Source organism: Rhizobium sp. R693 (assembly GCF_002211315.1).
Taxonomy (GTDB): domain Bacteria; phylum Pseudomonadota; class Alphaproteobacteria; order Rhizobiales; family Rhizobiaceae; genus Rhizobium.
This window is the reverse complement of record NZ_LOKY01000004.1, coordinates 173,015-214,731: the sequence shown is the minus strand read 5'-3', so window position 1 is coordinate 214,731 and position 41,717 is coordinate 173,015. Positions and strand designations below refer to the sequence as shown.

The window sequence follows — 41,717 nt, the reverse complement described above, 5'->3', positions numbered from 1 at the left end:
GCGACGTGATGCGGTGCTGCGCAGCCGAAATGGCTCCGCACCGCAACCCGCCGCTACCGCCCCAAACACAGCAACCCAAAACCGCTGGAGCGAACTCAAAATTGGATAAAACTTGGGGGCAAGGTCAACGCCTCAAGCTTGGCCAGTTCCATAAATTAGGTTATGTGATATGTTATACCATTACATGATATCAATGCGCAGCCGGTGCCCTTGTCTTCAGTGTCTACATGGCGGCAGACCGAGTTGTGGAGTTTTGAATGGAGAAGTTACGGATACGAGATGAATTCCAAAATCTCATCCTTGAAATACAGAATGCCTCAAGTGTCGATGATGCACTGCGCATTCTGCAAGCGGCATACGGGATCGACTTTTCCACCTACCATCTGGCTCTGACAATAGCAGACGTGGTCGACACCCCGTATGTCCGCACGACCTATCGTGATGCCTGGGTTGCTCGCTATCTGTTGCGGGGGTACGTGAAAGTCGATCCGATCGTCCGCGAGGGTCTCATTCGGCAAATGGCGTTCGATTGGCGCGAGGTCGAGTTTCCACAAGCGGCCAATGAGTTTCTGCTCGACGCTCAGGAACACGGTGTTGGAGCCAATGGATATTCCATTCCCATTGTCGACAAGAAGCGCCGTGCCCTCTTCTCGCTAAACTCAAGAAAGCCCGCAAGCGAGTGGAGCACCCTCGTCCAGGCGTATAGCCACGAGTGGCTCGAGCTCGCATTTTTGATTCATAGAAAAGCAGTGTTCGAACTTCACGGCGAGGACGATCCAATTCCCCAGCTCGGCCCGCGCGAAAAAGAGTGCCTCAACTGGTCAGCGCTTGGAAAAACGAACGACGAAATCGCCGAGATCCTCGGTCTCTCAATGCATACGACGCAACGGTATCTGATGTCGGCACGCCACAAGCTCGGCGCTGCCTCAACGACATCGGCAACCGCTCTTGCAATTCAGCTGCGTCTGATCAACCCGTATAGCAATACCCAGGATTCGGGGAGCTAATCCCCGGATATTTCGCGCGCGCGGAACCTGTTGCACGCTGCCCTCGATCAATATGCGGAGGCAAGCATGTATCTCCTTATTCAAGCTCACGAATATCAGAAATATGGCAAACTGCTCGATCAGTCGTTCCGGCTGAGGAAGCGAGTGTTCGCAGACCGGCTCGGCTGGGAGGTGTGCGTGTACGATCATCGCGAGCGAGATCGCTATGACGACCTTCACCCTGCTTATCTGCTGTGGTGCGACGAAGATCGAAGTCAACTTTATGGCTCGGTTCGGCTCATGCCGACGACCGGTCCAACGCTCCTCTATGACGTTTTCCGGGAAACATTTCCTGACGCGTGCGACCTGATCGCGCCAGGACTCTGGGAAGGCACGCGGATGTGCATCGATGAGGATGCGATCGATCGAGATTTCCCCGACATGCGGCCGGATAGGGCATTTTGCTTGCTGCTTCTCGCCTTATGCGAAGCGGCGCTCGCCAATGGCATCAACACAATGATCTCGAATTACGAGCCGCACATGCGGCGCGTTTATCAAAAAGCCGGGGCCGAACTCGATGAACTCGGGCGTTCCGATGGTTATGGCCGTTACCCGGTCTGCTGCGGCGCCTTCGAGGTTTCGCCCCGCGTTCTACGTGCTATGCGCGACAAACTTCAGGTGGGCAGCCCGCTTTATCATCGACGAGCATTTCCATCGCGCGTCGCCGCTGCTCCGGCATTGCAATTTGCCTGACTAGGATAGCCTGGAAATTCTCATGTCCAAAAACATTTCCGAAGCGATTGTCTGGGTCGCTGATGCGGCCCGGGTCGCTGAAATACTATGCGGCTCGCTGCGCGAGTGCGCCCTGTCGATCGATACCAATCGCTCCGACCACGTTCTGAACTTTGGTGACGGCAAGGCGATCGTCGGGCCAAAGGCTTGCGGCCTTTACCTCCGCGTGGAGGCGAAGGATCTCGCAACATTCCTCGGGATCCGATCACTGCTGCAAGTGGCCCTGTCCCGCGCCTCGAACGACCAGTCCGGGCACGTCGAATGGCATCCAGCCGTCCACGAGCTCACAGACGTCATCAGTCGGCGAACGGGCCGCATCGGCGGATGCTGACGTCCGTGCCCGTTCATCCGGGACCACGGGCGGGATCAACGTTTTATCCCGAGCTGGTGTGCGCTCACAACCTGGCGCGTCTGTCGAAGAGACTGGCCCTGCAGCACGCCGGCGCGATCCTGGACGCGCTTGAGGGAAGCAGCCTGCTCGGGCGTTATCCCAAGGGAAGATCCTAGCTTGGCGAAATTCTCCTCTTTGAGGGCAGTTCTATCCGCCGCGGAAAGACGTCTGGTCATCGCGACCGTGAGCTTCTCGAATTCACGCCGGAGGCTTGGATCTGCATTCAAGCGGCGGATCTGGTCCTGGTCACTCCCCGACATTAGGGCTGTAAGTTCTTTTGATGGCATGGGAACTTCCACCCTGTGCCGCGTCTGCTCCTCGCGGTGGCGAAGGTCTATCTGATGCCGCTCGAAATCCACTGCCATCCCATAATCGGCCAACGCCGCCGCGAGCCGCGGAGCGTGGGCCTCGGCTGTCTGGCGGGCCGGGCTTGGTCCCTTTAGCCATGCCCGCCCCTCGCCGGCCATTTCGCCGAGGCGACCCTCGCGCACATCATCGCCGGCGGCCGCGCCGCTCTGCGCACCAGAGATCCGCGCGACTGGGGCCGAGACGGCCTGACTGTTGCCGAACACCAGCCGGGACAGGTTGTCGATCTCGGCCCGCTTATCGGCAAGCCGCGAAGACACACGCAGCCGATCCGCGATCTCGCTCTCCGACAAATCGGGCAGGTTTCGCGCCGGAACGAGGACGTCGGATCGAACCGCACTCCGTTCCCGCGCGCGGCCCGCTCCAAGACTACGCTCGTTGTCGGCAATACCACGGACAAGCTCGCCGGCTTCGCGTAGTGCCTCGGCATCGAGGCGGTGATGCCGCGCCGTCTCGGTCAGGATAGACTCCATCATGGTTTTGGCTCGTGCCCGGTTTTCCAGATCGGCTGTTCGTAGCCGAAGCTCGTCCCGCAGCGCGCGGATCGGATCGCCCTTTTCATCCACGATCATGGTGGCTATCGCCGCACGCTCCACGATTGCCATATTGCGCTCAAGTCGACCGCGCGCCTGAGAAACTGCCGTCGCATATCCCGGCTCGATGATATCAGACATGGCTGCGTCCGCCGACATGCCGGAAGCGACGGCGTTAGCGGCGCGGGCAAGCGTTCTACGCATCCCGGCGGCCTCAAGCCAGGAGTCGACAACGTTGGCGAGCCGCGAAAGACGATCGGTTCGACCAAAGATGTCGCGATCGATGGCGGTCTGGTTCAGCGCGACATCAAAAATTTCCGTCAGCCGACGTCGGAATCCATTCGGCATTTCGACCGCAAGATCCGCTGGCAATCGATGCGCCGCCGGGAACTCGCGGGTGCCATGCTTATCCTGGACCATTGCGCGCGTCGGTACGATCTTCGCGTTATCAGGCAAGAGCCCGAGGTCCCGGGCGGCTTCAACCAGTTTCAGCGCCATGTAGCTCTGTGATAGTCGACCGACCGCATGAGCTTCGATATTGCCAATCGGCCGACGCTCCGCGTCGCGTAGCGCGTTGTCATACAGCTCGACGAACAGGCCGAGCGCGTCGGCGCGGTTCTGAAAGATGGATCGACCTCGCTTTTGCCCCTTCTCACCGTCAGCATCGCGGCGCTGAGCGAGCAGGTGCTGCACGTCCTCGACGGCGCGCGCCCTGACGGCGGCGATGCGATCGTCCGGCGCCCGCCGTTCCTCCATACGCGCGAGAACATGGTTCCAGTCGTCGGAAAACCGCTGCAGCTCCCCCGTCGTCATCGGCCGCGATTGCTCGCGTTCGAGGGCCAGCCTTGCATGGGGTGGCTGCGACCATGCACTGCCACGTTGCTCGTTGTCGTAAAGGATTGTCCCACCTCGCGTCCTGAGCTGAACGCGATCGACCAGGTTCTCACTCTCAAGCTTATCGAGACTGACGCGCAGCCCGGCGACTGCGGCGTCGTGAACATGCTCCGGTGGGATTCGCGCCGCATCGGCTGCGCGCAGCATCTCCTCGAAGCGATAATGGTTCCCCTGCCAACTGAGCCGGGGATTGACGGCGACGGCCCGGGCTTCGACGTCATAGCCGCCCGCGCGAGCAACGCCAACGACCCGGGCGACATTCTCCGGCGTCCGCATCGTCGTTTCGAAGACGATGTTGACGTTGCGCCCCGTGGCCGCGGCCAGGAGCTTTTCCGTCCAGCGGCCGGCGTCGGCTTGGGTGAACTGCGACGCCGTTTCCGGATCCTGTCTTTGGAACGCCAGGAAGTTGGGATGATAGGAGCGCAGATCGTCGCCAACGATGCGGATCGTCGCCCCGGATCGATCGAGCTCCGCGTGGCTCGCAATCAGCAACGCGGTTTTTCCGGCGCCCGGCTGGCCGCCGAGCAGGATAAGGCGGGGCCGCCCTGCCCGGCCGATATCATCCGGCAGATAGTCAGGCAGAATGTCTTTGCGGAAAATACTCTCGTTTCTCTCCAGCGAGAGCCGGCCGGATTCCTGACCATCCGCCATGATCAGAACTCCGCCCAGAACCGGGATTCGTCCTTGACGCGCGGCCCCCAGAGCGCGATCAGGTTTTCGACGGTTTGGGGATCGGCAACAGCAACGCTGTTCTGAACGGCGATAAGGTCGCGACGCCGAAGCCGCAACGCTTCCGCCGCCTCGGGATTCGTGCCTTCGAGCTCATAGACGCGGGCCGTGACGATAGCGCGCGCCTGGTTGAGGATCTCGATGGCGATCTCGGTGCGGATGATCGCGTCGTACGAGATTTCCTGCTCAGTCATTTTGGTCTCCTTGTCGTTTGTTCAAAGTCGTTACTTGAATGTTCAGCGGACCACGCCCCGGGCGCGGTCGAGAACCCGCCGCTGCCGCTCCGCTACGATTTCCTGACTTGCCTGCAAGCGGACAGTCTGTTGCAGGACTTTCAATTGCTCATGCATGGCCTCGAACGCACGGCGTTGCGCCGGCGCCAAGCGATTGATGACGTCCTTCTCACCCCGCAGGATGGCATTGCGACCGAAGCGCTCGTCGAGCGCCCTGCTGACCGCGGTGAACTCCCGGCGAATGACGGGATCGAGCGAGCCAGCGGCGACCTCGAGTTTGGCATCCTTTTTCTTCATCGCCGCGGAAAGTTCACGCAACGCCTTTTCGGCAGAAACCGATAGGCCCGGAATGGCGACGCTCATGCGCCGGCGTTCCTCGGCGATCGCCTGTGTCTCAGCCTCCAGAGCTGTAGCATAGGAGGCACCAAGCGACCGGACGCGGCTCTCGGCTTCCGGAACGGCTTGAAGTGCGTCCTTTCGCTCGCGACCGACCGCCAGCAATTTGTCCATGATGCGATCGGAGCCGCGCAAGGCGCCATAGGCTGCGGGATCGTTGGCGACGGCCGCTGCGATCCGATCGCCCGCAAAGCCTTTCACGATCAGCGCCTCGATCTTGGCAACAGCGCCGGCGGGATCGCGCCAGACACGGGCCGCCGTTTCGACAAGAGCCGCCCGATTGTGACCGTAGTGAGCAACGGCCCTCGCCCGTTCCCGTGCCTCGTCCTCGACAGGCGTTTTGAACTCCGTCACGGCGGCGAGCATCGGCAACACGGGCATGATCTCCTTTCCCGGCTCGACGCTGGCGCCGGCCACGATCTTTGAGCGATCCTTCCTCTCGGCGAGATGCTGTTCCTCGGCAAAGCGGCGCACGACGGCAAACAGGCGCGCCAGTTTCTCGCGACGGTCGGGAGCAAGATCCTCCGGCATGCGCTCGACCATGTTTCGCTCTGCTGTGGTATCTGCCTTGTCGGTGAAGGCGGACCAGCCGAAGCGCGCCGTCAGTGCTTCGTTGACGGCCTTGACCTCCTGAACCAGCGAGCGATCCTCGACCGCATACGCGAAGGCTGTCTTGTAAGCGTCCTGCGCGCCGCGCTCCCGCACGGCTTCGATCTCAACGAGGCGCGCCATTGCCTGTTTCGAGAGCGCGGGAACCGACAGGGACATGGGAGCGCGGCGCTGTTCTTCACGAATGCCAAAGCGTTCGGCCTGGCGGCGGAACTCTGTTGCATGGGCACGCGCCAGCGGCAGAAGTTCGAAGAGCGCCGACATCGCCGCATCGCGCTCGGTGCGGGCCGCGCGGCCCTCGACCAGAAGCTCCGATCCACGCAAGCGACCGAGACGCTGCGGCTTTGTCGCAAGATCATCGGCGAGCTTTCGCGGCTCGATCCGGGCATCGGAGGCAAGCACATTCAGCCTGGCGAGCGCGCCATCGGGATCGCGATAGATCTTTTGCAGAACCGGATGAAGGATCGCATCCCGCACCTTCCAGCGCTCTGAGGCCAGCTGCGCGCGCCGGGCCTCCTCGTCGACGCTTCGGAAAAACATTGTCGTCGGCGCAATCAGATATTTTCGGTTCGCCGGGACTTGTGCCGAAAGGGTCTCGGCGCGCTCTTCATTGTAGGAAACGCGCCTTTCGCGTTCGATCGAAAAGCCGAGCGCCACGCTGGCCCGCTCCCAAAGCTTTGCCACCTGCTCGCGCTTCTCTGCAAGCCACGCCATTCGCCGCGCGGTTCCCTCCTCCATTCCGGCCGCGACCGCGGCAGCCAAGTCGATGCCACGGCGCCGCGCGAGATCCTGCACATGCGCCCGGTAGCCTTCCTCGATTTCGAAATCGAGCGTCGTGGTCTTGGCGCCGGAGCGACCCAGACGCTCGACCAGCTGCTTGAACAAGTCCGGCCGATGGCTCTCGCGCTCGGTCCGCGCGTGACGGACATCGGCCGTTTCCTTGAGTTCGGCAGTCCAGACATTCCGGTCGACCGTCCGTTCCTCGAAACTCTTATTCCCCGTGGTCTCGTCGATGACAGGAACGGTGACCGTGACCCGTTCGACCCCGTCCTTGCGCAGTGCCACCGTATCACCCTGCGAGACGCCGCCCTCTTCCAGCGCCTTCGGCAGGCTCACGCCCCAGAGGCGATGGACCGTTCCGTCATCGGTCTTTATGTCAGAATAGGGGCTTTCGTCGGCGTCCTCGTCCTGGGGCCGGAACTTTGCCGTGCCGGTCTCGACCAACTCGCCGATGACACCGGCTGCATGATCGACACGGGATTTTCCACCCCATTCCGGTTTCGGCTGAAAATCCTCACGCGCCGCATAGAGATCGGCCCGATCCCGATGACGGGTCATCGACACATAGGTCAGGTGCTGGTCCATCATGCCGGTGGCGAGCACGAAGGTGCGGTCGACGGTGGCGCCTTGCGACTTGTGGATGGTGGCGGCATAGCCGTGATCGATGTTGCGATAGCTGTCTTCGCTGATGGCGACGTCGCGGCCATTGTCGAGACGGACCGACAGCAAAGGGTCGCCGCGTTTGTCGCCGGTGGAAACGACCGTGCCGAGCATGCCGTTCTTCACATATTGTGGTCCAAGCTTTCGCGCCCGCGGTTCAAGGAAGCGGGCGTTTTCGAGGAAGATGATGCGATCGCCGGCGGCGAATTCGCGCACGCCGCGCTCCGTCTTGAAGTCCCGTGCGGCCGTCAGTGCGCCGTCATCTATCATCACCTTTCGCAGCGCCTCGTTGAGCCGCTTCACGTCGTCATTGGTGTGGGCGAGAACGAGAAGTTCGTCACCGCGCAAACGTGCCGGCTGTCCACTGTCGGCAGTGTTCCGGATGAGGTCCCGGCGTGCATAGGTCCAGTCGGCGACAATGCGATCGACGACGTCCGCCCGGCTCTCCGCGGCAAAAATCCGTCCCTCACGTGCGTAGACATCCAGCGCCTCTTCGACCTTGCCACGAGCGAAGAGACGAGAGGCTTCGCGTGCCCATTCATCGCGCTGTCGACGCACACCGGCCAATTCGGCAGAACCAATCCGTTCGGATATCGCCCGGAAGGCAGCACCGGCCTGGATCGGTTGAAGCTGCATCGCGTCGCCGACCAGAACCACCTTCGCGCTCGCATCCTCTGCTGTCTTAAGGATGCGCGCCATCTGCTGCGACGAGACCATTCCGGCCTCATCGACAACGAAGACATCACCGCGATCGAGAAGGTCACTTCCATTCGCCCAGGCAAGCTCCCAGGAGGCGAGTGTACGTGACTTGATGCCGGAACTATCCTCCAGACCTTCGGCCGCCTTGCCGGCAAGCGCTGCACCAAAGACCCGGTGGTTTTCGCTTTCCCAGGCGACGCGAGCAGCAGCGAGCAGCGTCGACTTGCCGGCGCCGGCAAGACCGACAACGGCTGCGATGCCATTGTCGCCAGTAACATGACGGACAGCCTCCACCTGTTCACGATCGAGCGTGAACGACTTTTCCGGGTCAGCCGTTTCGACAGAACGAACCGCAGCCGCAATCCGGCCCTCGCCGATGCCAAAACCTTTGCGCTGCGACAGGATTTCCGCCGACTGCGCCATGTCGTATTCGAGCCGCAGGATATCGCGGGTGGTGAAGACCGCAGGCTCGCTAACCTTGCCAGTCTGCCGGTCGACCTGTTGTGGCTTCAGGAGCACGAGATCATCGGACGCCATCAACCGCGCGCGAATGTTTGCGAAATCGCTGGGATCGTCGACATAGCGATGTAGCGCCTTGGCAATGTCTTTCTCATCGAAGGTCGATCGCTCGTTAGCGATTTGCTTCAGGAGGAGCGCCGGGTCGGCCAGCAGCCGGTCGGCCATCTCCTGCCGGCGGGCGAGTTCGGCCGGTGCGAAATACATCTCGACGCCCTTGCGGGCGAGCGCTGCTTTCTCTGGTCCGAGATGCTTTTGAGCAATACCGTCGAGTCCTTGCTCGGCATAGGATCGCCCGTCGAGACGGATGTCATGCCCGGCAAGCGCCAGATGCCGATTGGCCGTATCCGCCCAAGCGATCTTCCAGTCCTTCATGGTTTCCTTGTCGCCGGCCCAAAGCTTGTAGACGATTTTACCGTTCGGCCGGTCGGGCGTGACGACGCGGAGCGCCTCACCGTCGGCGCCGAGAACAGGCACCTTCTTCTGCCCGAACCCCTCCTCCGTCAGCGGCCGCAGCGTCGTCATCAGATGGATGTGCGGGTTGCCGTCCTTATCGTGATATACCCAGTCGGCGATCATCCCCTTCGAGGTCAGATTGTCCCGCACGAATTCCCGGACCAGCGCGATGTTCTCCGCCCGCGTCAGCTCCTCCGGCAGCGCGATGATCAGTTCGCGGGCAAGCTGCGCGTCCGCCCGCGTCTCGAAGGCATCCACAGCATTCCATAGCGCTTCGCTCGCCCCGGCCACCGTCTTCCCCTCTATAGCCGCGGGAAGCCACACGGGAACCTTGTCCGGCCACGCCAGCTCTTCATGCTTCAGTTCGCCGGCGCCGCCACGATAGCTGAAGGAGGTTCCGGCCTGTTCGTCCATCATCCGGGCACGATGACGATAGGCGGCGGCAGAGACGATGCTGCGTCCCGCTCCCCTGCTGATCACCTGCGCTCTGACGAACATGATCGCCACTGTCGTCTCCAGACCTCCCAAGCACGTCGCGACAGCGACGTATATTGCGCCCTCAAATCGATCGGACCGAAGGGCCGATGCCGCTTTTCCGGAAGACGGCCCAAGCCGGAATTCCGGCATCGACGTTTGGGGGACTTGTGCATGGTGACATATTTGACTACCATTTTCTAGTAAGTTAAATGCTGATCGGCAATTTTTCTCGAACGCAAGAGGATACGAGTGATGGCGACCAAATCGGCAATTCTGGATATCGATGCTCAAATCGAGAAGCTGCGTGAACGTAAGAAAACTTTAATAGTCAAATCCGCTGATCGCTTCGCGCGCGCCGCGACGAAGTCGGGGCTGGCGGAAATGGAGATCAGCGACGAGGAGGTCGATCGCATCTTCGAAGAGATCGCCGCGCGATTTCGGAAGGGTGAGAAAAAAGGGCCTGCTCGCGCATCTTCTCCGCCGGTTGGACAGCCAGTTGGTGAGGCTGGAGCGGCGACGGAGGTTTCTCATGACAGCTGACCGGAAAAAGGATGCGCGCGAAAAATTCCTGCTTGGCGGAATTGTCGTGCGAGCTGGACTGTCGAAGGTGGACCGCGCCTTCTTGCTCGGCGGTCTGCTGGAGCTTGCGAGGATTGCACCGAGCTCACTGGAGCATCGGCGGCTCCGGGAGATCGGAGAAGAGGCATTCAAAGTCCGGATGCTGGATGGCGGCACGCCGCTCATGGTCGAGGCCGCAGAATGACAAGCAGGGCAAAACCCCACCTGAGCCTGTTGCTCATACTCGTGCCGATCACAGTCACCGCTTTTGCCGCCTATGTCGTCGGCTGGCGTTGGCCGGAACTTGCAGCGGGCATGAGCGGAAAAACGCAATACTGGTTTCTTCGGGCCTCTCCCGTGCCGGTTTTTTTGTTCGGACCACTGGCAGGGCTTCTGACCGTCTGGGCTTTGCCGTTGCATCGGCGAAAGCCGATCGCTATGGCAACCCTCATCTGCTTTTTATCCGTCGCCGGCTTTTATGGGCTTCGAGAGTTCGGTCGGCTGTCACCGTCCGTCGAAAGCGGAGCGGTGACATGGAACCAGGCGCTGTCGTTTATCGATATGGTCGCGGTTGTCGGCTCGGTCGTCGGCTTCATGGCGACGGCGGCATCCGCACGCATCTCGACAGTCGTCTCCGGACCGGTGAAGCGCGCCAAGCGCGGCACCTTCGGAGATGCGGATTGGCTCTCCATGTCCTCGGCGGGCCGGCTCTTTCCCGACGACGGCGAGATTGTCGTTGGCGAGCGGTACCGTGTCGACAGGGAAATCGTTCAAGAGCTGCCCTTCGATCCAAACGATCAGGCGACCTGGGGACAGGGTGGCAAGGCGCCGCTGCTCACCTACAAGCAAGACTTCGATTCCACCCATATGCTGTTTTTCGCGGGGTCCGGCGGATACAAAACCACCAGCAACGTGATCCCGACAGCACTTCGATATTCCGGTCCCCTGATTTGTCTGGATCCGTCTACGGAGGTCGCGCCGATGGTCGTCGAGCATCGGCGGGAGAGACTTGGGCGCCAAGTAATGGTGCTCGACCCGACAAACCCGATCATGGGCTTTAACGTGCTTGATGGTATCGAGACCTCGAAGCAAAAGGAACAGGACATTGTCGGCATCGCCCACATGCTGTTGTCGGAAAGCGTGCGCTTTGAATCGTCGACCGGGTCCTACTTTCAATCGCAGGCGCACAATCTTCTGACCGGCCTTCTGGCGCATGTGATGCTCTCGCCGGAATATGCAGGACGGCGACACCTGCGCAGTCTTCGCCAGATCGTCTCCGAGCCAGAGACCTCCGTGCTCGCGATGCTCCGCGACGTCCAGCAGAATTCAGCATCGAAGTTCATCAGCGAAACGCTGGGTGTGTTCGTCAACATGACCGAGCAGACGTTCTCCGGCGTCTACTCGACCGCGTCGAAGGATACGCAATGGCTGTCGCTCGACAATTACGCAGCCCTTGTTTGCGGCAATACGTTCAAGCCCAGCGATCTCATCGGCGGCAAGAAAGATGTGTTTCTTAATATCCCCGCTTCGATCCTGCGTTCCTATCCCGGGATCGGGCGTGTCATCGTTGGCTCGCTGATCAACGCGATGATCGAGGCTGACGGAGCGTTTCAGCGCCGGGCGTTGTTCATGTTGGATGAGGTGGACCTGCTCGGCTACATGCGCGTTCTCGAAGAGGCGCGCGACCGTGGCCGAAAGTATGGCGTCAGCATGATGCTTCTTTACCAGTCCGTCGGTCAGCTCGAACGGCATTTTGGAAAAGACGGCGCGGTCTCATGGATCGATGGTTGCGCGTTCGCGAGCTACGCCGCGATCAAAGCGTTGGAGACAGCGCGCAATGTCTCGGCCCAATGCGGGGAGATGACCGTCGAGGTGAAGGGTAGTTCGCGCAATATCGGCTGGGACACGAAGAACAGCGCATCGCGTAAATCCGAGAGCCTCAATTTCCAGCGCCGGCCGCTCATCATGCCGCATGAGATCACGCAGTCGATGAGGAAGGACGAACAAATCATCATCGTTCAGGGACATAGCCCAATCCGCTGCGGACGGGCCGTCTATTTCAGACGAAAGGACATGGACACGCAGGCCAAACCTAACAGGTTCGCCAAGCTGAGGCCGTAACTGCCCAAGCGTTTTCGTGCGCGTCGTATTCGGCCTCTCGCGGCCATTTCGTTGCCTTCATGGCTGCCAGCGCCGCGTCGATTGCCAGCGAAAGCGCGCCGAACTCTTCGCTCACTGATCAGGCGCTGCCACCGCGGCGGAACCGTGCGAACGTATCTTGCAGGCCGGGTGGCGTGATCCAGTCGAGAAAGATCGTGTATCCGATCGAGAAGCCGGCGAAGCCAAAGGTCATCAGAATGAAGGCCCAGAACGGCAGACCGCTCGCTGCCTCGGGCTTGACGAAAGCTGCAATCGAGAGCGGAACCATGACGATTGCCGCCAGCATCGCCATCCCGGCGAACGGGCGAAACATGCTGAGGATGTAGAAGGCGAGACACCATGCGGTGTAGAGCGTCGCCTTCGTCAGCCCGCGGACGATCAGGAAGAGAAGTCGCGCGACGCCAGGATACACTCGGCGGATGCTTCGGAGCTCCGTCGCCGCCGACTCTGTTTCGGCGGCCATCGGCTTTGTCGACATTGCTCGCTCCATCGATAGCGGAATTCCGATCGGAGGGATTCTAGACCGAAGCCGCGGCTAAGGGCAAGGGCAAGGACGAGGTTGATGGAGTGGTGCCGGAGGATACGGCGACCATGACCATGGTGCCTAGTCGTAAATTCTTGAGGGAGCGCGACCGGCGCAGTCGTTGCAACGCGCGAGGGAGCTATCGCTGAGGCGTGGCGGCGGGCCAATGCGGTTTGCCCGCGAGAGTGATCGTCACCAAAGGCCGAGACGGCAACGCCGGCTCGGGGAGCGACGGAACGGCGCGAGTAGAGCACGATCGGCCAGCGGCCGGCTCGCCCGAACACTGTCCGCGCCAACCGCCGCAACATCAGGAAGCAGAGATCACGAAAATGAATCGATGCAGGCGCTTCGATTCAAAACTGTCGTTGGACCGGGCGTCCGCGATCGGCGATTCTCGGGCCATGCTCGCTCAGCCTTACCAGCTCTATATCGAACGCACTGACCCAGCCAGGAACATGGCCCGTTATTATGCGCTCTCGATCGAAACGACCTTGTTCGGCACCTTCTGCCTGACCCGGCGATGGGGCCGCATCGGTTCCAGCGGGCAGTCGATCGCGCATCACTTCGACGGGGAAAAGGAGGCCGTGGCAATGTTTCTCGATCTCCTATGCCGGAAGCGGGCCCGCGGCTACGGTCTGAAGTCGATCAGGCATCAACGCATTGGTTAACGAACGCTATGGTTGGCCCTGCCCCTGCGGGCCGGATACGAGGAAAGGCAGAGTCGTCCATTTATATGCGCAACGGAATTGGAGCCCGGCTTGCCGGTCGATCCGGCGAGCCCGGCTTGGCGGTGCGGCAGGCGCCTCCCTCAGAAGGGAGGTTTCTCGCCCCGCAGATCCTGCGTCAGTTCCTCGATCCAGATATTGAGTTCGGCAACCGCTACTTCCAGCTCCGCCTCTATTTGGCGGCGCTCTTCGTGGTCCCAGCAGTTTCTGAGTTCGGCGCGCAATTCTTCGATGTGATGTTCCAGCGTCATCTTCGTCTCCTTGAGTTTTGTGAAAGATGACGTCCGGGGGCGTGGGGATCGGGCCGGGTCAAGGATCGCGGCAGGCGACCGCCGGAGGCGGCGAGCGGAGGAACCGATTTTCTGACGGCGCCCTTCAGGGTGTCGGCTGAAAATTGGAGGGGCCGCGATGTCCTTGAGGCGGCGCGATCCTCACGGCAGACTTGGCGTTCTGAGCAGACAGGGTTTGGTCTCGTGTGGCACCAACAGGAATGATCGCGGGCTCAATGCCCGCGATCATTTCAGCCAATTGTTCCGGCGGGCTGGCCGCACACGCTAGAGCCGGCCCCGATCGCTCGGGGCCGATGCTCGCCGTTCAGTTCGGGTTGTTCCAGAGGATGACCTTCTTGCTCGGATCGCCGCCCGGTGCCTGGGCGAGGTTGCCGAAAATCACGCCGATCTCGGGGGCCTCTAGCTTCACCGAGAGGTATTCCTCGCCGGTCTGGCGGGCTACGCGGTTCCAGCCTGCGCCGATCTCGAAGCCGGTCTTGCGGTGGATGACGCGGTAGTCGGGGGCTTCCTCGCTAGCCTTGCTGGCGTTCGGGATGATGGCGATCGGGGCGTTGACCCGGATGGTGGCGAAGACGCCTTCGAGGATGCCGTCGGTCTTCTGCGTCAGGGTTGCGATCGTGGTGGCCATGGTTGTGTCTCCTTCGGTTGCTCGGGACCATTTCCCGATGGCGCACGAAGAGACGGCCGATCTGCTGCGGTCAGCTCGGACAAAATTTTTGCGAAATTCTATTTTCCGCCAGAGGCAAATAACCGAAATCGAATTTCGCAAAAATTTTGACCGAGTCTTACCCCTTCAGGGGTTGGCCGCAAAAGCAGGCGGTCGTCTATACGAGCGACATAAAAACGGGAATGGTTCGGGGCAACTGAAGGGTGCGTTAACCCATGGCTGCCCGGCCCAGCGCTGCGGGATGTTGGCCTCGCGCCTTATGAGCGCTTCGCCGCCGTCAGGGTCAATGTCGCGCCCTCGCCTGGTCTCGACTGTGACATGCGGACGAGCACGCCTGCTGCCAACATCACACATTGCGTGTCCGCGCGGTCGGCACGGTGACCGCACCGCAGCCCTCAGACTGTTTGCAATATCGGATGACGCGGTTCGCATGGGCATCGGCCCCGGGCTTAAGCCCATTCGCCTGGCAGCGCCCGGCCGTTTGAGCGGTCCTTATCCGCCGGGACACCGCTATAGGCAAGCGACCCGCCCACACGATGGGGCCGGCTTCAACGTCAGATGCAAACCCGCGGAATTCACAAGGCGTCAGCTTCCGAAGCATGCATGTCACGAACGGAATAGCGTCAAGCGCCACATTCCGATCCTGCGACATGATATGTGCGCCCTCCAGCGCACAGCGTGACGAGCGCCGCCGATTTCATGGAAATCGCGCGCCCTCGCCTTGATACTTGAAACGATCGGCGACAGATGTCATATTTAGAACGACAGATGACACAGGAGACAGCGATGGCGGTCGCAGCAAAAGCACCCTCTTCAATAACACCCGGCGGGGAACTGCAAAAGATCGAGGCCCTACTTGGTGGCGCTCGCGTGCTGTCGCGCCGGCTGACAACAGCGCTGGACGCGCACGAATTGCTGCTGATCGGACTGCCGGCCTCCGCAATCGATCACCTCGTTGGAAGCCTGGTCTTTATCGGTAAGACCGAGTCGCTCGAAAAGGCCGTCGGTATGAGCCTGAGGACATGGCAACGCCGAAAGGACGCGCCGTCCAAGCCGCTGAGCCAGGAGCAGAGCGGACGGGCATGGAAGTTTGCCGAAATCCTGTCGAAGGCGACGGATGTGCTGGGAACGCAGGCGGAAGCTGAGCAATGGCTGGAGCGTCCGGCTATCGGGCTTGACCAGCGCCGCCCGATCGACCTGCTCGGGACGCCTGCCGGCGTCGAGCTGGTCGAGGACTATCTGGAACGGCTCGAATACGGCGTCTATGCATGACGCCATTGCCAATTGCGCTTGGGGGTTCCGAGCTGATCGCATGGCGGCTCGACCAAGCCGCCTATGCCCCGACATGGGATAGCGGTGAAGGCGCCTATCGTGTCGGGGGTCGCTGGAACAGCAAGGGCGTGCGGGCGATCTACTGCTCCATCGATCCGTCAACGGCGATCCTTGAGGTCGCCGTACACAAGGGTTTTCGCGCGCTCGATACAGTCCCACATATCCTGACGGCTGCTGTCATCGCCGACACCTCCGCGGTGCATGTCGTCGATCCCATCACCGTTCCCAATCCGAACTGGCTGCGGCCCGGCATCCCGAGCGCCGGTCAGCAGGCATTTGGTGACGACCTGCTGCGACAGCATCGTTTTGTCGCAATCCCAAGCGCCGTGTCCACGCATAGCTGGAACCTGATCTTTGTCGCTAGCCAGGCGGCCGGCAGCTATTCGGTAAAGTTTCAGGAAGCATTCGCCCTTGATACCCGTCTGCACCCACCGGCGGCCGTCTAATTACCAGAACTTGTGGAAAGGTGGCTAAGGCGGCTGCGAGTGAAGCATGAACCGCGTGACAGCGGGTTATCCCGGTGGAAAGGCTTTGGTTCCGACAGGAAAGGAACTTCATATGACCACGACAAACGAAATCGCAGACAAGATCGCCGCCGAACACAGCCTGACCAAGGCTCAAGGCAAAGCTATCGTTGAAGCAGTATTTTCCACCATCACGGCCGCCGCAACATCCGGTGCGGAAACCTCCATCCCCGGCTTTGGCAAGTTTAAGGTGAAGGACGCACCGGAGCGCGAAGCGCGCAATCCGGCAACCGGGGCGATGATCAAGGTCGCCGCACAGAAAAAGGTCGCCTTCACTCCGGCGAAGGCACTCAAGGATGCGCTGAACAAGTAGTCTCGGGCAAAAGACAAGCGCGAGATTCTGTCTTGGAGACGATGGCGCTCACGCGCCATCTCCTTTGAGTTCCCAGACATTGATGCCGAGCCGGCGGGCCTTGTCGCGCAGGTTGTCGGTAATACCGGAACCGGGGAAGACGATGACGCCCGATGGCATGACCGAAAGCATGTCGTCGTTGCGGCGAAACGGGGCGGCCTTGGCGTGCTTGTTCCAGTCGGGCTTGAAGGCGATCTGGGTGACTTTGCGAGTCTCGGCCCAGCAAGCGGCGATGCGTTCGGCGCCTTTCGGCGAGCCGCCGTGCAGCAGGATCATGTCCGCGTGCTTCGCATGGGCCTTGTCGAGCGCAGCCCAGATCCGGTCGTGATCATTGTAGTCCATGCCGCCGCCGAAGGCGATCTTGGTCCCGGCCGGGACCAGCACCGTGTTTTCGGCATGCCGGCGGGCAGACAGGAAATCTCTACTATCGATCATCGCCGCCGTCATGTTGGCGTGGTTAACCTTGGAGCCGGTGCGCGGCCGCCATGCCGAGCCGGTCTGCGCCTCGAAGAGGTCGGCCGCGTAATCGCGCATGAATTCGAAAGAGTTGCGGCGTTCGAGAAGCGTAATGCCCTCGACGACATGGCGCTCAAGCTCGACGCTCTTCACCTCCGAGCCGTCCTGCTCTCGCTGGCCGGTCCGCTGGGCGTCCTCGTTGCGCTGAAGTTCACGCTGGATACGCTCACCGGCGCGGTGGAAGAGATTGACCGTCGACCAGAGAAGGTCTTCGAGATCGGGCTCCAGCCGCGTGTCGCCGAGCATCTCGAACATCGCGGAAAACATCGCGGTCAGCGCCGACTGGACCATTGGTTCCTCCGGTAGCGGGCGCGGGTCCGCCTCGTCCTGGAAAGGGCGGTAGCCATAGACTTGCATCTCGTAGATGACGCGGTCGGTCGGGGAGGATGTGTGATCGGGTTCGAAGGTGTCGTCGAGGGACAAGGTAAGGTTCATGATGGTCTCCGTCGGTTAGGGCCGCGCCTCTCGCGGCCTGACGGCGATCCCTGTCCAGACGGCGGGCGGGCCGGAACCGCGAGCGCAGCGAAGCGGCCCAGCGCAGCGCCGGGCGGTTGAGGGAGGGTTTCTTGGGCCGCGAGGAGCGCCGGCTGCCGCATCGGCCCGAGACCGGGAGCCGGTTTTAGGAACAGCCGATGCGGACTAAATAGCCGGCGCGGGGAAGAAACCTGACCGACCCGCTGAAGGCCAGGCAGCCGACTGGTAAGGGTCGCCTCTCGGCAGGCCCGCAGGCGCGCACCACCAGGACAGAGACCGACAGGACCGGCTCTGCCAGCCACGCCCGGCCTCGTCCGGCATCCCTTCTCGGCCGCACTATGAGGGAAGAAGGAGCCTGGCGTCTTCCGGTGCAAGTTGGCGCCGGAGATTTGCGATGAGCCGGTCCGGTCCAAGCTGGCGCAGATCCTCGTTGAAGTCGCCGAGATCGGGGGTAAGCACAAGCGGCAGGATACCGAGCGCCTGCACCCGGTGGCTCAGTCCCTCGATCCCATGCCGGCCGGCGGCATCCGCGTCGGCGGCTACGTAGAGACGCAGACACCCAGCTGGCGGCCGGAAGGCGGCAAGGTGATTGGCCGTCAGCGCCGAGACCAAAGGCATGCCGGGCATCACATGCGAGAGCGACAACATGCTTTCGAGCCCCTCGCCTGCCGCCATCACCGGCACGGGGCCATCAACGGGAAAGCGGAACCGCACGGCGTTGCCGAGCAGCCCGCCGAGCGCACGGCGGGGATCCTCGACCCGAGCTTTGCCGTCGCCGTCCGGATCGAGCCAGGTGCGATGCACGCCGGTGACCGTGCCCGCTTGGTCGGTCACCGCTGCGATCAGCGCGGGATAACTGCTGGTTCGGCCGCTGACGAGATCGCGATAGTAGCAGGACGGGTGGAAGCGGAGCAAGGAATGCAGAGATGCGCGCAGGATGCCGCGCTGACGCAGATAGCTGTCGGCCAGCGTGCCAGCGAGCGGCTGCGTCATTTGGAACAGGCGTCGCGCACGTTCCGCAGCTGGTCTTTCAACCGGTTGGCTGTCGAGCCCATCGTCCCTGCCGGAAGAGACCGGGCTGACCCGTGGTTCGTTGAGGAAACGCCGCGCCTCGTCTGCAACATCGCGAAAGTCGACCAGTCCGCAGGTCTCCCGCACGAGATCGAGCAGGTCGCCATATTGAGCAGTCGCCGCATCTGCCCACCGCCCGGCTCGCGGGCCCGTGAGATGAACGTAGAGAGACTTTCCCTTGCTGTTGGCGGTATCGCCGACGACCCAGTAATTGCCGGCCCGGCGGCCGGCAGATAGGTAGTGACGGCAGACCGCCTCGGCGTCGCGCGCCAGACGGACTGAAAGTTCAGAAGCTGACAACATGGCAGTCAGCCCCGCCCGGCGACATCGATGATACGATGCCGTTCGATGAGGCGCGACAGCACGGCCTGTCCGTCATTCGAGGAGGGGATGAAGAAGCGGACCTTCCAGGCGATCATCTCGGAAAAAAGGCCGATCGATCTCAGCCTGTCGCGCATCCCGTCGGTGAAGCCGGCAAGCTCGATACGATAATCGTTCATCACCCGAACGCGCCGCAGCGTCATATTGCCTGCGAGTGCCACGACCGCGGAACCGCTGAGCAGCAATTGCCACACCTGCGTGGCGCTGACGACTTCTGTCTGATCGAGCCCGAAATTCCGGCAAAGCCGGGAAAGCCCTTCTGAAGAGATTAGACGGCCGACGATCCGCTCGCCCGTGTCGGTCTCGAGCCGATAGACCCGGCAATAATCCTGCGGCAGCAATTTCCAGATCGGCAGCAGGAGGCCGGACACGACATGCATGGTCGAAATTGAGAACTCGGGGAGATCGGCGACTTCTGAGTTCCACGCGGCGGCGAAGCTCTGCCCGTCCGCTTCCTCCCAGTTCGTTTCCTCGAGCTGGCGCAGCTCGAAACGGATTTCGTCCATCGGCCGGATAAGTGCCACGCGCGGCTGGACCGAGCCGTCGTCGAGCATGATCGAACGCGTCGGGATTTGCACGGCAGCGCGGCCGGACTTGCCGTTGATCATCAGCCTTGCCCGTGGGTCGCGCTGAAGGAGCCCAAGGGCGTCGGCAATCTGCATCGGCTGATTGCGATCCAGGCGTTCGATGGTCAACAAATGCGACTGGGCGCCGGTGACCGGATGGGTATAAACCAGTCGCCTTTCCTTCACCGTCATGCGATCCGCGACCAGCGTTTCCAGGCCCTTGTCATAGACGCCGGCTGCAATCGCGCCCTCGATGCGGGCGGCCAGCAACTGCTCGAAGGCGTCGAACAACAGGTTCTGCATTTCGATCGTGAGCGCCAGCATGCGGTTGAGGAAGGTATGGATCGGCGGCAGCTCGTCTCTCAGACCCCCCTCTTCCGCGCTTAGCGAAAGGCCGGTAATCGCCTCGAATTTTTCGAGCGAGCATCCGGCGACCCCGCCGCCGTGGATCAGCTTGTAGAACTGCCGCAACGCGTCGCGGGCATACTGGGATTCAAGATTATCCTCCGAGCGGAACATCCCCTGCCCGCCTGTCTGCCGTTGCCCGCGGGTGATGGCGCCGAGCGTGTCGAGACGTCGGGCAATGGTCGACAAGAAGCGACGCTCGGCCTTGACGTTGGTGGCGATCATGCGGAAGCGCGGAGGCTGCGCCTGGTTTGTACGATGGCTTCGCCCGAGCCCCTGGATCGCCACGTCGGCCCGCCAGCCGGCTTCGAGGAGGTTGTGCAGGCGCAGGCGCTGGTTCTTCGCACCGAGATCGGCATGATAGGACCGTCCCGTACCACCGGCTTCGGAGAAGATCAGGATCGGCTTCTCGTCGTCCATGAAGGCGCGGGTCTCGTCGAGATTGGCGCTGCCCGGCCGGCTTTCAACAGTGAAGCGGTCGATTGTGCCGCCGTCGTCGCGGCGCACGATGCGGCGCGTGCGGCCGGTGATCTCAGCCACTTGGGTACTGCCGAAGTGCTGGACGATCTGGTCGAGCGCGGTCGGGATGGCCGGCAGGCTGCCGAGCCGTTCAAGCAACGCGTCGCGGCGGGCGACGGCTTCGCGGCACATGACGGGGTTGCCGGCGGCGTCATAGACCGGCCGCGACAAGAGATTGCCCTCGGTGTCGGAATACTCCTCGAAGAGCTGGGTCGGGAAGGAATGGTTGAGATATTCGGCAACGATCTCGCGCGGCGTGACATCAACCTGGACATCGCCCCACTCCTCTGTCGGTATTTCCGCGAGCCGTCGTTCGGTCAGGGACTGGCCGGTCGATATGATCTGGATGATCGCTGCATGCCCCTCCGCCACGTCCCTGGTCGAGGCGTCGATCAAGGCCGGCGTCTTCATTGACGCCAACAGGTGATTGAAGAAGCGCTGCTTCGAGCTTTCGAAGGTGGAACGGGCGGCGGCTTTGGCGTTTTTGTTGAGCGTTCCCTTGCTACTGCTGATACCGGAGGCTTCGAGCGCGGCGTTCAGATTGTTATGAATGACCTGGAACGCTTCGGCATAGGAGTCGTAGATGCGAACCTGTTCCTTGGTCAGCTCGTGTTCGAGGATGTCATATTCCACGCCCTCGAAGGACAGGGACCGTGAGGCGTAGAGGCCCATGGCCTTGAGATCACGAGCGAGCACTTCCATGGTCGCAACGCCGCCGTCCTCGATCGCCGCGATGAACTCCGAGCGCGTCGAGAAGGGGAAATCCGTGCCACCCCAAAGGCCAAGCCGTTCGGCATAGCCGAGTGACTCGACCTCGGACGCGCCGGTCGCCGAGACATAGACGACACGGGCATCTGGGAGAGCACGCTGCAGGCGCAGACCGGCACGGCCCTGCTGCGAAGCGGCCTTTTCGCCGCGCTCCGACTTGCCGCCCGCAGCGTTGGCCATCGAATGACCCTCATCAAAGACAATCGCCCCATCGAAATCACCTCCCAGCCAATCGACGATCTGCTGGACGCGCGATCGCTTGCCCTCGCGCTCGTCGGTCCGCAGCGTCGCAAAGGTGACGAAGAGGATTCCTTCGTCGAGCTTGATCGGCTTGCCCTGGCGGAAACGTGACAGCGGCGTCACAAGCAGCTTCTCTTGGCCGAGCGCACTCCAGTCACGCTGGGCGTCCTCGATCAGTGTCTCGGATTTGGAAATCCACAAATGGCGGCGACGACCCTTGAGCCAATTGTCGAGGATGATACCGGCAGCCTGCCGACCTTTGCCTGCACCTGTGCCATCACCCAAAAACCAGCCCCGGCGAAATCGGACAGACCCCTCTTCCTCCGGTTTGACGGCTTTGAGGTTGTCGTAACTAGCGTCGACGGACCAGTGACCGGCGAGGTAACCCGAATGGGCCTCGCCGGCATAGATCACGCTTTCAAGCTGGGCGTCTGAAAGGTCCCCGCTGGTGATGATGCGTTTCGGCAGATGCGGCCGATAGCTCGGCTTGGGCGGCGCGACCGATGCCATGGCGACGGATTCGACGAGCTTGTCCGGATGCGGTTTTGCGTCCGGAATGCGGATCGCCTGCAGCCGATAGGGCTCGTAGATGCCCTCAGTGACGTCGCAGCGGGTCGTCGCTGCCGCATCGCAGAGTTCGTAGGAGAGTTCGCCCACGACATCATCGACGCGTGGGGGTAGTGAGGAAATAGGGCGCGGTGTGCGAGCAGCGGAGAGAGGACGCCCGATTGGTGTTAATACGGTAGCGGGCCGCAGGGTAGATGTGTTTCGGGCGGCCATGTTCGCAGCGCGGGCGCTGGCGGTTCGGTTGCAAGGAGCGCCGATCGAGTTTGACGTGGACGACGGCGAGCGAGGCGGCAGGCTCAACGTCCAGGACAGCAAGGTCTCGAGATCAGGGGCTATACCTTGGGAGGCGATGAGACGCGTCGGATCGGCGGCAACGATCTTGTCGATCACCGTCAGGCGGGTCCCCATCGTTGTGCCGTGCCTGGCATAAACGGACCCATCTATCGCGGCGCTGAACAAAACCGCGCCACGCTCCTGCAGACGGACGAAGGCGTTGCGCCATGTGAGATTGTCGGGAGAGAGGCTTGAGGCGGTGATCGCAACCAGTCGTCCGCCGGGGGCAAGTCGTGCGAAGGCGGACGCGAGGTGACGCCATGCGGCGTCTGCGATACGGCCCTCGACATGAACGCCGGCGGAAAACGGCGGATTCATCAAAACGACGGTCGGGCGGATTGAACGCTCGAGATAATCGTCGATATGGGCGGCATCATGCTGCGATACGTCCGCCCCCCGGAAGAGCAACTGCAAAAGGCCGTGGCGGAGGGGCGCATATTCGTTGAGAGACACGCGCGCACGCGCGAGTTCAGCGAAGATCGCCATCAGGCCGGTTCCGGCGGAGGGTTCGAGCACGGTATCCTCAGCCACGATGCCGGCGGCGCGGGCCGCGATATAAGCCAGTGGCACCGGCGTCGAAAATTGCTGGAGTTGCTGGCTTTCCTCGGAGCGCCGCGTGTGGGTCGGGACCAAGCCCGTCACCTTGGTCAGCAACGCCAATGTTGCCTGCGGCACGTTTGCTCGGGCGGTGATCGCCGCGCCGAACTTGCGCAGAAACAGGACCTGCGCCACTTCGGTCGCCTCGTAGGCGTCTTTCCATGACCAGAAGCCTTCTGCATCCGAGCCACTGAAGATGGCTGTCAGAGCAGCGCGGAGATTGGCTGCGCCGATCGGATGGCCATGTTCGAGAGACTTCAGAAGCGTTTCGCCGGAGCGGAAGAGTTTGTCTGCTCGGCTTGCGCAATCGGCGGAAGCAATGGACGCGCTGGTAGTAGCGTTTGCGGCGCGGGTGGGGACGATGTTCATAGGAAACCCTGTCGAGAGCGGGAAGGGACTGGCCCGCCCGGACGCTCTCCAAGCCCCGGCAGACCGCCCTTTTCTGGCCCCTCTCTCCCTCTGGAGATCAACGCGGCTGGCGCCCGGCCTTCAGCCGGGCGCCAGCTTCAGATTTCTGAATGCCGCAACGCCCCCGGCCGACACGGTATGCAGGACGGCATTGCCGCCGGCTGCGATCCATTCGGCCGCTTCCTCGGCCGACAGCTCATGGACATGCACGAAATGTCTCTCAGACGTGCCGCGTTGGCGCTCGAAGGCGTCGCGGTCCTCGAAGGCGTAGAGGGTATCGCCCGGGCCGTCCCAATAGACGATGGCGAAACAGACGGGCCGAACGATATGGGACCGGAAATTGAGGAACACCGGTGCGACCGGGGCAGAAGCCGGGCGCGGGTAGTCGAGTGCAGGCATTGTCAAGATGCTCTCCCGAAAACGCGGAAAGGCCCGGCGCTCTTGGGAGCACCGGGCCTGGTTGGAAGGAAGATTGGTGGTGGTCTCCCCGTAGCGTCAGCGCCGGCCGGAGACCGCACCTTCGATAAAGACTTCATCGAGATTGACTTCGAGAAGCTTCAGGATCCGGCCATCGACGGTGACGCATTCGTTGATCCAGTTGTGATCTAGCTTGCTGTGCCGGCGGAACCGTTCGGAGGGCACATAGACGATCGTGAAATGCGGATGTTCGCTGCCATCGGACGCGAGATGCACATAGGGGCCTTCAACCCCGATCACCGGTCCGCCCGTGCCGTACGACGTGCGGATCACGATGCCGGGATGGACGAGTGCAGCGACATCCGGCGCACCGGCAGATGTCGAACGATAATGGCCGGGGTCGGGCGCCCCGAGCTCTGCCGCGTAGAGGGAGTGAGCGAGATAGTTCGGCTGTTCTCCTGGCCGGGGTTTACGCCTGATCCGCATTGCTCTCTCCCCTGTCCTCGGCGGCTGGCGAGCGGCTTTCGGATGGAGCCTGACTCGGCGCCAGAAAGCCTTGAGGGTTATCAGGATCGGGCGGCAAATAAGCGTCGTAGGGGTTGCCGTCGGCAAGATGTCCAAACGGTGTGAACACCCGGTCTGTCCCGTCGTGTCCGACAGCGCACAGGACATAACGAGGTTCGCTCGTCCGGGAATCCACGCATTCCATCAAGGCGAGGTTACCGTCTGCGGCTGCGCGCAAGAGGGTTTGGAAATTGGTCCTGGCATGGTTGGGTATTGTCATTTTATCCTCCTGGCGGAATAGGCCCGGCATGCGCCGGGCGAAGGGTTTCTCAATGCCGGTGACTATCAATTTTACCACCGGACGGTGCGGAAGATCTCGCATCGGGCGACATGGCGCTCGCACATGTCCCTCAACCGCGAATGCTCGGATCCAGGCCGAAGTCGCTGAGATCGCAGCGCTTTACTGCCTATTTTTAGATAGTAAAATGCGCCGTAGTCGCGTAGCTTCGAGGACCGAACGGGAGAGCATAGGTGCGAACATTCACAATCGATGGTCGGCTGATGGAAGAGGCGTCGCCTGAACTGCGAGCATTCCTTCCGCAGGCCTACGAGCAACGGCTTCGCCCGATGTGCATGTGCAAAGAACCGCCTGTGCCTATGTACATCGCCAAGGTCGACGACCTGTATGTCATCAAGCGAATGCCGCTATCTGGACGCGATCATGACCCCGCATGTCCCTCCTATGAGCCTCCTTACGAGCTTTCGGGCCTGGGGCCGCTCATCGGAAACGCTATCCAGATCGATGCGAACGGCAAGGCCGACCTGAAACTGGATTTCTCACTGACGAAGCGCGGGCCTCGGGCTGCGCCCGGTGCGGCAAGCGAAGCCTCCGAACACGGCATTCGCAGCGAGCCGAAGAAATTGTCGTTGCGGGCGATGCTGCATTATCTCTGGGAGGCGGGCGAACTGACGGAATGGCGTTCGACCTGGGCCGGTAGACGTGGGTGGGGCCGGGTGCGAACAAGCCTTCTGAACGCGGCTGCCCAGATGACAGCCAGAGGCACGACTTTGGCCGACATGCTCTTCGTTCCGGAAGTGTTTCATGCCGAAGACAAGGACGGGATCGCCGCACGGCGCGCCGCGGTGCTCAAGGGCGTGCAGGCGGCCGGTTCGGGGCCACGCAAGCTGATGATGATCGTGGCGGAAGTGAAGGAGTTTTCCGCCGCGCGCGAGGGGCAGAGGATCGGCGTACGGCACATGCCTTTTCCGCTGATGATCGAGGAGCGCGCATGGCGGCGGCTCGCCGAGCGCCATGAAGTCGAGCTTGAATTGTGGCGCTCGAACGAGGCATTCCATCTCATCGTCATCGCCACCTTCGGCATTTCGGCCGCCGGCATTGCGGCGGTCGAAGAGGTATCGCTGATGGTGGTCAACGAGCACTGGCTGCCCTTTGAGGATATCCACGAGCTGCGGCTTCTGGAGAAGCTCGGTCACCTCAAGCGAAAGAGCGTCAAGGGTTTGCGGTTCAACCTGCCACGCGATGCGCCGATCGTGTCGGTGACACTACCGGAGCAGAAACCGGCTCCAGTCGCCATGTTCATCGTTCCACCGAGCGCCGGAGAGGACTATGAACAGGCGCTTGCGGAGATGATCGAGACGAGGCCGGAGATCACGCCCTGGGTCTGGCGGGTCTCGGAGGGCGAAATTCCGCGGCTTCCCTGATCCGCGAACGCCGCGGCTCGGCCGCCAACACCTTTTTTCAACGGTCGACATGACACGAAGCTCGGCCGGAGCTCGGCCTATGTCGCGCGACGACATCCTGCCGATGGCGCCTGACGGCCTCCATCACGTTTTCACGGAGCTCACCCGGTTCGCCTTCGCGAAAAGCCGCGTCCTCGGACCAGCACAGGGTCTCGACAAATGCCGGCGCGAAATCGAAATCGAAGGTGAAACCTTCTTCCTCAAGCTCCTCGCAGACGTCGTCATAGACGGCGAGTGCGAAAGGCACGAGAGTGCGGACATGGGACCGCATCGCCTGCCATCCGATGGCATCCCAGAGTTCGGGCATGCGGGCGATTGTGTCCGGGACCGGCCGTTCATCCTGATGCAGACCGCGGAAATAAAGCATCGCCTCCCAGAGGCAGAGAGCCGTCTCGATCTCTTTTACCGTGAACAGATCGCTTGCAGCGCTACCGGCCAGAGCGCCGTTGTCCCGGCAAGACGGAACCGGCCGAGAATATCCTCACTCGTCGCGTGATGGATGGCCCTGGCGGTGATCAGCGAAACGGTGGCGCCAAAACTCTCCGGACGTTGCGAGGGATGGTTTGTCCATTGGATCACCGCGACCTCGCCCAGACCCGGTGAGCGCGCGACGATACCCTGGACCACGAACTGCCACGGGAAATGGCTTAGGTCGATGTCGACCATCGCATCCTCTTCGACTGTGTTACCGCCTGCCGGCTGAAGGGCGAGAACACGGTCGGCGATGAAGACGTTTACCGGATCCTTGGCCTTCTGCGCTGAGGCACCAAACGCGGCGGCCAGTTCGCCGCGCCTCACACGGATCGGATTGGCCGGTGTTATATCCGTAAACAGGACAAGCCCGTCTTCGGTTTCGCTGCACTCGAGCACATTGGTGAGGATCAGCAATTCGAGCGGACTGATGTCTGCCAGCGGAATGGGCGGATGGCTGTAGATCCTGGTTTCAAGCGCGGCCATGATGTTTCCTTTCCGGGAACGGGAGAAACCCGGCGCGGCGGCCGGGCGATGAAAGGGACGGATGACGATGGGCAGTAGGGACGCAGTCAGGCGGCGCTTTCGAGCAGTTTCTTCGCCTTGGCTTCAAGTTCGAGCCGGCTGTCCTGATGCGACTTTCCCCGCGCAAGGGCGGTGATGCCCTGCACAAAGTCGAAAATCGACTCCGGTGGTCTCCCCTCCTCGGAAAGAACCGTCTCGATTATCTTGCCGGTTTCGGCTTTCGAGAAACCGCGCTTGCGCAGGAACTCCGAGCGATCGTCCTCGTTTCGGGCGACGATGCGTTCACGGGCGGCGCGCATGCCAGCGATGAACGGTGCGGGCGAGGAATTAGCGAAGCTCGTCAATGCTGGGGCAGCTTCGTGGGCGAAACGCTGAGCCGCGAATTTCGAGTGCCGGATGGTGATTTCCTCGAAGTTTTCGGTGCCCCAAAGGTTGCGATTGGCACAAACTGCCCGCAAGTAAAAGCTTGCAATCCCTAGGGTTTTTGAACCCACTTCTGAATTCCAGGCGTAGAAGCCTCGGAAATACAAATCAGGTTCGCCGTTCGGCAGCCGTCCGGCTTCGATCGGGTGAGTGTCATCGCAAAGAAAGACGAAGACGTCGCGATCGCTGGCGTACAGCGTCGTCGTATCCTTCGTGATGTCGACGAAAGGATTGTGGGTCATGGTCGACCAGTCGAGCAGTCCGGGAACTTTCCAGATCGTGTCGCCTGTACCATTGCCTGCAATGTTCATGATGGCGGCGAGCAAATCCCTGTCCCAGATGCGCCCGTATTCAGGACCGGTGACCGCACGCAACTCCACGCGACCGTCGTCCATCTCAAGCGTTTTGACCAGTTCGGCGTTGCGACTGAGGAGCCCGTGCTGCAGATTGATCGCCGCCAGCGGTGCTGGCAGTTGGCGCATGTAGCTCGCAGGTGCACCAACGAGGCTGCAGAGCTGACCGTAACTCCAGTGCGTCGGCGCCACCGGCTCACGCCCGCCAGGAACGATCAGGGATAAGCGTTCAGCGTTGTCGCGGGTGGCCTCGACGCGGATCTCTGACGTCTCGACTGTGCGAACCCGAGCGCGCTCCGTCCTTGCACTGACGGCATGGTGCAGATCGGAAAGCGACAGATAACGCTCGTCCTCGGGACGCGAAAACCACTCCGACGAAACGCGGCCGATGCGTTCACCGCGGGATATATCGACCTTAAATCCAGACGATGTCGGTCGGGCGTTGGAAATCATGGTGTTCACGATGAAGTCTCCTGACATGAAAGACCCGGTCGGGCGCTCTTGCGACAACCGGGCTATTAAGATGGACGAGGGAGTGAGACCGTAGGCCGTGGCTTCCAAGGCAAAGCGGTCTGGAAAGGCAAACGCGCCGCCCGAGGGCGAGGTCGGGCAACTGGTCAATCGATCGCCTGAAAGATCTCCGCGGCCTCAGTGTGGCCGGCCGCATAGGCATAGAGACGGCCGTAGCCTTCCGAGAGATGCTCGGATTGATACTGGAAGGAGAGATGCGAGAACGCGAAGAGCGTGGCGATAATCCCGGCAGCCTCCGCCGAGACTTCCCCCTGAAACCCGGTGATCTCGCCGGTGATCCGGAACCGTGTTTCGGATCTCGGTGCGAGAAACAGCGGCTTGCCCCCATGCTCGTAGAAATCCCAGAAGCCGCCGCCATAATCGAGGGGGCTGAGCTGCTCCATGAGCCGGTAGACCGCATTCTCGCCGATGATCAGGAGCGAGCGCCCGAACAGCGTGGGCAGGAATTCCAGGCGGCGATCGTCGGAGACGATGGAGGCGGTTTGGGGTGTGACTTCGGATATCGACATCGATCTTTCTCCAGAGAGGAAACAGGATTCTGACCGGGCACCCTCTCTCCACCGCCCGGTTCGCCCCTCTCCCCGGCCCTACTCTTCCCTTTTGGCTGGCCGCAGCTGCCTCCTTCTTCTGCTGCATGCAGGAAGGGGGCCGGGCTGGGTTAAATGGAAAGCGGGCCGAGTTCGAAAGTCAGAGGGGCCGGAAAGGACTTAATCTGGATGGAGGCGACCGTAGGCAGCTCGGATCGCTGCCATTGCCGCATGAAACTCGGCATTGCTCACAGCATCGGAGAGGTCCATTGCGGTTACGACGGACGCACAAGCCGATTGGATCTCCGCATCGCTCACCGATGCCGGTGAAAGGCCATCGAAGTCTCGGTCGACCTCGAGGACGGCAACGATCGCGCTGCGCACGTGCTCTTCCTCTAAACGTGCGAGGATATGACTTGGCTTTCGCGCATCGGCCGGCTCGGCGGGATCGGGTGCGTAAGCGAGGATAGCCTCGCCCCGCGCTATCGCCCAGGACGATTTCGCAAGCCAGTCGCCTGACGGAGATCGCCCCGCTTGGACGTCGTGGAGCAGCATCTTCAACAGACCGAGCAGGATCTCGAAGTGGTGGGCCCGGCGCTGAACGGATTCCTCGAACTGAGACGGTACTGTGATCGGCGATCCGGCGTAGGCAGTGTTCTCACCCTCCCAGATGCGGGTCACATGGATCTCGCCCGAAGAGTCGTAGTCTTCCTTCGAAGACTCCGGGTTGCTGTCGCCAATGGCAGCCTTGCAGGCAGCCTCTGGCGTGTCGGCGATATAGGTCCCATGCCGGAATATCGGCAAGGTGTAGGTCGTTTCTATCGTATAGGCAGGCATCGCGGTGCTCCTGAAACAGAGAAGCCCGGCGCAGGGGCCGGGCTTTCGTGAGTGAAGGTCTGAGGGCCTTATTCGGCGGCTTCGAGATGCTCACCGTCGCCTTCGGTTGGGTCGGTTGCCGCTCCCTCGGCTTCCTCATCAACCGTCAGGAAGGCCGGAAGATCGAAGTCGGCGGCCTGAGTGGTCTCGCCCGAGATCTGATCGACCGGGAGCCGCAGCACTTCAGGGAGCCATCCGCTGCCTTCGAGCAGCCGGGCGGCCTCACGCGCCATGTCGGGCTTTTTGAGATGATCGATCAGTTGCGCCGACTGCTCGCCCTTCGCTTCGCGGACCGCCTGCAGGATATGCGCCTTGGTCACGCGGCCGAGATAGTTGTCGACCGTCGGCGTCCAACCGGCCGCGACCATGCCAAAGCCGAGCGAATGAGCAAGCTGCATGGCGTGAGCCGTTTCCTTTGTCCGCCAGTTCCACGCTTGCACGGTCGTGTTCACCGACAAGGAGACGCAATGGGCAAACAGCGCCATGCGGCTATCCTGATCGAGCGCAATCAGGTAGTTCCAGACCTCGTCGGCGTTGCCGGGAAGGTCGTAGCCCCAGGATTCCTGTCGTTGTTCGATCTCCTTTGCCCAGATCGTATCGCCGAGCCCCTGCGTCTGGCTGAACGCGGTGTGCTGGAGGGTGATCTCCAGGCACGAGTCCGCTCCGTATCGGTAGAAGATTTTGAGGACCGCGACATGCAAGGCGGCGATGAAAGCCATCACGGGATCGTTCGCCAGCGCGTCGCGCAGCGCAACGGTGCGGGCGGCCGTCAGATCCTCTATGACGCGATCGGAAAGCGGACGAACCTTGCCGTCGTCTTCCTCCGGTTCCTCGATGCCCACAGGCTTGCCGTTGACCGAAATGCCGCCATTTGCCGAAGTCGCTCCAGTCTCAGTCTCACCGTGACCATCACTGTCGCCATAATCGGCATCACCGGTTTGCGGCTCTGCGACAGGTTCGTCTTCGGGCCGGACGAAACCGCGTTCGATCCTGGGCCCGCCATCGGCACCAAGCGAGATGAAGGCGCCGCCGCGGGCGACGTCCCGGCTGTCGAAGACGTAGGGCCGGTCGTTCAAGGCATCCAGCGCATTGCCGAGTTCCTCAAGTCGCGCCTCGGTCTCCTCGGAATAGCTCTCCGCTTCAGCATACTCCGCATCGAGCTTGTCGTATTCTGCCTTGAGCGTTTCATGCCGCGCAAGTTCCTCCTCGCTGTATTCGACCCGCTCGCCGTAGAAGCGGCGAAGACCCGAGTTGTGACCGTAGGGAAAGTCGAACGCGGCCTCGACCCACTTCCAGCCTTCATGAGCCTTCAGCGTTTCCGCCTCAGCGGTCAGCTTTTCGAGGACGAGCTGCTCGAGCAGCGCCGGATCCTGCAGCCATCCGCCATTGTCCTGCTCGAACAGGTCACGCATAACGACACCGCCGGCTGCTTCATAGACGTCGATACCGACATAAACGGCGCGACGATCGGAGGCTCGGACGGCGGTTTCAGTCAACATCCGCCTGATATAATAGGCGTCCTGGTTATGCGACCGCGAGATCGTGTCCCAAACCTGTTCCTGCCGAACGTGATCATTGGTGATGGAAAACGCCATTACCTGGCCGAGCTTCATCTCGTCATTGGCGTAGACGTCGAGGAGACGCGGCGAGACTGAGGCCAGGCGCAAACGCTGCTTCACCGTGGCGACCGACATATGGAAGCGGGCGGCAATCTCTTCTTCGTCCAGCCCCTGCTCGCGAAGTGTCATGATGGCCCGGAACTCGTCCAGCGGATGCAGATCGACACGGCTGACGTTCTCGGCCAGCGAATCCTCGACTTCGAGGGTGTCGCCCTTGCTGACGATGCAGGGAATCACCGCCGTCTTCGACAGCTTCTTCTGATTGACCAGCAGTTCCAGAGCGCGGTAGCGGCGCCCGCCCGCCGGGATCCTGTAGATGCCCGTCTCGTTGCCGTCGCCATCGACTTCAGCCCGGACATTGAGGCTGGTCAGCAGTCCGCGATGGGCGATATCCTCGGCAAGCTCCTCGATCGAGATGCCCGCCTTGGTTTTGCGAACGTTCTGCTGGCTGAGAACAAGCTTGTTGAAGGGAATTTCGCGCCCGGCGTTGAGCGTGATTTTCTGGATGGCCTGTGCCATGTCGTTTCTCCGTGGCGGGCCGGCCGGAGCCTCTCTCCGACAACCTCAATCCGCCACAAACCCTCCTTCCCCCCTCTTCCTCCAACTACACCCACCGCCCTCACTGCTTCCGGCCGGCATACACCGCGTCACCGGCGGCCAACCCCTTTCGCTCCGCCGCTATCCGCCCCGCTCAAGGGCAAATCCTTCTGTCGGCACCATGGTGCGGCAGAAAATTGAGGACAAATTCAAAGGGATGTCGTAGTCTGACCTTGGAGCGGTACGCGCTGCTCTGGGGCGTCGAAACCCCTGTATCCAATGGTTGGGTCTACCCAAAAGACCCCCTCCTTGACCTTCAGCGTCGGGGAGCCTGTGGCGTATGTCCAGGTTCTCGAACTAAAGGCTACAGGGCTGTGGATACACGGTTTCGAACTCCCCGCGGCCGGGGGTCAATGAGTATTCAACGGCGGGGGCGGACCGCCAGCAATGCTCAAGGAGAAATCGTTGGAAAACCCGCGCTCTTTCACATTCTACACCTATTCCGTGGCCGGCTTGCCTCCGGAGGAACGATGGAAGCCAACGGGGATTGCGGACATCTTTTTTGACAGTCTTGAGGAAGCCCGCAGTGCGGTGACCGCTCTGCGCGAAGACGTTGTGGCTGACCCGGAGATGGAATGGGCGACAACGGTTCTAGAGAAGATGGAGACGGTTCCTATGGATCGGGCCGCTGTCCTCGCTTTGCTAAATCATGGGCCCGGAGGCGTGGTCGCACGGTGTGAGATCGTCGAGACGTTTGGCCCGAAGGAGGAGCGTGGGTCGAACAGTCGGGTATGACGCTTCTTTTGAAGAGTTCGACACCAGAGCACGCCTCAGAATAATCGGGCGGAGCTCAATCTGTCGACGCCCCTGTGAACAGCACTTCCGCTAATCGGAATGTCCCATTCTCTCGCTTGCACTGCGCCACAACATCAATGCCCGCTTTTAGCATCGTGAGAATGTCAGCGCGATCAATGCCGGCTCCGCCGTCTGACTCCTTTACCAGGAGCGCCAACTGTTCGAAGGCAAGTTCCGCAGAATTGGCGTGAACAGTCGTTATCGAACCGGGATGGCCGGAATTGACATTGCGGATGTAATAGAACGCAGTTCCGTCGCGAAGCTCCTGTAGCAAAATGCGGTCTGGCCGCATACGAAGACATGACTCCAGCAGCTCACGCGGCCCCACACGGGAAAGACCTTGCCCGCCCTTTGAGTAGAAAAGTCGCACATGATTTGGCTGTGATATCACCAGTTCAGGCGTGTCTTCGATCGAGATGATCCTCTCGGCTTCGGGAATGTGTTTGATGAGCGCTTTCGAAAGAGTGGTTTTGGCGGAACCCGTTGCACCCGAGATGATGATGTTCTTGCGGGCGACGACTGCCTGGCGCAGGAAGTCCTTGAAGCGACCGGCACGGTAGATTTCGGTCAGTTCCGCATCCCGGGAGGATGGATCATCAGACGCTGCGCGGGTTTTCTCAAAGAACCCGTTTGCCTCCAGGTCGTCAAGGCTGAAGTCGACCGAGGATGGTTTCCGTATCGTGATGCTGACCGTGTCCTTCAGTGTGGCTGGGGGGATGACGATCTGGATCCGCTGGTCACCTGGAAGCGTTGCCGACAGGATTGGACGCGTTTCATCGATCGACTGATGAGAAAAACTGGCCACGGCCCGGGCAAGGCGCATGAGCTTTTCGAAGGTTAGTCCCGGTCTATCATGGGTCCGCCAACCGCCTGAACCTTCTGTCAGCACCTGCCCGGGCCGATTCACAATGACTTCATACAGGGACGAGTCCTGGAGATATGGCGAAAACGGCTTCAGGAGTTCGCTGACAACAGCCGAGTCCTGTCCCTCCGACATTGCCTATCCTACTTCGTCACGAGCGTCGACCGCGGCGAAAAATCGCCCAGCACGGCGCGGTGGAAAATCCGGTTCTTGGGCTCCGTCACCCGCAGACGATAGATTCCAGAAAAGTCGAGATCGCGAGCAACAAAAATCGAAACCTGTTCGCCCTGATGCTTGTTCAGCGTTGGCGGGATGTTGATCGATTGTTCGACAGCGATCGCGGCCGCCTGCTGGCCGGCGCTTGTGGTGTTCTGTGCGTCGACATTGCTATCCCGCAACTGACTGCTGGCATAGCTGTTCGCGTCATCAACGATCGAAAGCAGGAGGGCGCTACCGAAGCGCTCCCACCAGTGGGTAGCGACATAGCCATCGACGCCGGCGCGTCCAAGGGCATCGGTCGCGGGCGAGGCAAGTGTGACGATGACGCCTTTCGGTGTTTTTGCCCGGTTCCAGAGAACGAAGAGACGTTTTTGTCCGCGCTGGAGCCCGCCGCGATATTCCCCGACGACCTGCGTGCCCTTTTCCATCAGCACGACCCGGCCGTTGTCGGAAAGAACATCGCGGTTGATCACGCAACTGGTAAAGCCCGGTTGGTCAGACGCCAGCGCCGTTTCGAGCACGCAAGGTATCGATGTCCCCATCGCCACGATGAAGTCCCGATTGCCGAGCGTGCCCGCGCGCGACCCCTCGAGCCGGGTCGGCCGTAGGAGACCGTCAAAACGCTGCTGGTCGTTGTTCTGCTGGTTTTGGCCCATCATACTGTTGTCGAACGGCACGAAATTGCTGTCAAATGGATTCGAATTATCGGCCTCCCGTCGGTCATTCGTATTTTTTTGCCCGCTGCTGAAGGCCATAACAGGGGCGCGGCGAGCGGAATCGAGCAATTTATCCTGTTCTTCCACGACCGGCTCGACGACGGGCGTCGGTAACTTCACTTCCGGGACGACCTGAACCGGTTCGGCCTTTTCCTTGGCGGCCTCAAACGGATTCGTCTGGCGAATAACCACGCGTTCAGGCTTGATATTGTCATCCTTTGTCTTGGTCCCCGTTGTCGACCAGAGGGCAAAGCCGACAAACGCAACGATCGCAATCGCGACCGCGCCCCGTTTCAAAAGAGGATTGTTGTCGATCCGCCGGCCGGTGACTGTTTCCGCACGCTCTCCGGGAATGCGCGCTTCATCTTCTTGAGCCATGGATGTCGCTCCCTATTGCGCGTTGTCGGTTTTCACGACGCGCTCTACCGAGGGAGACGTCGTGTTGGTATCGGGATTGATGCCGACACGGTCGTATGCCTCGTTGAACACGCAAAGCACGTCCTTGCCCCGCCGCAGGATGAACTTGCGGCTGATGGCGTGCACCATGACGAGATTGCCGTCGACGGACTTCGGAACAAGGCTTTCCGACCCGTCTGAATTTTCCATATAGATGGCGGGCATTTCCTGATTGCCGACGAAGGCGAACGTTGTGATCTTGCCATTGTCGTAGACGCTTTGCGGCTCCAGCGCCTGAGAGCCTTGGGCAGAATAGCGCCAGTTTCGAGGGCCATACGCTTCGTGGAGGGCCAGCACGTTGTCGGCATCCTTCGACTGAGCGGCGAGAGCCCTGGACGCTGCTTGCTGCCGGCGAAACGCAGCTTCATCTTCGGGGTATCTGAACTTCACATAAAAGTAGGTGTTTTGCCCGGCTTCGACAGAACCGTCTCGCACCGTCAATTCCATCTGGTAACTGCGGGTCGACCCATCCCGGCGCGTCGTCACCACGGAAATGTTCGTCACCGGCTGGTTCTCGCGCGGTTTCAGGAACAGGATGTTGCCAGCCGGCGCAACTTCCCATGCGACGCTGTTGCCGAGCGCCACATGGGCGATCTCCTCATCAGACGCAAATTCGACCTGTACGGATGATCGCAGGGTGCCGACGACTCTTGTGATGTTGAAGGGCTGGTAGTTCACAAACCGGACACGGCTGTCCTGCGAAGCGCCACGCGGAATCTCCAGAGCAAGCGCCGGGGACATGGAAACTAACAGGACGAATGCGACGATTGCCACGCTGCGCATCATCTTACCTCCTCCGGATCTGCTCGATATTCGCTGACAATGAACCCAAGCGGGTTCACGAGCCGGTCCGTCGACGACATCGGGGCGTTGACATACGAGAAGGTCAAGGTCGCAACCCAATGGGTCGTCCGCACGTCCTCGCCGCGCGTCGTGGTGCGCATGTAGCGCACGGAGACGACACTCTGATTGATGAGCGAGATAGACGCGATATCGATCCTCGCCGTGGCGGTTCGGCCGTAGAGGTTTTGAGGCGATTCCGGGTTGCTGCCCCGATACATGGCTGCAAAGCGCGTCTGTTCGGGTTGGGTCGACAGAAGGGCGATCGTGCGAAAGTTTTCTTGTGCCTCGCTCCAGACATAACCCTCGCGGGCGCGCACATATTTGGCGGCGAAGTATTTCGTTACCGCCTCGTCATAGGTGCCGGCCGTCGCCGTCAAAGCCGAAACGACATCGACAATGCCAGTCGAATTGTCGACGCGAACGACGAAAGGCTCCACCGTCTTGAGCGGCATGAGGCCCGCAATGGCAAATACGGAGACGCTGGCAACAATGCCGGAGGCGATCGCGATCGACCAGGCGACCTTGTTCGAACGCTCGATCTGCATCAGTCGGTCCTGATCGAAGCGACGGGCCTTGTCGAAATAGCTCTTGAGATTATCTGCGGTCACCATGTCTCATCCCTTACAGCGGCCATAGGAACCGTCGATGTTCATGTGCGCAAAGGCTGCGGGCTTGCTGCGTTCCTCGACAAAGGGCGTCACGGACGTGGAGGAGCTTGAGTTCGATTGTTGGTCCTTCAGTTTGCTTTTTCCCTGCCATTCCCACATCGAGCGGTTCAGGGGGCGGCGTGAATAGCCATCGCACTTCGGTAACGGGTATGTCAGTGATGCGCAGCCGCCGAGCGTGGCAGCGAGAACGAGCAACAGGGCAAGCTTAATCATTCAGGCAGGCCTTTTCTTATTGTCTTGTGCGGATGTCATGCGCCGGCATTTCTTGATCCGAACGCGCGGCCAGCAACGCGAGGCCCGCGACCAATCATCCGGCCGGTATATGATGTTCCCCGAGCCAGCATGCCTTCGTGCGCATCTCGTGCAGCGCCATAGCCGTAAGCCAGCGACGCGCCACCGGAGGCCAAGGCTGACGCGATGCTTGGAAGCTGGTAGAAAACATAAAGCGCGGCGATGCCTATGGCGCAGAGCGCGATCGGTCGCATGAGAACGTCGGCGTAGCCGTCGATCGCGGTAAATGTCGAGTCGATGCAGGTAATCAGCAGCGAGCCGACCGCGACGACGAGAACCTGCAGAATCACAAAGTTCGCAAGCTGCCCGATCCAGGACTCGGTGAAGCGCCGCGTCGACTGAAACATGGCGAGCGCTATGAAGATCGGCCCGATCGCCAACACAATTGCCAGCGCCAACCGTGCATAGAGAGAAACGACGTAACCGATCCCTGCAACGAGAAAGCTGACGCCGATGACCATCATGCCACCGACGCCGGTGACGATGTCGACCGGCCAGGAGGCGCGCGACCAGATATCGGTCGCAGAAGCCTGACCCTTGTCCAGCAGGCTGTCGAACGTGCTGGCGCTCGGGGCCGTCCCCGAATTCAGGGCCTGGGCGATCTCGCGTGGCAGCACATCGAAGAAGATGTTGGTAACATAGGTCTGATATTCGCCAGCGTTCTTGACCAGCATGACGATGATTGCGAGCTTTATCGCGCGAAAGGCAAAATCGAGGATGGGCTCCTGCACGGAACCACGCAGGACGAGATAGCCATAGAGGATCACGTAAAGTGTCACCGCGGCCGTCAACGGCCCCGTCACCCATTCGGCGATGTTCGAGGTTCCATCCGAGACGAATGTCTCCAGCGGTCGCTTGAATTGTCCATCGATGAATTCGAACACCTGGTACATCGGATCAACCTCCCAGCGCTTTGCGCATATTCTGAAGGCGAAGCCTGCCGTCTGCCGCTTCCGCATTCCGGCAGTTCGGCGTGTCGCGCAATTCACCCGGATTGTCCCGGCAATCAGAAATCGTCCGCGTCAGCAGTTCGGGATCAGCAACGAACTCTTCGACCGTGTACGTTCGCTCGGGCCCCTGCGAGCAGGCTGCCAGAAGAGCCAGCGAGACGAGAAGCGGAGCCCGCCTCACTGCAGAGCCGCCTTCATGGCGTCCATGCGCTGGCGCCAATCCTCCGATTTTCTTTGTTCATCGACCTGGGTCTGTGCCTGCTGCACCATCCGTAAGCCCTCCATCCTCAGCACATCGGTCTGGAGGAATGCCTGTTCGGCCTGGAGCCGGGCCTGCAAGTCCGCGATGTCCTTGGAATCGCTCGCCGATGATATTTTCTCGCGGAGCTGATCGATCCCCTCGATGCGCTTGGTCGCAGCATCGTATATCTGCTGACCCAGGCTCATCTGACCGGCATTCTGGCTCTGAACACGCGCCAATTCCTTGGCGTAGAAATCGTCGGCGCTGGTGCGGTAGGTCGAGTTACTGTCCAGGAATTTCGAGGCGGAATCTTTGAATACGCCGGTGCCATTGCCTTTGAAGAGGCCCTCGATGGCCGCGAAATCGGACGGAAGCGCATTGCGGATCGCCGGATCGTTGAGCACGCTCGCGACATCTGCCATGTCGGTCAGCTTGTTGAGCGAACCATAGAGCTGCTGTGCCTTCTCGATTTGCGTGTTTAGCGCGTCGAGTTGCGATTTGAGCTGCGCGATGCTTTCGATCTGCTTGGCAATAGCGGTCTGATCGATGACGGGAATCCCTTGAGCCCCTGCACCTTGGGCAGAAATCATGAGCACTGTCGCGAGCATCGCGGCCTTTATTCGATAGGAAGCCATCAGCTTGCACTCCTTCGCTGTTGGAAAATGGGAAGCCAATCCTTGACGTCATTCCCCACCTCCGCGCGGATCGCGTCGAGGAGTTCGACGTTTGCGGTTCGACCGGAAAGGATGGCGAGTTCCTCGTCAAAACCATTGAGGTCGAGTTCGGCGACGACGCTGTTGTGTCCCTGCTTCAACACGAACCTTCGGCTTTCGACGGAAAGCTCACGGGCAATCAATTCGTATTCCCGCTCCGTGAGCTTAAAACCGTCGACGTAGTCAGCGTGGCTGCCGCGCGAGTTAGGGAGGAATATCTGTGTCGGGCATTGCTCGATGATGGTGTGGGCGATCGGCGAGATCAGCGCGTCCCGTGGGCTCTGCGTGGCAAACAGCATCAGGCCGTTCTGCTTGCGGATGGTTTTCAGCTTATTCTGTGCAAGATCGCGGAACCCTTCGTCCTGAAGCGCCTTCCAGAATTCGTCGATGACGATGATGATCCGACGGCCATCGATCAGTTGCTCGACACGGTGGAAAAGATAGGCCATCAGCGGCGTGCGGATTTCCTCGTTGTCGAGGAAATCGGTCATGTCGTAGCCAATGAACTTGGCCGACCCGCCGAAATCGCCAAAGCCGATGTCCTCGATGACATTGTCGAAGACCCAGCCAAGCGGCCCTCCCCTTTCCCACCGGCGGAGCCGGGCGGCGATCCCTTCCGGGTCGGTGTTGTTGAGAAAGGTCCGCAGTGCCCCGATCGTCCGGCGGTCCACGGGCAGGTCGGCGAGGCCATCGATCGCGCCGGCAATGTCGCGAAGTTCTGTGACCGTCAGTTCTCGCGTCCCGGAGCCCACAAGCTTTCCAACCCAACGCGCCAAGAAAACTTTGTTTTCTGGTGTCAGGTCGAGGGCCTTGAGGGGAGCGCATCCGGTAGGAACACCATTCTTCAGGGGGAGGTAGGTGCCGCCGGCGGCGCGGACATAGAGATCCGCGCCGCGATCCTTGTCGAAGAAAACGACATGCGGATCGTGTTTCTCGAGCTGTGACAGCATGAAATTCACGATCACGGTCTTGCCGGCCCCCGACGGCCCGCACATGAAGGTATTGCCGAGATCACCGTAGTGGAGATTGAAGTAATAGGGTGATCCAGAGGCCGTCTTAAGCAGAGCGACCGCGGGTCCCCATTCATTGCCATCCTTCTGCCCGATCGGATAAGAGTGAAACGGCGACAGCGCCGCGAAGTTCTTCGAAGTGATGGCGCCAGATCGCGCCCGGTAGCGGAAATTGCCCGGCAGTTGCGCCCACCAGGCTGCCTCGAGACCAAGATCCTCTCTCGCCACGACGGCGCCCCCGTTGGTCAGGCTGGCACGAGCCTTTGCGAGATTGTCCGTCAGTTCCTTCACTGTCGACGCGAAGACGGAGAGTGTCAGGTGATGCTCGCCGATCGCGAAGCGGTTGGACTCCAGATCGTCCATGGCATCATCGAGTTCATCGATCTGCGAAGCCGCCTTGTCGCCGCTGCTGACCATCTGGTTCTGCTTTCGCCCCATGATGACGCGAGCATCCGCCTTCGACACAAAAGAGAAGGATTGGGAAAGCATCAGTTCGAACGGACTGGTGAGGACGCCGTCGAGCATGCCGGTTCTTGTGCGGGCGGGGTATTCCTTGAAACTCAGCATGCCGGCGAACCGGGTTGCCGCCTCATGCCGAATTTCGATGGTCTCGCGCCCGATGATGACGCGGTCGGAGTAAATCGCAGATGCGATGCGACCTTCGGTCAGCGGCACTCGCTCGCGCCTTCCGCCAACGACCTGATGCAAAACCTCGCTCGGCTCGGAGAACAGCATGCCGTCCTGGTCGTACAGGCAGAGCACGCGCGGTTCGAAACGCTTCAGGCCAGCGGTGAGAGCGAGGACCTTGTCCTGAAGCTGTTTGAGGGCTTCTTCGTCAAGCTCGAAGCCACCGTGCTTTGCACGCCGGAGGCGCGAGAGCAGTTTAGCCGCCTGGTCGGCCGGGTCGCGCGCTGGTGACCAAAGCACGGTAAGATAAAGATCGTTGCGGAACAGGTCCTCGCGCACCATGCGCTCGCGGTACTTATCATTCAGCGCGGCTGAGAATGGCGTTGCAAACGTCCCATCGGGATAGTCGCTGTCCCTGCGGCGGATCAGGTGCGTCCAGAGGGCAAGCCGCTCATCGGCGATGTTTCGGTAAAGCGTGTTGAGATCCCGATGGAGTGCATTAAGATCCTGCACGTCCGCGGTTTCGAATGACACGCCTTCGAGGGCGATCATGACCATCAATGACCGGGAATCGAGGGCGATGGTCGTCTCATTGATGTGCCGAACGTACGGAATGAAAGCTTCCGGAGAGAGCTCGCGGGATCTGAGGGTGGCGATACTAGGCAAAACCAATATCCCTTTCGTCAAAGCGGCGGGCCAGCCTGAGAGGCGAGAGTGTTGCTCCGCCCCAGTAGGCGCTGTTACGCGATCGGCCGCGCGTCTCGACACAGGCGAGCAGGATGCGGAACATGTTGTGATCGTGCTTCACCAGGGCGCGGAAGATGAGGTGGAAGACGACGCCGACGAGCGCGTAGGCGATAGACCCGGCGACGATGTAGAGGATCGTCGTGAGCATGATGTTGAAGCCCATCGCCTCCATCGTCACGCCGGCGATCATCGCCGGCCGCGTGCATGCGATGAACAGCGTGTCTTCTTCGAGAATCGCTCCCTTGCCCGACATCCTCAGCCACCGACGATGGTGTTGACGAGCTCGGTGGCGCCGAAGATACCGCCGATGCCGATGATCCAGAAGCCTGCGCGCCTCAGGTCCATATAGCCAAACATCCATGCGATGCAGATGACGATGACCGCGATGACAGCCAGAAGCTTGGCGATGTTGCCGGTCAGCATTGTCACTATGTTCTGCAGCACTGTTTCGATGCCGGCGGCCTGCGCGAAAGCTGGCTCGA

Annotated in this window: 42 protein-coding genes (1 of these 42 cut by a window edge); 13 read left to right on the top strand and 29 right to left on the bottom strand. The window is 61.1% G+C overall.

What is annotated here, in order from left to right:
* The 4 genes from ATY79_RS31130 to ATY79_RS06315 form a co-directional block, all read left to right on the top strand.
* The coding region (locus tag ATY79_RS31130) for a hypothetical protein (protein ID WP_210421397.1) at positions 1-188 on the top strand (188 nt) is incomplete at its 5' end.
* Between the two features lie 69 nt (positions 189-257).
* The gene (locus tag ATY79_RS06325) at positions 258-1,007 is read left to right on the top strand and encodes a LuxR family transcriptional regulator (protein ID WP_088703348.1); all 750 of its coding nucleotides are present in this window, start codon (positions 258-260) and stop codon (positions 1,005-1,007) included.
* 66 nt (positions 1,008-1,073) lie between these two features.
* Positions 1,074-1,739 carry an acyl-homoserine-lactone synthase gene (locus ATY79_RS06320; protein WP_088703347.1) on the top strand — a complete coding sequence of 222 codons (666 nt, stop codon included), beginning with the start codon at positions 1,074-1,076 and terminating at the stop codon, positions 1,737-1,739.
* Between the two features lie 22 nt (positions 1,740-1,761).
* Entirely contained in the window at positions 1,762-2,109 is a 348-nt protein-coding gene (locus ATY79_RS06315) for a hypothetical protein (protein WP_088703346.1), read from the top strand.
* A gap of 35 nt (positions 2,110-2,144) precedes the next feature.
* On the opposite strand, the gene ATY79_RS06310 is transcribed toward ATY79_RS06315, so the two are convergent.
* From ATY79_RS06310 to traA, 3 genes are read right to left on the bottom strand one after another with little or no spacing between them, the layout of a single operon-like run.
* On the bottom strand, positions 2,145-4,613 hold the full coding sequence (locus ATY79_RS06310; protein WP_088703345.1) for a zeta toxin family protein: 2,469 nt from the start codon (positions 4,611-4,613) through the stop codon (positions 2,145-2,147).
* A gap of 2 nt (positions 4,614-4,615) precedes the next feature.
* Positions 4,616-4,885 (bottom strand): hypothetical protein, encoded by a 270-nt coding sequence (locus ATY79_RS06305; RefSeq protein ID WP_088703344.1) that lies wholly within the window; start codon positions 4,883-4,885, stop codon positions 4,616-4,618.
* Positions 4,886-4,927: 42 nt separating this feature from the next.
* A complete protein-coding gene (gene traA / locus ATY79_RS06300) occupies positions 4,928-9,547 on the bottom strand; it encodes a Ti-type conjugative transfer relaxase TraA (protein WP_088703343.1) in 4,620 nt (1,539 codons plus the stop codon).
* Positions 9,548-9,769: 222 nt separating this feature from the next.
* On the opposite strand from traA, the gene ATY79_RS06295 reads away from it, so the two are divergent.
* The 3 genes from ATY79_RS06295 to traG are packed head-to-tail and all read left to right on the top strand — an operon-like array spanning position 9,770 to position 12,196.
* Complete coding sequence (locus ATY79_RS06295; RefSeq protein ID WP_088703342.1) at positions 9,770-10,057, top strand: TraC family protein; 288 nt, start codon at positions 9,770-9,772, stop codon at positions 10,055-10,057.
* Positions 10,047-10,280 (top strand): conjugal transfer protein TraD, encoded by a 234-nt coding sequence (locus ATY79_RS06290; protein WP_088703341.1) that lies wholly within the window; start codon positions 10,047-10,049, stop codon positions 10,278-10,280. The genes ATY79_RS06295 and ATY79_RS06290 overlap by 11 nt, the downstream gene beginning before the upstream one ends.
* The gene (traG, locus tag ATY79_RS06285; protein WP_088703340.1) at positions 10,277-12,196 is read left to right on the top strand and encodes a Ti-type conjugative transfer system protein TraG; all 1,920 of its coding nucleotides are present in this window, start codon (positions 10,277-10,279) and stop codon (positions 12,194-12,196) included. The genes ATY79_RS06290 and traG overlap by 4 nt, the downstream gene beginning before the upstream one ends.
* A 118-nt stretch (positions 12,197-12,314) precedes the next feature.
* Here the strand turns inward: traG and ATY79_RS06280 are convergent, their stop codons facing one another.
* Entirely contained in the window at positions 12,315-12,713 is a 399-nt protein-coding gene (locus ATY79_RS06280; protein ID WP_088703339.1) for a hypothetical protein, read from the bottom strand.
* A 374-nt stretch (positions 12,714-13,087) separates the two neighbouring features.
* Here ATY79_RS06280 and ATY79_RS06275 point away from each other — a divergent pair, with 374 nt between their 5' ends.
* Positions 13,088-13,426: a WGR domain-containing protein gene (locus ATY79_RS06275; RefSeq protein WP_088703338.1), complete on the top strand. Its 339-nt coding sequence runs from the start codon at positions 13,088-13,090 to the stop codon at positions 13,424-13,426.
* Between the two features lie 140 nt (positions 13,427-13,566).
* Here the strand turns inward: ATY79_RS06275 and ATY79_RS30760 are convergent, their stop codons facing one another.
* The gene (locus ATY79_RS30760; protein ID WP_189637970.1) at positions 13,567-13,734 is read right to left on the bottom strand and encodes a hypothetical protein; all 168 of its coding nucleotides are present in this window, start codon (positions 13,732-13,734) and stop codon (positions 13,567-13,569) included.
* Between the two features lie 343 nt (positions 13,735-14,077).
* Positions 14,078-14,401: a DUF736 family protein gene (locus tag ATY79_RS06270; RefSeq protein ID WP_088703337.1), complete on the bottom strand. Its 324-nt coding sequence runs from the start codon at positions 14,399-14,401 to the stop codon at positions 14,078-14,080.
* 825 nt (positions 14,402-15,226) lie between these two features.
* Between ATY79_RS06270 and ATY79_RS06260 the strand changes: the two genes are divergently transcribed.
* The 3 genes from ATY79_RS06260 to ATY79_RS06250 all read left to right on the top strand — a co-directional run bounded on the left by ATY79_RS06260 (position 15,227) and on the right by ATY79_RS06250 (position 16,609).
* On the top strand, positions 15,227-15,712 hold the full coding sequence (locus tag ATY79_RS06260; RefSeq protein ID WP_088703336.1) for a DUF2384 domain-containing protein: 486 nt from the start codon (positions 15,227-15,229) through the stop codon (positions 15,710-15,712).
* Positions 15,709-16,218 carry an RES domain-containing protein gene (locus ATY79_RS06255; RefSeq protein WP_088703335.1) on the top strand — a complete coding sequence of 170 codons (510 nt, stop codon included), beginning with the start codon at positions 15,709-15,711 and terminating at the stop codon, positions 16,216-16,218. Before ATY79_RS06260 ends, ATY79_RS06255 begins: the two co-directional genes overlap by 4 nt.
* 112 nt (positions 16,219-16,330) lie before the next feature.
* Positions 16,331-16,609: an HU family DNA-binding protein gene (locus tag ATY79_RS06250; protein WP_088703365.1), complete on the top strand. Its 279-nt coding sequence runs from the start codon at positions 16,331-16,333 to the stop codon at positions 16,607-16,609.
* A 48-nt stretch (positions 16,610-16,657) separates the two neighbouring features.
* On the opposite strand, the gene ATY79_RS06245 is transcribed toward ATY79_RS06250, so the two are convergent.
* The 6 genes from ATY79_RS06245 to ATY79_RS06215 form a co-directional block, all read right to left on the bottom strand.
* Positions 16,658-17,599, bottom strand: coding sequence for a DUF2493 domain-containing protein (locus tag ATY79_RS06245; RefSeq protein WP_088703334.1), 942 nt, complete (start codon positions 17,597-17,599; stop codon positions 16,658-16,660).
* 375 nt (positions 17,600-17,974) lie between these two features.
* The gene (locus ATY79_RS06235) at positions 17,975-19,012 is read right to left on the bottom strand and encodes a toprim domain-containing protein (protein WP_189637969.1); all 1,038 of its coding nucleotides are present in this window, start codon (positions 19,010-19,012) and stop codon (positions 17,975-17,977) included.
* Positions 19,013-19,017: 5 nt separating this feature from the next.
* Entirely contained in the window at positions 19,018-23,454 is a 4,437-nt protein-coding gene (locus tag ATY79_RS06230; RefSeq protein ID WP_088703332.1) for a bifunctional class I SAM-dependent methyltransferase/DEAD/DEAH box helicase, read from the bottom strand.
* Between the two features lie 120 nt (positions 23,455-23,574).
* On the bottom strand, positions 23,575-23,892 hold the full coding sequence (locus tag ATY79_RS06225) for a hypothetical protein (protein ID WP_245312327.1): 318 nt from the start codon (positions 23,890-23,892) through the stop codon (positions 23,575-23,577).
* Positions 23,893-23,988: 96 nt separating this feature from the next.
* Positions 23,989-24,396 carry a hypothetical protein gene (locus tag ATY79_RS06220; RefSeq protein ID WP_088703330.1) on the bottom strand — a complete coding sequence of 136 codons (408 nt, stop codon included), beginning with the start codon at positions 24,394-24,396 and terminating at the stop codon, positions 23,989-23,991.
* A complete protein-coding gene (locus ATY79_RS06215) occupies positions 24,380-24,694 on the bottom strand; it encodes a DUF6117 family protein (RefSeq protein ID WP_088703364.1) in 315 nt (104 codons plus the stop codon). Before ATY79_RS06215 ends, ATY79_RS06220 begins: the two co-directional genes overlap by 17 nt.
* A gap of 251 nt (positions 24,695-24,945) precedes the next feature.
* On the opposite strand from ATY79_RS06215, the gene ATY79_RS06210 reads away from it, so the two are divergent.
* A complete protein-coding gene (locus tag ATY79_RS06210; RefSeq protein WP_088703329.1) occupies positions 24,946-26,136 on the top strand; it encodes a DUF1173 domain-containing protein in 1,191 nt (396 codons plus the stop codon).
* A gap of 37 nt (positions 26,137-26,173) precedes the next feature.
* Here the strand turns inward: ATY79_RS06210 and ATY79_RS31320 are convergent, their stop codons facing one another.
* The 6 genes from ATY79_RS31320 to ATY79_RS06185 all read right to left on the bottom strand — a co-directional run bounded on the left by ATY79_RS31320 (position 26,174) and on the right by ATY79_RS06185 (position 32,019).
* Entirely contained in the window at positions 26,174-26,542 is a 369-nt protein-coding gene (locus tag ATY79_RS31320) for a hypothetical protein (protein ID WP_245312326.1), read from the bottom strand.
* A 35-nt stretch (positions 26,543-26,577) separates the two neighbouring features.
* Entirely contained in the window at positions 26,578-27,132 is a 555-nt protein-coding gene (locus ATY79_RS31315) for a hypothetical protein (protein WP_245312325.1), read from the bottom strand.
* An 86-nt stretch (positions 27,133-27,218) separates the two neighbouring features.
* Positions 27,219-28,409, bottom strand: a complete 1,191-nt coding sequence (locus ATY79_RS06200) for a DUF932 domain-containing protein (RefSeq protein WP_088703328.1) — start codon at positions 28,407-28,409, stop codon at positions 27,219-27,221.
* 155 nt (positions 28,410-28,564) lie between these two features.
* Positions 28,565-28,987 (bottom strand): antirestriction protein, encoded by a 423-nt coding sequence (locus ATY79_RS06195; protein ID WP_088703327.1) that lies wholly within the window; start codon positions 28,985-28,987, stop codon positions 28,565-28,567.
* Positions 28,988-29,185: 198 nt separating this feature from the next.
* The gene (locus ATY79_RS06190; RefSeq protein WP_088703326.1) at positions 29,186-29,842 is read right to left on the bottom strand and encodes a hypothetical protein; all 657 of its coding nucleotides are present in this window, start codon (positions 29,840-29,842) and stop codon (positions 29,186-29,188) included.
* Positions 29,843-29,910: 68 nt separating this feature from the next.
* A complete protein-coding gene (locus ATY79_RS06185; RefSeq protein ID WP_088703325.1) occupies positions 29,911-32,019 on the bottom strand; it encodes a ParB/RepB/Spo0J family partition protein in 2,109 nt (702 codons plus the stop codon).
* Between the two features lie 483 nt (positions 32,020-32,502).
* Here ATY79_RS06185 and ATY79_RS06180 point away from each other — a divergent pair, with 483 nt between their 5' ends.
* Entirely contained in the window at positions 32,503-32,832 is a 330-nt protein-coding gene (locus ATY79_RS06180; RefSeq protein WP_245312324.1) for a hypothetical protein, read from the top strand.
* Between the two features lie 55 nt (positions 32,833-32,887).
* On the opposite strand, the gene virB11 is transcribed toward ATY79_RS06180, so the two are convergent.
* The 11 genes in view from virB11 to ATY79_RS06125 are tightly spaced (at most 35 nt apart) and all read right to left on the bottom strand, a layout consistent with a single transcriptional unit that may run on beyond the window.
* Entirely contained in the window at positions 32,888-33,889 is a 1,002-nt protein-coding gene (virB11, locus tag ATY79_RS06175) for a P-type DNA transfer ATPase VirB11 (RefSeq protein ID WP_088703323.1), read from the bottom strand.
* Positions 33,890-33,897: 8 nt separating this feature from the next.
* On the bottom strand, positions 33,898-35,067 hold the full coding sequence (gene virB10, locus ATY79_RS06170) for a type IV secretion system protein VirB10 (RefSeq protein WP_088703322.1): 1,170 nt from the start codon (positions 35,065-35,067) through the stop codon (positions 33,898-33,900).
* Positions 35,068-35,079: 12 nt separating this feature from the next.
* Positions 35,080-35,931 (bottom strand): P-type conjugative transfer protein VirB9, encoded by an 852-nt coding sequence (gene virB9 / locus ATY79_RS06165; RefSeq protein ID WP_189637968.1) that lies wholly within the window; start codon positions 35,929-35,931, stop codon positions 35,080-35,082.
* Positions 35,928-36,599: a virB8 family protein gene (locus ATY79_RS06160; RefSeq protein WP_088703321.1), complete on the bottom strand. Its 672-nt coding sequence runs from the start codon at positions 36,597-36,599 to the stop codon at positions 35,928-35,930. The genes virB9 and ATY79_RS06160 overlap by 4 nt, the downstream gene beginning before the upstream one ends.
* Positions 36,600-36,602: 3 nt before the next feature.
* Positions 36,603-36,869 carry a hypothetical protein gene (locus ATY79_RS06155; protein ID WP_088703320.1) on the bottom strand — a complete coding sequence of 89 codons (267 nt, stop codon included), beginning with the start codon at positions 36,867-36,869 and terminating at the stop codon, positions 36,603-36,605.
* 35 nt (positions 36,870-36,904) lie between these two features.
* Positions 36,905-37,840, bottom strand: coding sequence for a type IV secretion system protein (locus tag ATY79_RS06150; protein ID WP_088703319.1), 936 nt, complete (start codon positions 37,838-37,840; stop codon positions 36,905-36,907).
* 4 nt (positions 37,841-37,844) lie between these two features.
* Complete coding sequence (locus ATY79_RS06145) at positions 37,845-38,078, bottom strand: EexN family lipoprotein (protein ID WP_088703318.1); 234 nt, start codon at positions 38,076-38,078, stop codon at positions 37,845-37,847.
* Positions 38,075-38,773: a P-type DNA transfer protein VirB5 gene (virB5, locus tag ATY79_RS06140; RefSeq protein WP_088703317.1), complete on the bottom strand. Its 699-nt coding sequence runs from the start codon at positions 38,771-38,773 to the stop codon at positions 38,075-38,077. Before virB5 ends, ATY79_RS06145 begins: the two co-directional genes overlap by 4 nt.
* Positions 38,773-41,154: a VirB4 family type IV secretion system protein gene (locus tag ATY79_RS06135; RefSeq protein WP_088703362.1), complete on the bottom strand. Its 2,382-nt coding sequence runs from the start codon at positions 41,152-41,154 to the stop codon at positions 38,773-38,775. Before ATY79_RS06135 ends, virB5 begins: the two co-directional genes overlap by 1 nt.
* A complete protein-coding gene (locus ATY79_RS06130) occupies positions 41,147-41,488 on the bottom strand; it encodes a type IV secretion system protein VirB3 (protein ID WP_088703316.1) in 342 nt (113 codons plus the stop codon). The genes ATY79_RS06135 and ATY79_RS06130 overlap by 8 nt, the downstream gene beginning before the upstream one ends.
* 2 nt (positions 41,489-41,490) lie before the next feature.
* On the bottom strand, positions 41,491-41,717 hold the 3' portion of the coding sequence (locus ATY79_RS06125) for a TrbC/VirB2 family protein (RefSeq protein WP_088703315.1). 73 nt of this gene lie beyond the right edge of the window; 227 of the gene's 300 nt are visible here — the last part of the coding sequence; the start codon falls outside the window, past its right edge; its stop codon occupies positions 41,491-41,493.

Excerpts from the sequence above, each read along its gene's own strand:
- ATY79_RS06245 (WP_088703334.1), bottom strand. The coding sequence starts at position 17,599 with ATGAACCTTACCTTGTCCCTCGACGACACCTTCGAACCCGATCACACA.
- virB10 (WP_088703322.1), bottom strand. The coding sequence starts at position 35,067 with ATGGCTCAAGAAGATGAAGCGCGCATTCCCGGAGAGCGTGCGGAAACA.
- ATY79_RS06260 (WP_088703336.1), top strand. The coding sequence starts at position 15,227 with ATGGCGGTCGCAGCAAAAGCACCCTCTTCAATAACACCCGGCGGGGAA.
- ATY79_RS06315 (WP_088703346.1), top strand. The coding sequence starts at position 1,762 with ATGTCCAAAAACATTTCCGAAGCGATTGTCTGGGTCGCTGATGCGGCC.
- ATY79_RS06280 (WP_088703339.1), bottom strand. The coding sequence starts at position 12,713 with ATGTCGACAAAGCCGATGGCCGCCGAAACAGAGTCGGCGGCGACGGAG.
- ATY79_RS06305 (WP_088703344.1), bottom strand. The coding sequence starts at position 4,885 with ATGACTGAGCAGGAAATCTCGTACGACGCGATCATCCGCACCGAGATC.
- virB9 (WP_189637968.1), bottom strand. The coding sequence starts at position 35,931 with ATGATGCGCAGCGTGGCAATCGTCGCATTCGTCCTGTTAGTTTCCATG.
- ATY79_RS06310 (WP_088703345.1), bottom strand. The coding sequence starts at position 4,613 with ATGGCGGATGGTCAGGAATCCGGCCGGCTCTCGCTGGAGAGAAACGAG.
- ATY79_RS06220 (WP_088703330.1), bottom strand. The coding sequence starts at position 24,396 with ATGCGGATCAGGCGTAAACCCCGGCCAGGAGAACAGCCGAACTATCTC.
- ATY79_RS06160 (WP_088703321.1), bottom strand. The coding sequence starts at position 36,599 with ATGGTGACCGCAGATAATCTCAAGAGCTATTTCGACAAGGCCCGTCGC.
- traG (WP_088703340.1), top strand. The coding sequence starts at position 10,277 with ATGACAAGCAGGGCAAAACCCCACCTGAGCCTGTTGCTCATACTCGTG.
- ATY79_RS06190 (WP_088703326.1), bottom strand. The coding sequence starts at position 29,842 with ATGCCTGCCTATACGATAGAAACGACCTACACCTTGCCGATATTCCGG.
- ATY79_RS06130 (WP_088703316.1), bottom strand. The coding sequence starts at position 41,488 with ATGTCGGGCAAGGGAGCGATTCTCGAAGAAGACACGCTGTTCATCGCA.
- ATY79_RS06155 (WP_088703320.1), bottom strand. The coding sequence starts at position 36,869 with ATGATTAAGCTTGCCCTGTTGCTCGTTCTCGCTGCCACGCTCGGCGGC.
- ATY79_RS06150 (WP_088703319.1), bottom strand. The coding sequence starts at position 37,840 with ATGTACCAGGTGTTCGAATTCATCGATGGACAATTCAAGCGACCGCTG.
- virB5 (WP_088703317.1), bottom strand. The coding sequence starts at position 38,773 with ATGGCTTCCTATCGAATAAAGGCCGCGATGCTCGCGACAGTGCTCATG.
- ATY79_RS06325 (WP_088703348.1), top strand. The coding sequence starts at position 258 with ATGGAGAAGTTACGGATACGAGATGAATTCCAAAATCTCATCCTTGAA.
- virB11 (WP_088703323.1), bottom strand. The coding sequence starts at position 33,889 with ATGTCGGAGGGACAGGACTCGGCTGTTGTCAGCGAACTCCTGAAGCCG.
- ATY79_RS31315 (WP_245312325.1), bottom strand. The coding sequence starts at position 27,132 with ATGGCCGCGCTTGAAACCAGGATCTACAGCCATCCGCCCATTCCGCTG.
- ATY79_RS06255 (WP_088703335.1), top strand. The coding sequence starts at position 15,709 with ATGACGCCATTGCCAATTGCGCTTGGGGGTTCCGAGCTGATCGCATGG.
- ATY79_RS06250 (WP_088703365.1), top strand. The coding sequence starts at position 16,331 with ATGACCACGACAAACGAAATCGCAGACAAGATCGCCGCCGAACACAGC.
- ATY79_RS31320 (WP_245312326.1), bottom strand. The coding sequence starts at position 26,542 with ATGCTTTATTTCCGCGGTCTGCATCAGGATGAACGGCCGGTCCCGGAC.
- ATY79_RS06270 (WP_088703337.1), bottom strand. The coding sequence starts at position 14,401 with ATGGCCACCACGATCGCAACCCTGACGCAGAAGACCGACGGCATCCTC.
- ATY79_RS06295 (WP_088703342.1), top strand. The coding sequence starts at position 9,770 with ATGGCGACCAAATCGGCAATTCTGGATATCGATGCTCAAATCGAGAAG.
- ATY79_RS06225 (WP_245312327.1), bottom strand. The coding sequence starts at position 23,892 with ATGCCTGCACTCGACTACCCGCGCCCGGCTTCTGCCCCGGTCGCACCG.
- ATY79_RS06230 (WP_088703332.1), bottom strand. The coding sequence starts at position 23,454 with ATGAACATCGTCCCCACCCGCGCCGCAAACGCTACTACCAGCGCGTCC.
- ATY79_RS06275 (WP_088703338.1), top strand. The coding sequence starts at position 13,088 with ATGAATCGATGCAGGCGCTTCGATTCAAAACTGTCGTTGGACCGGGCG.
- ATY79_RS06185 (WP_088703325.1), bottom strand. The coding sequence starts at position 32,019 with ATGGCACAGGCCATCCAGAAAATCACGCTCAACGCCGGGCGCGAAATT.
- ATY79_RS06215 (WP_088703364.1), bottom strand. The coding sequence starts at position 24,694 with ATGACAATACCCAACCATGCCAGGACCAATTTCCAAACCCTCTTGCGC.
- ATY79_RS06235 (WP_189637969.1), bottom strand. The coding sequence starts at position 19,012 with ATGTTGTCAGCTTCTGAACTTTCAGTCCGTCTGGCGCGCGACGCCGAG.
- ATY79_RS06195 (WP_088703327.1), bottom strand. The coding sequence starts at position 28,987 with ATGTCGATATCCGAAGTCACACCCCAAACCGCCTCCATCGTCTCCGAC.
- ATY79_RS30760 (WP_189637970.1), bottom strand. The coding sequence starts at position 13,734 with ATGACGCTGGAACATCACATCGAAGAATTGCGCGCCGAACTCAGAAAC.
- ATY79_RS06320 (WP_088703347.1), top strand. The coding sequence starts at position 1,074 with ATGTATCTCCTTATTCAAGCTCACGAATATCAGAAATATGGCAAACTG.
- ATY79_RS06290 (WP_088703341.1), top strand. The coding sequence starts at position 10,047 with ATGACAGCTGACCGGAAAAAGGATGCGCGCGAAAAATTCCTGCTTGGC.